This window comes from Providencia burhodogranariea DSM 19968 (assembly GCF_000314855.2).
Lineage (GTDB): Bacteria > Pseudomonadota > Gammaproteobacteria > Enterobacterales > Enterobacteriaceae > Providencia > Providencia burhodogranariea.
Genome location: NZ_KB233222.1, coordinates 1,575,163 through 1,632,833, shown reverse-complemented (window position 1 = coordinate 1,632,833; position 57,671 = coordinate 1,575,163). Strand labels below are relative to the sequence as shown.

Annotated in this window: 53 protein-coding genes; 32 read left to right on the top strand and 21 right to left on the bottom strand. The window is 38.1% G+C overall.

All coding sequences use genetic code 11. From position 1 onward, the window contains the following. Positions 1–705: 705 nt before the first annotated feature. Both OOA_RS06910 and OOA_RS06905 read right to left on the bottom strand, forming a co-directional pair. Positions 706–948, bottom strand: a complete 243-nt coding sequence (locus OOA_RS06910; protein ID WP_008911426.1) for a helix-turn-helix domain-containing protein — start codon at positions 946–948, stop codon at positions 706–708. Between the two features lie 516 nt (positions 949–1,464). After that, a complete protein-coding gene (locus OOA_RS06905; protein ID WP_008911425.1) occupies positions 1,465–2,157 on the bottom strand; it encodes an aspartate/glutamate racemase family protein in 693 nt (230 codons plus the stop codon). Positions 2,158–2,631: 474 nt separating this feature from the next. Here OOA_RS06905 and OOA_RS06900 point away from each other — a divergent pair, with 474 nt between their 5' ends. From OOA_RS06900 to OOA_RS06875, 6 genes are all read left to right on the top strand, one after another. Beyond that, the gene (locus tag OOA_RS06900) at positions 2,632–3,555 is read left to right on the top strand and encodes a substrate-binding domain-containing protein (RefSeq protein WP_008911424.1); all 924 of its coding nucleotides are present in this window, start codon (positions 2,632–2,634) and stop codon (positions 3,553–3,555) included. A gap of 57 nt (positions 3,556–3,612) precedes the next feature. Further along, complete coding sequence (locus OOA_RS06895) at positions 3,613–5,169, top strand: sugar ABC transporter ATP-binding protein (RefSeq protein WP_008911423.1); 1,557 nt, start codon at positions 3,613–3,615, stop codon at positions 5,167–5,169. Positions 5,170–5,179: 10 nt separating this feature from the next. Next, positions 5,180–6,199, top strand: coding sequence for an ABC transporter permease (locus tag OOA_RS06890; RefSeq protein ID WP_008911422.1), 1,020 nt, complete (start codon positions 5,180–5,182; stop codon positions 6,197–6,199). 838 nt (positions 6,200–7,037) lie between these two features. Continuing rightward, positions 7,038–7,817, top strand: a complete 780-nt coding sequence (locus OOA_RS06885; protein ID WP_008911421.1) for a YaeF family permuted papain-like enzyme — start codon at positions 7,038–7,040, stop codon at positions 7,815–7,817. 399 nt (positions 7,818–8,216) lie between these two features. Next, positions 8,217–9,134 (top strand): Gfo/Idh/MocA family protein, encoded by a 918-nt coding sequence (locus OOA_RS06880; RefSeq protein WP_040690861.1) that lies wholly within the window; start codon positions 8,217–8,219, stop codon positions 9,132–9,134. A 116-nt stretch (positions 9,135–9,250) separates the two neighbouring features. Beyond that, the gene (locus OOA_RS06875; protein WP_008911419.1) at positions 9,251–9,685 is read left to right on the top strand and encodes a VOC family protein; all 435 of its coding nucleotides are present in this window, start codon (positions 9,251–9,253) and stop codon (positions 9,683–9,685) included. 428 nt (positions 9,686–10,113) lie between these two features. Here OOA_RS06875 and OOA_RS06870 read toward each other — a convergent pair whose 3' ends face one another. Then, entirely contained in the window at positions 10,114–11,721 is a 1,608-nt protein-coding gene (locus OOA_RS06870) for a cholesterol oxidase substrate-binding domain-containing protein (RefSeq protein ID WP_008911418.1), read from the bottom strand. A 585-nt stretch (positions 11,722–12,306) separates the two neighbouring features. On the opposite strand from OOA_RS06870, the gene OOA_RS06865 reads away from it, so the two are divergent. The 3 genes from OOA_RS06865 (at position 12,307) to OOA_RS06855 (ending at position 14,029) form a co-directional block, all read left to right on the top strand. Further along, entirely contained in the window at positions 12,307–12,735 is a 429-nt protein-coding gene (locus OOA_RS06865; protein WP_008911417.1) for a universal stress protein, read from the top strand. Positions 12,736–13,059: 324 nt separating this feature from the next. After that, on the top strand, positions 13,060–13,398 hold the full coding sequence (locus tag OOA_RS06860) for a hypothetical protein (RefSeq protein WP_008911416.1): 339 nt from the start codon (positions 13,060–13,062) through the stop codon (positions 13,396–13,398). 193 nt (positions 13,399–13,591) lie between these two features. Then, positions 13,592–14,029: a universal stress protein gene (locus OOA_RS06855; RefSeq protein ID WP_008911415.1), complete on the top strand. Its 438-nt coding sequence runs from the start codon at positions 13,592–13,594 to the stop codon at positions 14,027–14,029. 544 nt (positions 14,030–14,573) lie between these two features. Here OOA_RS06855 and OOA_RS06850 read toward each other — a convergent pair. Further along, positions 14,574–14,867, bottom strand: a complete 294-nt coding sequence (locus OOA_RS06850; RefSeq protein WP_008911414.1) for a DUF5339 family protein — start codon at positions 14,865–14,867, stop codon at positions 14,574–14,576. A gap of 253 nt (positions 14,868–15,120) precedes the next feature. Between OOA_RS06850 and OOA_RS06845 the strand changes: the two genes are divergently transcribed. Continuing rightward, the gene (locus OOA_RS06845; protein WP_008911413.1) at positions 15,121–15,525 is read left to right on the top strand and encodes a hypothetical protein; all 405 of its coding nucleotides are present in this window, start codon (positions 15,121–15,123) and stop codon (positions 15,523–15,525) included. Between the two features lie 3 nt (positions 15,526–15,528). On the opposite strand, the gene OOA_RS06840 is transcribed toward OOA_RS06845, so the two are convergent. Continuing rightward, positions 15,529–16,161 carry a TetR/AcrR family transcriptional regulator gene (locus tag OOA_RS06840; RefSeq protein WP_008911412.1) on the bottom strand — a complete coding sequence of 211 codons (633 nt, stop codon included), beginning with the start codon at positions 16,159–16,161 and terminating at the stop codon, positions 15,529–15,531. A gap of 618 nt (positions 16,162–16,779) precedes the next feature. Between OOA_RS06840 and OOA_RS06835 the strand changes: the two genes are divergently transcribed. From OOA_RS06835 to phoH, 4 genes are all read left to right on the top strand, one after another. After that, a complete protein-coding gene (locus tag OOA_RS06835) occupies positions 16,780–17,592 on the top strand; it encodes a threonine/serine exporter family protein (protein WP_008911411.1) in 813 nt (270 codons plus the stop codon). Next, the gene (locus OOA_RS06830; protein ID WP_040690858.1) at positions 17,589–18,053 is read left to right on the top strand and encodes a threonine/serine exporter; all 465 of its coding nucleotides are present in this window, start codon (positions 17,589–17,591) and stop codon (positions 18,051–18,053) included. Before OOA_RS06835 ends, OOA_RS06830 begins: the two co-directional genes overlap by 4 nt. Before the next feature lie 525 nt (positions 18,054–18,578). Next, on the top strand, positions 18,579–19,571 hold the full coding sequence (locus OOA_RS06825; RefSeq protein WP_008911409.1) for an endonuclease: 993 nt from the start codon (positions 18,579–18,581) through the stop codon (positions 19,569–19,571). A gap of 527 nt (positions 19,572–20,098) precedes the next feature. Further along, complete coding sequence (gene phoH / locus OOA_RS06820) at positions 20,099–20,884, top strand: phosphate starvation-inducible protein PhoH (RefSeq protein WP_008911408.1); 786 nt, start codon at positions 20,099–20,101, stop codon at positions 20,882–20,884. A 79-nt stretch (positions 20,885–20,963) separates the two neighbouring features. Here phoH and zinT read toward each other — a convergent pair whose 3' ends face one another. The 5 genes from zinT to OOA_RS06795 all read right to left on the bottom strand — a co-directional run bounded on the left by zinT (position 20,964) and on the right by OOA_RS06795 (position 25,429). After that, positions 20,964–21,620: a metal-binding protein ZinT gene (gene zinT, locus OOA_RS06815; RefSeq protein WP_008911407.1), complete on the bottom strand. Its 657-nt coding sequence runs from the start codon at positions 21,618–21,620 to the stop codon at positions 20,964–20,966. A gap of 327 nt (positions 21,621–21,947) precedes the next feature. After that, positions 21,948–22,787 (bottom strand): siderophore-interacting protein, encoded by an 840-nt coding sequence (locus tag OOA_RS06810; protein WP_008911406.1) that lies wholly within the window; start codon positions 22,785–22,787, stop codon positions 21,948–21,950. Between the two features lie 168 nt (positions 22,788–22,955). Further along, on the bottom strand, positions 22,956–23,135 hold the full coding sequence (locus OOA_RS20460) for a DUF2474 domain-containing protein (RefSeq protein WP_040690856.1): 180 nt from the start codon (positions 23,133–23,135) through the stop codon (positions 22,956–22,958). After that, complete coding sequence (gene cydB, locus OOA_RS06800; RefSeq protein WP_008911404.1) at positions 23,092–24,102, bottom strand: cytochrome d ubiquinol oxidase subunit II; 1,011 nt, start codon at positions 24,100–24,102, stop codon at positions 23,092–23,094. The genes OOA_RS20460 and cydB overlap by 44 nt, the downstream gene beginning before the upstream one ends. Next, on the bottom strand, positions 24,092–25,429 hold the full coding sequence (locus OOA_RS06795; protein WP_008911403.1) for a cytochrome ubiquinol oxidase subunit I: 1,338 nt from the start codon (positions 25,427–25,429) through the stop codon (positions 24,092–24,094). The genes cydB and OOA_RS06795 overlap by 11 nt, the downstream gene beginning before the upstream one ends. A gap of 248 nt (positions 25,430–25,677) precedes the next feature. Here OOA_RS06795 and OOA_RS06790 point away from each other — a divergent pair, with 248 nt between their 5' ends. Together OOA_RS06790 and OOA_RS06785 are read left to right on the top strand one after the other, a co-directional pair. Continuing rightward, positions 25,678–27,102 (top strand): aminotransferase-like domain-containing protein, encoded by a 1,425-nt coding sequence (locus tag OOA_RS06790; RefSeq protein ID WP_008911402.1) that lies wholly within the window; start codon positions 25,678–25,680, stop codon positions 27,100–27,102. Between the two features lie 94 nt (positions 27,103–27,196). Then, positions 27,197–27,763: a HutD/Ves family protein gene (locus tag OOA_RS06785; RefSeq protein ID WP_008911401.1), complete on the top strand. Its 567-nt coding sequence runs from the start codon at positions 27,197–27,199 to the stop codon at positions 27,761–27,763. A 385-nt stretch (positions 27,764–28,148) separates the two neighbouring features. Here the strand turns inward: OOA_RS06785 and OOA_RS06780 are convergent, their stop codons facing one another. Next, positions 28,149–29,090 carry a LysR family transcriptional regulator gene (locus OOA_RS06780; protein ID WP_008911400.1) on the bottom strand — a complete coding sequence of 314 codons (942 nt, stop codon included), beginning with the start codon at positions 29,088–29,090 and terminating at the stop codon, positions 28,149–28,151. Positions 29,091–29,199: 109 nt separating this feature from the next. Between OOA_RS06780 and OOA_RS06775 the strand changes: the two genes are divergently transcribed. Next, positions 29,200–29,973, top strand: a complete 774-nt coding sequence (locus tag OOA_RS06775) for an SDR family oxidoreductase (RefSeq protein ID WP_008911399.1) — start codon at positions 29,200–29,202, stop codon at positions 29,971–29,973. A 134-nt stretch (positions 29,974–30,107) separates the two neighbouring features. On the opposite strand, the gene OOA_RS20875 is transcribed toward OOA_RS06775, so the two are convergent. Both OOA_RS20875 and OOA_RS06765 read right to left on the bottom strand, forming a co-directional pair. Next, a complete protein-coding gene (locus OOA_RS20875; protein ID WP_008911398.1) occupies positions 30,108–30,509 on the bottom strand; it encodes a hypothetical protein in 402 nt (133 codons plus the stop codon). 10 nt (positions 30,510–30,519) lie between these two features. Continuing rightward, positions 30,520–31,065 carry an RNA 2'-phosphotransferase gene (locus OOA_RS06765; protein ID WP_008911397.1) on the bottom strand — a complete coding sequence of 182 codons (546 nt, stop codon included), beginning with the start codon at positions 31,063–31,065 and terminating at the stop codon, positions 30,520–30,522. Positions 31,066–31,293: 228 nt separating this feature from the next. On the opposite strand from OOA_RS06765, the gene dbpA reads away from it, so the two are divergent. Further along, positions 31,294–32,667 carry an ATP-dependent RNA helicase DbpA gene (dbpA, locus tag OOA_RS06760; protein WP_008911396.1) on the top strand — a complete coding sequence of 458 codons (1,374 nt, stop codon included), beginning with the start codon at positions 31,294–31,296 and terminating at the stop codon, positions 32,665–32,667. Between the two features lie 249 nt (positions 32,668–32,916). Here the strand turns inward: dbpA and OOA_RS06755 are convergent, their stop codons facing one another. Further along, positions 32,917–34,053: an ABC transporter substrate-binding protein gene (locus tag OOA_RS06755; protein WP_008911395.1), complete on the bottom strand. Its 1,137-nt coding sequence runs from the start codon at positions 34,051–34,053 to the stop codon at positions 32,917–32,919. Positions 34,054–34,071: 18 nt separating this feature from the next. After that, positions 34,072–36,099, bottom strand: a complete 2,028-nt coding sequence (locus tag OOA_RS06750) for a TonB-dependent receptor family protein (RefSeq protein WP_236611204.1) — start codon at positions 36,097–36,099, stop codon at positions 34,072–34,074. Positions 36,100–36,528: 429 nt separating this feature from the next. Between OOA_RS06750 and OOA_RS20870 the strand changes: the two genes are divergently transcribed. The 3 genes from OOA_RS20870 (at position 36,529) to yghU (ending at position 38,107) form a co-directional block, all read left to right on the top strand. Then, positions 36,529–36,774, top strand: a complete 246-nt coding sequence (locus OOA_RS20870; RefSeq protein ID WP_236611172.1) for a glutathione S-transferase N-terminal domain-containing protein — start codon at positions 36,529–36,531, stop codon at positions 36,772–36,774. 51 nt (positions 36,775–36,825) lie between these two features. Continuing rightward, positions 36,826–37,140, top strand: a complete 315-nt coding sequence (locus OOA_RS20865; protein WP_336431270.1) for a glutathione binding-like protein — start codon at positions 36,826–36,828, stop codon at positions 37,138–37,140. 127 nt (positions 37,141–37,267) lie between these two features. Then, positions 37,268–38,107, top strand: a complete 840-nt coding sequence (gene yghU, locus OOA_RS06740) for a glutathione-dependent disulfide-bond oxidoreductase (protein WP_008911393.1) — start codon at positions 37,268–37,270, stop codon at positions 38,105–38,107. A 270-nt stretch (positions 38,108–38,377) separates the two neighbouring features. Here the strand turns inward: yghU and OOA_RS06735 are convergent, their stop codons facing one another. Further along, positions 38,378–39,244 (bottom strand): LysR family transcriptional regulator, encoded by an 867-nt coding sequence (locus OOA_RS06735; RefSeq protein WP_008911392.1) that lies wholly within the window; start codon positions 39,242–39,244, stop codon positions 38,378–38,380. A gap of 125 nt (positions 39,245–39,369) precedes the next feature. Between OOA_RS06735 and OOA_RS06730 the strand changes: the two genes are divergently transcribed. From OOA_RS06730 to OOA_RS06715, 4 genes are all read left to right on the top strand, one after another. Further along, complete coding sequence (locus OOA_RS06730; RefSeq protein WP_008911391.1) at positions 39,370–40,449, top strand: linear amide C-N hydrolase; 1,080 nt, start codon at positions 39,370–39,372, stop codon at positions 40,447–40,449. A gap of 614 nt (positions 40,450–41,063) precedes the next feature. Next, a complete protein-coding gene (locus tag OOA_RS06725) occupies positions 41,064–41,537 on the top strand; it encodes a (2Fe-2S)-binding protein (RefSeq protein WP_008911390.1) in 474 nt (157 codons plus the stop codon). After that, positions 41,534–43,810 carry a xanthine dehydrogenase family protein molybdopterin-binding subunit gene (locus OOA_RS06720; RefSeq protein WP_008911389.1) on the top strand — a complete coding sequence of 759 codons (2,277 nt, stop codon included), beginning with the start codon at positions 41,534–41,536 and terminating at the stop codon, positions 43,808–43,810. Before OOA_RS06725 ends, OOA_RS06720 begins: the two co-directional genes overlap by 4 nt. Continuing rightward, the gene (locus OOA_RS06715; protein ID WP_008911388.1) at positions 43,803–45,101 is read left to right on the top strand and encodes a c-type cytochrome; all 1,299 of its coding nucleotides are present in this window, start codon (positions 43,803–43,805) and stop codon (positions 45,099–45,101) included. Before OOA_RS06720 ends, OOA_RS06715 begins: the two co-directional genes overlap by 8 nt. Positions 45,102–45,362: 261 nt before the next feature. Here the strand turns inward: OOA_RS06715 and ychF are convergent, their stop codons facing one another. Both ychF and pth read right to left on the bottom strand, forming a co-directional pair. Continuing rightward, complete coding sequence (gene ychF, locus OOA_RS06710; RefSeq protein WP_008911387.1) at positions 45,363–46,454, bottom strand: redox-regulated ATPase YchF; 1,092 nt, start codon at positions 46,452–46,454, stop codon at positions 45,363–45,365. A gap of 121 nt (positions 46,455–46,575) precedes the next feature. After that, positions 46,576–47,166 (bottom strand): aminoacyl-tRNA hydrolase, encoded by a 591-nt coding sequence (gene pth, locus OOA_RS06705; protein ID WP_008911386.1) that lies wholly within the window; start codon positions 47,164–47,166, stop codon positions 46,576–46,578. A gap of 343 nt (positions 47,167–47,509) precedes the next feature. On the opposite strand from pth, the gene OOA_RS06700 reads away from it, so the two are divergent. Next, a complete protein-coding gene (locus OOA_RS06700) occupies positions 47,510–47,782 on the top strand; it encodes a stress-induced YchH family protein (RefSeq protein ID WP_008911385.1) in 273 nt (90 codons plus the stop codon). A gap of 605 nt (positions 47,783–48,387) precedes the next feature. Here the strand turns inward: OOA_RS06700 and prs are convergent. From prs to lolB, 3 genes are all read right to left on the bottom strand, one after another. Next, positions 48,388–49,335 carry a ribose-phosphate diphosphokinase gene (prs, locus tag OOA_RS06695; protein WP_008911384.1) on the bottom strand — a complete coding sequence of 316 codons (948 nt, stop codon included), beginning with the start codon at positions 49,333–49,335 and terminating at the stop codon, positions 48,388–48,390. 67 nt (positions 49,336–49,402) lie between these two features. Continuing rightward, complete coding sequence (gene ispE, locus OOA_RS06690) at positions 49,403–50,281, bottom strand: 4-(cytidine 5'-diphospho)-2-C-methyl-D-erythritol kinase (protein ID WP_008911383.1); 879 nt, start codon at positions 50,279–50,281, stop codon at positions 49,403–49,405. Beyond that, positions 50,278–50,940 carry a lipoprotein insertase outer membrane protein LolB gene (gene lolB, locus OOA_RS06685; RefSeq protein ID WP_008911382.1) on the bottom strand — a complete coding sequence of 221 codons (663 nt, stop codon included), beginning with the start codon at positions 50,938–50,940 and terminating at the stop codon, positions 50,278–50,280. Before lolB ends, ispE begins: the two co-directional genes overlap by 4 nt. Positions 50,941–51,639: 699 nt before the next feature. On the opposite strand from lolB, the gene hemA reads away from it, so the two are divergent. From hemA to mnmL, 6 genes are read left to right on the top strand one after another with little or no spacing between them, the layout of a single operon-like run. Beyond that, a complete protein-coding gene (hemA, locus tag OOA_RS06680) occupies positions 51,640–52,902 on the top strand; it encodes a glutamyl-tRNA reductase (protein WP_008911381.1) in 1,263 nt (420 codons plus the stop codon). 31 nt (positions 52,903–52,933) lie between these two features. Further along, a complete protein-coding gene (gene prfA / locus OOA_RS06675) occupies positions 52,934–54,016 on the top strand; it encodes a peptide chain release factor 1 (RefSeq protein ID WP_008911380.1) in 1,083 nt (360 codons plus the stop codon). Continuing rightward, positions 54,016–54,858: a peptide chain release factor N(5)-glutamine methyltransferase gene (gene prmC / locus OOA_RS06670; RefSeq protein WP_008911379.1), complete on the top strand. Its 843-nt coding sequence runs from the start codon at positions 54,016–54,018 to the stop codon at positions 54,856–54,858. Before prfA ends, prmC begins: the two co-directional genes overlap by 1 nt. Positions 54,859–54,873: 15 nt before the next feature. Further along, the gene (sirB1, locus tag OOA_RS06665) at positions 54,874–55,683 is read left to right on the top strand and encodes an invasion regulator SirB1 (RefSeq protein ID WP_008911378.1); all 810 of its coding nucleotides are present in this window, start codon (positions 54,874–54,876) and stop codon (positions 55,681–55,683) included. A 44-nt stretch (positions 55,684–55,727) separates the two neighbouring features. Next, positions 55,728–56,582 (top strand): 3-deoxy-8-phosphooctulonate synthase, encoded by an 855-nt coding sequence (gene kdsA, locus OOA_RS06660; RefSeq protein WP_008911377.1) that lies wholly within the window; start codon positions 55,728–55,730, stop codon positions 56,580–56,582. Between the two features lie 12 nt (positions 56,583–56,594). Then, entirely contained in the window at positions 56,595–57,497 is a 903-nt protein-coding gene (mnmL, locus tag OOA_RS06655; protein WP_008911376.1) for a tRNA modification radical SAM protein MnmL/YtqA, read from the top strand. Positions 57,498–57,671: the final 174 nt, after the last annotated feature.

Sequence of the window (57,671 nt, the reverse complement as noted above, 5' to 3'; positions counted from 1 at the left end):
TCCTTGTAAGCTAGTGAGCTCAATTTAAGAATAAAATAATTTTTGGTTTTTGAAAATAGTAAAGTGACATTTATTTTTTATAAATTACTTTAATCATCAAATTACTATAGATAAATTTTTTCAGGCTTTAATGCTGTCGTCATTGAGTCAAAGTAATGAAATGAAATATTGATATATATCAATTGGTTGTGTTTTTGTGTTGTATGGAATATTGCCGATTCATATTTTATGAAGTTGAACTTAATTACTCAAATTGAAATAAGTTGGAATAAAAATTTTGCCGTAGTGTATGTGCGTTTTATTGATGTAAAAATGAGATACTTGGTACCTCTTCGCAGAGCTGAAATTAATTTGTTTTCATTACTAAAAAAGTGTTCAAAAGTGGCTTTCAGGCTCGATTAAAGAACATTGCATCTATTTTACTTTACATTTAGAGGGGCTTGTCTTAGTCCGCCAAGTGGGGAGCCTACCGCTTAACCTAAATCACGTCTAAGTTTAATGAAAATCGAGCTTAATAGATCAGCAAGTCTTGGAGAGAGGGAAATCAATAGTGCATTGATTTTTTTGAAAGTTTTTAATTTAATATCGTGTAATTTATTTTTTTAATATAATTAGATTTTTAATTTACATTAAACATTAGAGCATTTAGCCCTAATGTTCGTTGAATAGATGCTCAATAACCGTAGAGTATCATTAAGTTCATGTTCAAGTATGGTTTGAATAGCTCTCAAAAACATCAAGTAAAACTTTAATTTCAACTTTGAATACATTAGAAATTATAATAAGGTGGTCGATGTAAATAGAAGTCTCACCTAATTCATATTGAATATATTTATACTCTGATATTCTTAATGCTGCGGCTATTTCTTTTGTAGAGATAGAGCGAGATATGCGGATATCTCTAATATACTTCCCTAAAGAGACACCTCTAGAATTTGATTGATTCATGAGATCACATCCATGATATAAATAGATAGACTATTATCAGAGATAAATTCAGGAATTCAATAGTATAATCTAGTCATTTTTTAAAGTTACATCATATTATTAACATAATAGAGATTTTATTTTTGTTAAATGGTAATTAAAAAAATAAATTTTTCAAAAAAACATCTAATTTGTACAGTTATGGATGTAAAAGCTAAAAAAATATAAAAATAATATTTTTATCAATTAGTATTAATTAGGTAAGTTTACATAGTGTGTAAATACGTAGTTACTGTAGTAATAATAGTAATAGGAATGAGTGACTAGGAATGAACTACCCATAAATAATCCTCATTTATGTGACTATAGAGGTTTTATCTATTTTAAAATTATAGTCAAGGAGATTGTATGAGCATCTTAAGCATGCATCCTGAGTTACATCTTTTATTTATGTTCATCAGGATAGCATTGCTTGTGATCTATTTTCATTTCTAATTTTTTTGAGTACCAAATTAGGTTTTAAGTACTTTTTAATTATTAGTTTAGCGCGAGTTCAATAGCTTTTTGTGTATGTAAGGCTGTTGTATCAAAAATAGGTACAGAGGTATCATGCTCGTTAATAAGAAGTGTTATTTCAGTACATCCCAATATAATTCCTTCTGCACCTTGAGCCACAAGAGATGCCATAATACGTTGATATTGTTTTTTCGAGTTAGCATCTATTTTCCCTAAACAGAGTTCTTGATAAATAATATCATGAATAATTTTTCTATCTTCGGCTGTTGGTGTGATGACAGAAAGATTATATTTATCAGATAAGCGATTTTTATAAAAAGGTTGCTCCATTGTAAATGCAGTTCCTAATAAACCAATCTTTTTTAGTCCTGATTTTATGATGCGTTCACCGGTTGCATCAGCAATATGCAATAAGGGAATATTGATATTTTGTTCAATTTTTTCGGCAACTTTATGCATTGTATTCGTGCAAAGGAGAATAAAATTAGCACCAGCTTGTTCAACATTTTTTCCTGCCTGAGCGAGATATTCACCAGCGAGATCCCATTGACCTAAAGATTGCATACGCTCTATTTCGGCAAAATCGACGCTATATAAGGCTATTTTTGCTGAATGAAGACCACCGAGTTGTTGTTTGATCCCTTCATTAATCTGCTTATAGTAAAGCAAAGTCGATTCCCAACTCATTCCACCAATTAGTCCTATTGTTTTCATTATGTTATCTCTTAATAGTTAAGCATCATTATTGAGGTTGTAAGACGAATAACTTTAGTATCATAGTCTCAAAATTTTTCAATCAATGCATGACTTAAATTTATGATGAGAGTTATTATTAAATAAATAATTACAGGACGCTTATATTCTCTCAAAGCCTAATGGAATAAACGTTTCATTAAATTCCAATATCTCCGATTAATATAAAATTATTCCTTATAAGTGGGTATTAAGCCGTGGTTACTTATTGATGAGTTAATCAGACAGATGAATGTGTGATCTCTATTAAGTAAATTTCACGTTTAAACGTTAATTTCGTTACCAACTCGACAAAAATGTAAATTTTCATATAACAACATTTGGAATGTATGTTTCATTAAGCTATACCTATGTTATCGCCATGTTAAGAGTTGTGGCGAAATGAAAATACAACATGCACTCATAATCAGTGGGAAGGGCGAAATGAAAAATATGATGAAATTAACCGCGCTGGTTGCTGTACTCGGACTCACAACTCATGCAATGGCAAAAAATGAGCAAATTGTGTTTAGTCCACCGACGTTGGCAAGTCCATTTGAAGTTCATATGCAAAAATCTGCAGTGAAAACGGCTAAAGAGTTAGATGTTAATATTCAAGTATTAGATGGCCAGGGAAGTTCTCCTAAGCAAGTTGCTGATATTGAAAATGCAATAACTCGCGGTGCACAAGGTTTTATTGTTTCTCCTAATGATGTTAACGCGATTGCTGATGCTGTTGTTGATATTCAAAAAGCAGGGTTACCAGTTGTCACACTAGATAGAACTATTAATGCCCAAAAACCAATACCTCACTTTGGTGCTAACAACTATAAAGGTGGCCATGCGATTGCTGAATATGTAAAACAACAGTTCCCAGATGGTGCCGATCTGATATTAATCACAGGGCAACCGGGTTCATCTTCCAATATTGAACGAACTAAAGGTATCCGCGATAGCTTAAAAGAAGGGGGTAGCAAATATCGTTTAGTTGCAGATCAAAACGGTAACTGGATGAGAGCTGAAGGAATGAGGATCACCGAAAGCTTACTACCGTCTCTTCCTAAAAAACCAGATGTTATTTTATCTGCAAATGATGACATGGCGCTTGGTGCTATCGAAGCATTAAGTGCTCAGGGTTTCAAACCAGGTGAAATCCTTGTAACGGGTTTTGATGCAGGTCCAGAAGCATTAAGCCGTATTAATGAAGGTTGGATGGCGGTAACGGCAGATCAGCGAGCTGGCTATGCTGTCAAAACAGCAATGGGGCAATTAGTTGATAATATTCGTGATAAAAAAGACATCACTGGTGCCGATTATGCTCCCACCCTTATTACTAAAGATAATCTTGATCAAGCTGAACGTATTGGTGAAGTGAAATAGTCATCAGCGACGTTATTCAGGGCTCTATGAGCCCTGTTTTCCTGAAAAGGAGTTTTTATGTCAGAACCACTACTTAAAATTACAAATTTAACTAAAAGCTTCTCGGGGATTTGGGCATTAAGTCATGCACAAATGACCGTTATGCCAGGAGAGGTTCATGCATTATTAGGCGAAAATGGTGCAGGCAAATCGACTTTCTTAAAAGCACTGGCGGGTGCTCAGCCACAGACGAGTGGGGATATTTGGTTTAATGGTGAAACACTTTCTGTCACAGACTCCCCAATTATTCGGCAACAAAAAGGCATCATTACAATTTATCAAGAATTTAATTTGCTGCCAAATATGACGGTTGCTGAAAATATGTTTTTGGGGCGTGAAGCGTTAAAGATGCATTGGATGGTTAATGAAAAAATACTTAACCAAGAGGCAAAGGCAGTTCTTGACTATCTACAGCTAGCGATCAAGCCCACAACGCAAGTTGCGCGCCTCAGTGTTGCTCAACAGCAAATGATAGAAATTGCACGTGCATTGACCCTTAATGCCAAATTAATTGTGATGGATGAACCTTCCGCTGCATTGAGTGATATTGAAGTTGAAAGCCTTCATCGGGTTGTCAGGGAGTTGAGAAATAGAGGCGTGAGTGTAATTTATGTAACTCATCGGCTACATGAAGTATTTCAAATTTGTGACAAATTTACCGTATTCCAAGATGGTCGCTATACCGGATCGGGGAATGTGACAGATATTTCAGTACAAGAAATTATCCGCATGATGGTAGGCCGTAATGTTATTTTTGAACGTAGGCCTCACAGTGAGACTTACCATCGAGATAAGCCAGTACGCCTTTCTGTGAAGAATTTATGCAAAGAAAAACCAGTGCTCGATCCTCATGGTATTGCACTCCATAAGATTAGTTTTGAGGTGCATGAGGGAGAGATATTAGGTATTGCAGGGCTGATGGGGGCGGGGAGAACAGAAGTTGCTCGCTGTTTATTCGGTGCGGATAAATATGCTACGGGTGAATTTACACTCGATGGCGAGCCTTATAAACCCACGACGCCAATGGAGGCTTTGGACAAAGGAATTGCTTTGGTTCCGGAAGATCGAAAAAAAGAAGGTGCCGCACTAGGGCTTTCTATTCGCTATAACTTATCTATATCAGGCTTATCCAATCTTCTAAAAATGGGGTGGATGGTAGATACAAAAAAAGAAAATGCATTGATAGAGAGCTATAAACAAGCACTGCAAATTAAAATGGCAAGTTATGAGCAAGAAGTACGGAAACTATCTGGTGGTAATCAACAAAAAGTGATCCTCGCACGTTGTATGGCAATGAATCCAAAAGTATTAATTGTTGATGAGCCAACACGAGGTATTGATGTTGGTACTAAATCAGAAGTCCATCAGGTTATTTTTGAAATGGCGAAAAAAGGTGTTGCGGTGATCGTTATTTCATCCGATTTGCCTGAAGTTCTCGCGATATCAGATCGAATTATCACGTTGAGTGAAGGGCGTTTAACGGGCGAAATTAAAGGTGATGATGCGACAGAAGAAAAATTAATGATGATGATGGCGATTTGCCATCAAAATTCACCCACTGAAATAGCCGTATAAGAGAGGTTATATGCTACAACAACAATCTTCTACGGCTAATGGCCGTAAAAAAATCGATTTCATTGCCTTTTTTGAACGTTTTGGCGTATTGATTTTCATGGTGTTATTAATACTGTTTTTCCAAACACAAAACAGTAATTTTCTGACAGAACGTAATACTATCAATATCTTAACTGAGGTGTCAATTTACGGTATTATGGCAGTTGGAATGACATTGGTTATTTTAACTGCTGGTATCGATTTATCAGTTGGCTCAATACTGGCTGTTAGTGCCATGACCGCAGCATTTATTATTAAAGGTGACAACTTAGTTGGTCTAGATCCTGAAGCGTGGGGAGGAATGAGTTGGCTGGTTGGATTAGCTATCTGTTTAGCTGTAGGGACTGGAATTGGTTTCCTACATGGGCTAGGGATCACTAAACTCAATATTCCACCTTTTATTGTCACATTAGGCGGAATGACAATTTGGCGAGGATTAACACTTGTTATTAATGATGGCGCGCCGATATCCGGCTTTGATGCTGGATATCGCTGGTGGGGTCGAGGTGAATTACTGGGAATTTCGGTACCGATTTGGATTTTTGCAATTGTTGCATTAATTGGTTATTTGGCATTACATAAAAGTCGTTGGGGGCGTTTTGTTTATGCTGTTGGGAGTAACCAAGAAGCTGCGCGATTAGCTGGTGTAAATGTAAAACGTGTTTTAGTGAGTGTTTATGTTGTCATTGGTTGTTTAGCAGGATTGGCTGGATTCGTGTTAAGTGCTCGTTTAGGTAGCGCTGAAGCGGTCGCTGGAATGACATTTGAATTACGTGTAATTGCATCTGTTGTTATCGGCGGGACATCGCTAATGGGGGGATATGGGCGAATAGGGGGGACAGTTATTGGTTCAATCATTATGGGTCTATTGATAAATGGATTAGTGTTAATGAATGTCTCCGCTTATTACCAACAGATTATCACTGGGCTAATAATTATCTTAGCTGTAGCCTTTGATACTTATGCTAAAAACCGTCGTGGAGCAGGTTAAATCATATATATCCATTTGATATTATTTGAATAGTTTACGTTGTAAATAGTGCTCATCTCCTAGCAAGTTAATTTAGCGAGTCGTTCAGAAGAACAAAACACCTTTTTATTCTGCATAAAAAGGTGTTTTATCAATATAAAAAATAATGAACTAAAACAATTCAGCAATGATTAATCACCAGATTTTCCACTAGGGCTGTTTATCTTTGCTGTTGATTTTTACCGTACTAATCGATGTAAATAACCGCAATATAATCATATCACCTACTTAGGTGCCTAAAAAACATCACAAAAAATCCTAAACCGTAAATGAAAAGCGCCCTTAGGGTTCGATTAAACGTGATTTTTCGCTGTGTTGAGCGACTCTTGCCTTGCTTCTTTTTGTCTTAACTAAAGGCGTGTAATTCGAATAAAAATTGACCTTTAAAGATAAGCAGCCCCTAGAGGTTACCAGATTAGTAAGCTAAATGACGGATGACCAATTTCGTTATTGAATGATTGTAATTTGAGTGATGTCATAATCATATAACATCATATAAAATTAAATGGAAAAACAAAAATTATAATAATCAAATTGTTACTTCTGTTTTTTGGCAATAAAAAAGATTTATATCTGTAAAAACGTGACATGTCACGCAACACAATTAATGGCAAAATTACTTTTTTTTCATCTTGATCTCGATTCGTTTAGTAAACGAAATAAAAATATTTAGGAGTATGCGTACTATACGCAGGACATCAAATAAAACACAATGTTAAGACGTTTCCGATGAAAATTCATTAGGTGTAGTGACTTTTAATTCGTGAATAAATATAAACATGGACGGATATTATTTTTGATGAATTTCAATTATATAATTATATGCTTTTTTCTTATTATGGTGACAGGGTGTTCTACTGGTTTTACAACAAGTGACAAGAGTAATTGGCTGAGGTTTAATATTCAACAAGCTAATACAATACCCATCGAAGAATCAGTTGGAGTACTCGCCGTTTCTGACATGCTACCTGGCGATATTTTATTATCATCAGCAACTGGCCTTAACTCTTGGGGGATTCGGTTGTTCAGTATCAGCGGTGTGAGCCATGCATCGATTTATTTAGGTGCGGGAGAAGTGGCTGAATCTGTTGGAAGTGGTGTCAGAATAATCCCCCTCGACCAAGCGATTACTGAATCCAACAATATGGTAGTTCTGCGCCAAGCCGGTTTTACTTCAATCCATGCAGAAAAATTACGCCAATTTATTACATTAAATGATGGTGAAAAGTATAACTTTAAAGGCATTGTCATGATTGCGCCTTGGATGCTGACTAAACGAGTTTGTGAATTACCGCTTATTGGCCAAACAGTGCGTGATTTTTGTTTAAAAACGCTAGCGACAGTACAGTTGGGGGATGATGTTGAGCAAGCTAACGGGTTCTTTTGTTCACAGTTCGTCTTAGATGCTTATAAATATTCAGGGCTCCCTTTATTTGAAGGGAATTCATCATGGATCACGCCAGCTGATATTCTTCATATGCGAACCGGGGATGTCCCTACATTTGTTCCTACTCAGAGATTGACCTACATTGGGCACTTAAAATCATGGAGTTTTTCGAATGCAATTCGTAAAATATGATATTGCCTAACAACGAGTTATCCTCATAATTTTGCTTATTATTCAAAGTACTGGAAAATAATTAAAAAAAAGGCCAACTCAGAGTGGTTGGCCTGCTAAAACTGGAAGCAATGTGAGCAATGTCGTTTGCGAAAGCTTGAGTAATTTACTCAGGTATTCGCTATGTGAAAGATAACCATTCTCATTTAATAAATCAACCTTTTTTTGTGTTAAGTGTATTTTTAATTTGTAAAAATCATTTTTTTGGTAAAACAGCTTAATATTTAATGGATAATAAATATTAATTTCTAATAAACATGCAATTAGTAGGGATTAATAAAAATTTAATGTCAAAAAAAGGCTATTCGCTATACTCATTAATACATTAAATTGCGAAACCATCTAGAGAGCTAATCGACAATGAGAAAAATAAGAGTGGGCATTGTGGGGTTAGGGAATATAGCGCAAAAAGCCTATTTACCTGTGTTAAGTAAAACCGATAATTGGCAATTGATTGGCGCTTTTTCACCAAATCAATCGAAAGCAAAAATCGTGTGTGATAGCTATCGTATTCCACTGTATTCTGATATAACGAAATTAGCTAATCATTGTGATGCTATATTTGTTCACAGTAGTACATCTAGCCATTATGAGATTATTCATAGCTTGCTGATGGCTGGGGTACATGTCTATGTTGATAAGCCACTAGCCGAGACTCTGGAGCAAGCTGAACAACTTATTAATTTAGCACAGAAACAAAAACTGTTCCTGATGGTAGGTTTTAACCGGCGTTTTGCTCCTTTTTATTGTGGTTTGAAGCAGCAACTTGGTCAGATTGCATCATTGCGAATGGAAAAGCATCGTAGTGATAGTGTTGGCCCTAATAATACGCGTTTTACCTTACTTGATGATTATTTGCATGTTGTTGATACGGCGCTCTGGTTAACTGACGCAAGCGTTACTTCACTCAGTGGTAGTATTATAGAAACCGATAAGCAAGAACTCTTTTATGCAGAACACCACTTAAAGGTAAACGATATTTGGGTAACAACATCGATGCATAGAAGGTCAGGTAGCCAGCAAGAGAGTGTAATTGCAATCAGTGACGGAGCGATCCATCAAATTACTAATATGAATTATTGGCGTAGTGAATGCCAATCAGTGATAAAAGAAAAACAATCTGCGAATTGGGATTCTATACTCGTTCAACGTGGGTTTGATGGCGCTATTCGTCACTTTATTTATGCGGTGTCTAACAATACAGCACCTGATGTTAGTGGTGAACAAGCTATTTATGCTCAACAATTAATTGAAAAAATGATACAGATGACGTCTTAATGCAGAAATTAATGCCTTAATTGAAAGTTATTACCAGTAACTAGTTTTTATTACAAAGGTTAATGATTTATTTATAAAATATTTAATATTAAATATATATCAAAGGGATGATTAAAATGGTTGACCCACAAAGTCATTCAGAAGTGCTATTTGTTGCTGGCTTTGGTCCAATAACACAAGACGTATTAGTTAGCCGCGATTTTTATCTTGATACATTAGGGTTACCATTAAAGATTATGGAAGGTAATCCTGATTATTTAACTTGTGAAGACAAGCAACTTGATGGCGTTAATCACTTTGCCCTTTGGCCATTATCACAAGCCGCTCAGTCGTGTTTTGGCGTTGAAATATGGCCAGCTGAACACACTGTACCTCAAAGTTGGATTGAATTTGAAGTTGCAAATATAACAAAAGCAACGCAAGACTTTATCGATAAAGGTTATACTGTTCTTATCAGTGGGCGTCAGGAGCCTTGGGGGCAAACAGTAACTCGTTTGTTGAGCCCAGAAGGAATGCTTGTTGGTTTGACTATTACCCCATGGCTTAGGTAGAAAACAACTTCTATTGTATACCTGTCATAGTTCAAGTTGATGTTTACTGCAAAAACCGGTTAAACCTATAAATTGAAGTATGACAGGAACAAATAATCGTTATAATTAATCAATAGTAGCTTATATAGTCCCTGTGAGGCCCTCCCTCTAAAAGAACTTTATTGATATAAATTCATCAGATTCTTAATATATTAATCAGTATTTTCTATGCGCTAAATTGCAGTGTGAAAATTAGGTAGATATTTAAATATGTAAAATTTAATTTATTTGCATATGGGTGAATTAATATCATTGGTGTCATTCTTAATGATATGATTCTTGAGAAATTAAAATTAACTTGTTCACACTTTAATCATATTTTTTAATAATTAAAATCTCTGCTGATCTGCTGAAAGTAATTTGTATAAATCTATAATTTACTTGCAGGATCATATTTTAGGCTTTAGTAATCCTTCTATAAAGTAAGATGAGAAAACGCCATGAGGGTCAAGTTTTTTTAATTGCAATATACTATCATTCCATTCATTCCCTTTTATTATATAAGAATTTGGTATTTTATTTTTTATCACATCGTCATTAACCCAGGCATCCGATGATGTATATCCCCAACCTTTACTCCATTCAACGCGGATGATACTGGTATCATTATTGAGATGCTTATAAATCCATTCTTCAAGTTCCGCATAGAACTCTTCTGCACCTCGAGTTCCAGACATAGTTAATACGTCAAACCAGATGGCACAATCGATATCAGGTCTGTCAGGGATTGGTTTTAATGCTGAGAGTGCGGGTTCTATATTGCCATGAACATCAAGATCAGACAAATGGTCAAGGCTGCTTATGCGGATCTCTACTGGACCATTGATAGGATATTTACCTAAGTCAGCATACTTTTTAAGCATGGTAGAATGATTTGTTGACAGCAAATGAACTATATTTTGTATATTACATCTGCTGGTTAATATGGCATAACCATTTGCCGCCATCAGTAAGGTTGCTGATTTAACGTAATGTAAAACATTTTTTGACCACCCCCATATTTTATTGGTTAGTGTCATATTTATTGCTGTTGATGTTATGGCATATTGTGTCTTACCAAATAGAGGTGTCAGCTCAGGATGTGAATTTTGAATTTTAACTATTAGGTCAGAAAGTATTTCTGGGAGGTTATTTATGATGGGGTAGTTGTAGGGTGATGTTACTTCTCTCACCCAAAATGATTTTGTTGGAGTTACTGTCCATACCTTTAACCACGGTTTTTTTGTAAATGGAAACCATATGACTTCTACTCGTCCGCTTTTATTAACGAAGCTTGACAGTGAGGTATTTGACTCATGTCCTAATAGTTCATCGACAGACAAATTAAAGATACTTTCACAAAGTAGCCGAGGATTGGCCATAACTTGTAATGTTGCTTCAACAATAAAAATGCGCCCAATACTTGTCAAAAGTACTGAAATATCCGCATCATTACGCATGAACTCATGCAATATGTAACATTTATCGACATCACTCCATACGATTGCTTTCAATGATATGACAGCATTACTTAATGAACCGAATACTTGCCCTGAAATACGCTTTTCACCTATTGAGGGTAATGACGTGCCATGACCATTAATAGCAAGCACACCACCGAGAGTTATATCTCCTACTGCAGGCATTGAATTGAATCCATAGCTTTTTTTCTCTAAGAAATCACATAGTGAATCCATAGTAATTCCAGTCTCAGCAGTAACCGTTACTGATGATTCTGTTTCATTTATTGAAATATTTACTAAATGTTTTTTTGTATCGATAAAAATAATGTTATCTTTATGATCATTGGAAGGCATTATATTTAATGGAGACCAATTGTGAGAGGCTCCCATAGCCTTAACTTTATAATTATAAAAATATGCCCAATTGATAACCTCTATAATTTCATCTGCATTTTTAGGTGAACATATCCAAATGTTATCTATATTAATTCCTCTTGACCAATTTGAAAATCGTCCTTTTGAAATACATATATGTTCTGGAAAATTATCTGGCATTGTTAATCCTCTTAATTTAAATGGATATTCATGAATAATAATGAGCACAATAAATATATCTTTAACTCAATAATTTAATTTAAGTACTTAGTCGATATGTTACGTTATTTTAACCTCCATGCTAACCATTTATTTTGTTAATTTAAAATCAAAAAATAATCCTTATGCGATTAAATATCATCAAGGTGGTTTTATTTTAATTAAATTATTTGTTTGCTGTATTTTCATAACAATAAAAATTTTTTGGCTTTGTTTTTTAAGATATGAGTATTGCTTCAAATGCATACAACTATTTTATTGACAATTGAAGTTGAAAGTAGGGAACTTTCCAATTAGCGCATACCATGTGTAACTTACTGCCAGTAAGTATAGGTAAATATGCTATTTGAAGTATTTGTGCTGAAAAAATAGACAGGGATTTTTAATGTTAGGCTATTTAACATACTAACTTTGTAACTAAGAGCATAATATTTGACAATTTTTCGTGGGAGATCTCATTTATCTTGTTGTCTGAGAGACATTCGGTCATATTGGATTATAATTTTGTTGTTAATTTAAAATTCTATTTTTCTATCAGGAGGGGTTATGTATAAAACAATTCTGGTTCCTATAGACTTAACTGAAGATGAACTGACAAGTAAAGCTGTTCGTCATGCCGTTAATTTAGCAAAACAATCGGGTGCTAAAATGCACTTGATCCATGTACTGCCGATCTCTTCTGCCATCATTAATGCTTATGCTCTTGGTTACATGGAAATAAAAGACCGTGCAACAGTCAAAGCAGAAGAAGACATGCAAATTCTGATGGATTCGATTGACTTACCACTTTCTGATGTCAATTACACCATCACTTTTGGTTCACCCCGTGATGAAGTCATTAATACGGCGAAAGATATCAATGCCGATATTATTGTTATTGGCTCACGTCGTCCAAATATATCGACTCATCTTTTGGGCTCAACTGCTGCTGGGATCGTCCGTTACGCAGAGACCTCGGTACTGGTTGTTCGTTAATCAGGTTAATCAGGTTAATCAGGTTAATCAGGTTAATCAAACTATGTTAGAAGCATATTTCTAACATAGTTTTATTTATCACTATGTATTCTAAAATCTTATTTTTCTATCATAATTAGATAATTGATGAGGTGCGAATACCGTTTCTTCAATATATTTATATGTGCTAGTTTTTTTAGGGATATAATATATTGTTATGAATAAATTACTTTTATTTCAATTGATTAATTCGGTAAGCGCAATCAACAAAAAGTAATATCTCTTAGCATGAAAGGTATAGCTTGACCTAATGAGTCTGATTCCATGAGGAAGGTGAGCTTATTTATGGAAAAATTTTCAAAAGAAGTGATTCGAATTGAGTATTTCTTATTAAGAGTAATACGTTTTTATTTTTTAGCATTATTCGTTTTTTTTATTGGGCTATTACCCGGTATCATTGGTTTTTATTTTATAGAAGGGCATTCGTTAATGGAGTCAATGCTTAATGCATTATCCATGCTAAGCGGACAGGCATTAGAGCCTGCACCTATTACACAGGGTGGGCGTTTTTTTATTGCGATATATGGTTTGTTTTTACAAAGTGTATTCATTATTAGTATTGGATTGATAGTTACGCCATTTATTCATCGTATTTTACATAAGTGGCACTTAGAAGATGGGTAATATATTGATAAAACTGTGACGAATTCTTAACAAATAACGAGGCGGTTCACTGCAAGTTTGTTTTATTGATACTATACTTTTAGAGAATTATAACGACAAAGATTCACAAGCGTGTCCAACCTATCAGATTGCTGTGATACAACCTTTTAGGCAGGCTGATAATAACGGAATGATTAACTAGTGAGGGCATCATATGTATAACAAAATTTTAGTTCCCGTGGATATTTCAGAAGATATTTTGACTGATAATGCATTAAAGCATGCCGTTTATTTGGCAAAAATAACGGGTGCAAAAATACATCTTTTCCACTCGGTTCCTGATGTCTCAAGGTTTTCAATGAGTTACAGCTACCATTATGATCTATTATCCTCTTTTGCAAAAAAGGCGATTGAACGTTCTGAAGATCAATTAAAAGAAATTATTGCTAAAATTGATTATCCAGCTGAGGATATTTCATTCAAAGTTGAAATTGGTTCACCGAGAGATAAAGTTTTGGAAGAGGCTGAAGAGATTGGTGCTGACTTGATTGTGATAGGTTCACGTAACCCAAGTATTTCAACGCATTTATTAGGGTCAAATGCTTCTGGTATCGTATCTTATGCCAAAATATCGGTTTTGGTTGTTAGGTAACGTTTTTTCAAAAGGTCAGCATTTGCTGGCTTTTTGAAATGTAAGATGAATTACTCAATTGAATACCGTATTAATAATATGTTGTTTGCTAGCTTGATTTTAATTAAACGTTTAAATAAAAATTGTTAACTATCATAAATAATTTAAGATGGTCATTGATTATCTTCTCTGGTTATATATTAAATTGTATGTGTTTTTTAATATAATCTATTATCGCTATATTTAATTTAATATACTCAGGAAAATTCAATTCGTTTTAAGTTATAGTAATTATACTTATTTCTTGGTTATTGATTTCGAGATATATAATTATTATATGCTGAAATTCTTTGATTAAGAATCAAGGGTTAATATTAACTATAGGCAGGGGGATGAGGGCGAGTATATCCGTTATACTTGAAGTTACTTCATGAATTTTTAAATATCTTAAAATCAAGCAATACCCCGAGTTACATAACTTATATGTTCCTCGGGATAATTTTTTCACTTACAAGTAACTCAGATTGATTTAAGTATAAACACGTATTTTGTAAGGATGTAAGGGTTATTTACCTTCGACAGCTTCTTTTGCAACTTTAATAGCTTGAATGCCTTGCTCACAAGCTTGTTCTTGGGCATCTTCAGGGTAACTAGCGAGTGCTTTTTTAGCCTCTTCTAATTGCTGTTTCATTTCAGCAATTCTTTCTTTAGCATCAGGTTCACTTTTGTATTGTTCTTCTGCTTGCTTAACTAGTACATTCATTTCTTGAAAATAAGTATCACAATTCTTTCCTGCATTCGCGCCAAATGCAGTTAATGCAGCAAACATCCCGAAAACAACTGGAAGAATCTTTTTCATAATTTATTCGCTTTTTTAACGTTACGATAGTGCGAGAATAACATTCCATTTTAAAAAACACATCATCCACGTTGATCAATCTTTTCTTTCGTAGCTTATTTTTCACTACATTAGGAATAATCTGAACTTATTGCTTTCATGGGTATTGATAATAGCATAAATTGCATAATCATAAATGAGAATTATTCTTGACTTTATATAACTAAAAAATGTACATTCAAGTACACTTTTTAGTTATATAAGGAAACAGATCATGTCAAATAAGATAATAATTAATACCGATGAATGGCCTGTATGTGTATTAAATTCATTTCCTTCCACAATGGATGAAACACGTTTATGGTTAGAAGAGATGGATTTATTATTGGCAAGAAGAGCGCAATTTGTGTTGGTTTATCCATCAATTAAACAATCGTCAGAAAAACCTACTCAAGAAAAGATGGACGCAATGAAATATGTTCGTCGTTGGCTAAAAGGAGCTAAAAGCCCTATGGTCGAATATTGTCGTGCTATGGTAGTGACTTTACAGCCAGATGGGAGTGACAAAGAAGAAATGGAACGAATGGCTCCTCTGATTTCAAATTTGTATGGTCCGGAAGTGCTTATTGAAATTGATGCAACCGCAGCGAAAGCACGTGCTGCGGCATTAGTTGCCTAAAGATTATGTTTGACTCATGTTACGAATATAACTGGCGATGATATCTACAGAGAGTTCAATTTGCTGTGTAATAAACTCATCGCTAGGTTTAAAGTCTGGCACGCAAAACGTGGTAATAAATACATCTGCCTTTAACATTTCTAAAAATCGACAGCAAATGCTCAGTAATTTTTTCTCTTCAACCTTTACTTCAGGAAGCTCGATGAGCTTTTGTGTTAAGCGTCGATAACTACGAACGGGTCCTTGTTCGAAAAAGGTATGAGTAATGTCAGGGAAGCGGTTATGTTCGCCGAGGATCAATCGATATAAGCCAATTGATTGCGGTTTGAGTACGTTGATTAAGAACCGAGCACCATAAAACGATAAAATAGATTCAATTGTATGATGTGAGAGGAGGTCATTATCTTCATCTGTGAATATATCCTCTATCATTGATTCAACTACTGCAGCAAATAACCCTTCTTTACCTCCAAAATTTTTATATAGCGTTGAACGAGATCCTCCTGCACGTTCAATGACCATATCGAGTGTTGTACCTTCAAACCCATATTGAATAAAAATCTCAGAGGCAGCGCTGATTAAGGCTTTATTACGACGCTGTCCTTTAGGGGTTTTAGCAGGAAAAGGGCTATTCATAAAATGTGTATCCTAGGAGCTATTGATCTTTGCTGCTTATTTTCACTATGTTAAATGACGAAAATAATAGTAATTCATCATGCTGAGTATAAAAGTAATTAAGAAGTCACTGTAAATCTAAATTGTAAATAAAAGAGTTCTTTTGGTTCGATTAAACGTGATTTTTCGCTGTGTTGAGCGACTCTTGCCTAGTTCACTAGGTGGCGAGCCACTCGCCTTGCTTCTTTTTGTCTTAACTAAAGACCTGTAATTCGAATAAAAATTGACCGTAAAAGATAAACAGCCCTAGCATTGTGATTTATTTAACTATCAGTTTAGCTACTATTACCATAAAAAAGGGTACTTATAATGACTAATTATGCTTTCACCTGAAAGAGGTCATAATTCACGCTATAATTCTGCTTTATGATATTGTCAAAGATTAACACGTTTAAACAATGATTTGAAAGATTGTGAGAATATCCCCATACCATTATTCAAAATACATGTAGGCTTGTAACCTAGCCATATTTCGATGATAAGCTAGATGACTTCAGGTAAATATAGTGATTGGGTTAGTCAGTTTTACACAGTTAATCTTATCATGAAAAGTAACGAGCCTATTCGAGAGGAAGATAAATGAAAGGAAGTGCAATAGAGGAGCTATCGAGTATCAATAATGTAGCTTTTGATGGTCAACGAGAAATCACACGACTATGTATTGAATGTGGCCTTTTATTACTACAGCATGGCGCAGAAAGTATGCTTGCTGAGCAATTGACGACTCGTCTAGGAATTGCGCTTGGAGCGCATCAGGTAGAAAGTGCGATATCATCGAATTCGTTAGTTCTGACCACTATTATTGATGGGCATTGCTTAACATCAACTCGACGTATTATTGACCGTGGAATTAATATGCATGTGGTCACAGAAGTCCAGCATGCGATTATATTGGTTGAACATCATTTATTAGACTATAAACAATTACAAAAAAAGATTTCGTCGATAAAACCATTACGTTATCCACGTTGGCTAATGGTGTTAATGGTTGCCTTATCCTGTGGTTGTTTTAGTAAATTAAATGATGGGGGATGGGATGGTGCATTAGTGACTTTTATTGCCAGTGGTTTCGCGATGTACTTTCGTCAAGTTCTTACTTCTCGGCAAATTAATCCCTTAATTAATTTTTGCATTACTGCTTTTATTGCGACATCAGTTTCGGGACTGCTTCTGAAAATTCCCTATTTTGCGCCAACGGCAAGTATCTCAATGGCGGCCAGTGTACTGTTACTCGTGCCAGGATTTCCGTTGATTAATGCCATCGCAGACATGTTTAAAGGACATGTTAATACAGGGTTAGCTCGTTGGACGATGGCCAGTTTATTAACACTAGCAACTTGTATTGGTGTTGTTTTGGCAATGGCGATTTGGGATCTAAGGGAGTGGGCATGAGTTTCTTATTGGCACTCTTAGAAGATATGTTACTTGCTGCAATACCTGCAGTCGGCTTTGCAATGGTTTTTAATGTTCCAATTAGGGCGCTAAAATATTGCGCTTTACTTGGTGCAATCGGTCATGGCTCGCGCATGGCAATAATGACATTAGGTTTAAATATTGAATGGGCAAGTTTTATTGCTGCTATCCTTGTTGGCTCGTTAGGGATTAAGTGTTCACGCTCATGGCTAGCTCATCCGAAAGTATTTACCGTTGCTGCGGTAATACCCATGTTTCCCGGTATTAGTGCTTATATTGCGATGATTTCTGTGGTTAAAATTTCTCATTTCGGTTATACGCCAGAGTTGTTTGAAACGTTGGTAACGAATTTCTTAAAGGCATCATTTATTGTTGGGGCATTATCAATAGGGTTGTCATTACCCGGATTATGGTTATATCGCAAACGTCCGAGTGTTTAAGCATGAAATGACTTTCTGTTGGAACTAGTGAATAACGGAAGGTATTCAGTTAAATATCCATAAAACGCTAAGATAGGTCATTTTGATGATTTTATTTTAAGCAAATTATTATGTTTGTTAACTCTTGATTATTAACTTTTTTGATGGCTGAATTTTTTCCAGTTTAGTTACAATTCTCATTGTTTAAAGACAATTCCAAATTACACCTTTGATAGTAAAGATCAGTTATTAATTAAAATTTATACTTAACCTATTAAATAGGGTCGATTATAAATTATTCGTCTAATTAATGAGCAGTTTCTATTATTAATTAGCGTTACCTTCATGCCTAGATTACTTTAAAATTAATCTTCAATATTTTTATTGTATCTCTATGGCTATAAAATAGATTGTTTCTCATACTCATGGGAAGCAAAAAAGTTTATATTCATCTTTGTGAGCTGCCATAGGAAAAATTGCAGTCTATTACTGGATGCGCTAATGCATTCAAGTTAATTTTACTTTTAAATAGTCAATGGTGTTATTTTGAATAAAAAACAGGCGACATATTACCCTAAATGGGTTCTTTCTCTCTTTTTATTATTGTTTGCATTTCCTCTTATTGCCGCTCCGACCGCATTTAATGAAGCTAAAGTATTAAGTAAAACGAAAGTCTATATTGATCAAAACCATCAGGGTGAAGGAACATTATATTGTGGTTGCGAGTGGGAGTGGACCGGTAAAAGTGGTGGTCAGGTAGATTTGGCTTCATGTGGCTACCAAGTTCGTAAACAGCAAAATAGAGCAATGCGTATTGAATGGGAGCATATAGTTCCTGCATGGGTTTTTGGTCATCAAAGACAATGCTGGCAACAAGGTGGGCGTAAAAACTGTGTGGCAACTGATGCTGTTTTTCGTCAAATGGAGGCGGACATGCATAACCTTGCTCCATCAATTGGTGAAGTTAACGCGGATCGTAGTAATTTTAGCTATGGTCAATTAGCTGACAATATAGAGTATCCGTATGGTCAATGTCGTAGTCGTGTGGATACGAAAGAGCGCATTTTTGAGCCGCGAAATGAAGTTAAAGGGCAAGTCGCACGTGTCTATTTTTATATGCATGACCGTTACAACTTATCAATGTCTCGACAGCAACAACAATTGTTAATGGCATGGGATAAGCAATATCCTCCTAGTCAATGGGAAAAAAAACGTGATGAACGCATTGCAAGCGTGATGGGACATCATAACCCGTTTGTAACTGGTGAGCTTAAATGGAACCTTGGGCATAAAAATAGTGCACAGGGCATTAAAGAAAATATCAATATTCCGCCTGTACTAGAACCAATGAGAACACAACCTAATTCTCAGCCAAGCGAAGCTATTATGCAGGTAAAAGGTAATCGTAATTCCCACAAATACCATTTACCTCATTGTTCTGGTTTTAAAACCACATCAGATAAGAATGCAGTGTTATTCGCTGATGAATTAGCCGCACAGGCTGCTGGTTATGAATTAGCTGGTAATTGTAAACCGTAATAAGTTTTCCCCCAATATCTGTATTATTTACAGATATTGGGGAAATTTTAAAAATAGTCACAACAGTAAAATGTCTGTTAACTGCCATAATATCTCTATGAATGAAATCTGTTCTTAATATCTATTGCCATTTACTATTAGATCACTTTTAAACAAGGCAAGTAGTAAGAATAAACAATATGTTAAATTATTGTTGCATTTGCAATGAAGATAGCGATATAGTTTTTACGTAAGAGGCGATAACTTAACTAAGCGTATTTAAGATTTATCAGTTATTGTCATTATAGTGTCATAAATATTCATTAGTTTACGGGTATAGCGTAATAGGGAGTAGCTAATGGGAACGAAGTCTTTATTAATAGATTCACAAGGCCGGTTACTAATTCATCATGAAATTGTCATGGCGAGATTAGCAACCGGTTTTTTTTGCACGTCCAATCAATATATGAGCTTGAAGGGAGCTCCTCTCTGTTCTGAATAGTCCGTCATTTGAATTGACTTCAACGATACCTGGAAGGGTTAATACTATGAGTAAACAGAAAGCTGCAACAAAAACGCGCCGAGAAATGAAACGTTCATCACGTAAAGAACGTGCGGGTCGTTATGAAATGGCTAACGTTACCTCCTTTGCTGATTTTACAGGAATTGAACCGATTGGTATGGCAAAAGAGCGACGTGATAGATCGCCAATTACCCCTCGTAATGATGCACAAAAAATCTATATTAATTCGATCAAGTACAAGAAACTGGTTTTCGCTAATGGCGAAGCTGGTTGTGGTAAAACCTACATCAGTACTGCTCTCGCTGCCGATGCATTAATCAATAAAGACATCGATAAAATTATTGTTACACGGCCTGTCTTACAGGCAGAGGAAGATCTTGGTTTTCTTCCTGGTGATATGGCTGAAAAATTTGCACCATATTTCCGGCCTGTTTATGACGTATTAGTGAAAAGACTCGGAATCTCTTTTTTGCAATATTGTCTGAGGCCTGAAATAGCTAAAGTTGAAATTGCACCATTTGCTTATATGCGCGGCCGTACATTTGAAAATGCGATTGTGATACTTGATGAAGCGCAGAATGTGACTGTCACACAAATGAAAATGTTTCTTACTCGATTAGGGGAGAATGTGACAGTTATTGTTAACGGTGATGTCACACAATGCGATTTACCTGAAGGGATCACGTCAGGGCTTGCCGATGCCTTACAACGCTTTAGTAGTGATGATATGGTGGCAATGGTCAATTTTACTGTGGATGATTGTGTACGTTCAACGCTCTGTCATCGTGCATTATTAGCTTATAGTTATTAAAATTTAGCCCCAATTCATCGTCGATTTGAATTGGGGCTATCCCTACTATATTTCAAGAATGAACAAAAATTAAATTCAATTAATGGTGTAACATTTCATCTACTACTTGTTTATCATTGAGTGAATATGGATAGTAGGTTGGCCAGTTATCCATTTCCTGTAAAAGTTTTTCTTGAGATTCATTTCCCATATAAAGATGAAAATGTGTGGAAACTTGAGGCTCGATAATATGGTCACTAAACTGAATAAACTTAGGTGCCTTAGAAGCCGTATCTTGGCATTCAAATAAGTAACGTACACCTTTTTTTCCGGACGCATAATGTAGAATTTTAAAGCCAGAATAATGATATTCACAGCGACTTAATTGGTCATTCTTGTTAAATTCAATGACGTTATTTTCGATATTGATATTATTAACATCTGTCGCATAACCTTTTTTATAATAAGTTCGATATTCTTCAACGCTTTTATCTTTATTAGTTTTCGCTTTTTTTTCTAAAACAGGGTCTAGTTTACCGCTGAGTAAAAGGGGATTAACGGACTCCCAAATTCCATCCCAATCGCTTAATTTTCTATCTTTAACATCTGAATCCTCAAAAATTCCTTTACTGGCTTGAATCGCTTTTTCAGATTGAGGATGTGAATGGTCATGTGAGCCATGAGCCAGAGCATTAAAACTAGAGAATAGTGAACTGAGGCTAAATGCGATAACAAAAAGTGGTTTGGTATTATTCATGTAAAATATCCCTTAATAAAAGTGAATGAACAGTTATGTTATAACGTAACATCAACTAAAAGCAAAAGGATATTTCAAATTAAAAGAGAAAACCCATCTAGAAGGGACATTAACTTATAGGAAGGTATTTAATAAGAGAGCATAGAATAGTTGGTTTTGAGGAGGGAAAATACGTTTGATTTTATTGTTTTTTATTTAATCATATACTTCAGACTGATACTGAAATAATTGTGAATAACACCCAAATAGCCAGTTGATATGAGCTATTTGGGATAGATTAATTGTTACTTTAGTTCATGGAATAAACAAAGGCATTTAATAAAGCTATTAATCATCAGGATTATCCATCACATTGTGACGTTCGTGATGGTAGCCTTCTTCATCGAAGCCATAACGCCAATATGGAACCGCATAGATACTTTCGCGACCAAATCCTTTATCGCGGCGGATAAAACGACGCAAATCACGAATAATTTGGTCTTCACCTGCAATCCAAAATGAAGCATCTTCGCTCGGAATATTCCAAGATTTAAAGGTACTGATGAGTTCTACTGTCTTAGAAATATCACCACAGATCCAAATGACTTCGACACCGGCAGGTTTGGTTAGCTCACGAACATCATTTTCATCATCAAGGCGTAAGACCACTTTACCAGTTGCATTTGCATTCATCTTTTCGAGTAGCGCTGCAATTGCCGGTAACGAGCTAGAATCACCAGCCATAAAATAGTGCTGAGTATTAGGCAGTAATGGGTCTGGCCCACCTGGATTGGTGATCCCCATCCAATTTCCTTGCTCAGCATCACGTGCAAACAAATATGCAGGGCCAGTTACACCAGCATGCATCGCAAATTCAACATCTATCTCTTGAGCTTCTGGTCGAATAGCGCGAACGGTATAGGTTCGTACGAAAGGACGAGGTTCACCTTCAGGCCAACTGCGACCTTTTTCACTTAAAATTGGAAGTGCAGGCTTGCTTTTTAAATCTGGGGCAATAAAGATCTTGATATGACCACCCTCACTACCAATTGGATAGTCGGCGAGTTTTTCGCTAGTGAAGGTAATACTGCGGATCGAGGGGCTAATATCGGTAATGGATTTAACTTGAACAAGCTGCGGTGGCGCCGGGCGGTAAATATTTTTTTCGACTGGTTTGTCATTAGCCACAGGCAGTCTCCTTTTTATAAATGATAAAATTATTATTTGGTAATTGTTATCATTATCATATCACGCTTTTATCGAATATAAATGACCGAATGCAAAACATTTATGGCATCAATAAAAATAAAAAAAGCCGTGGTAGCAATCACTAACACGGCTATCTACGATGAGTATTTACTTAACTTTCATCCCAGCAGCGGTCATTAATAACCTAAATACAGAAGAAAATGCGAATAGTGTCAGTACACTACCAAGCCAAATAATGACCATCCAACCCATTTTTTTCCACCAAGGAGAGGCGATAGATTTATCAGTGATAACCTTGGTCTGGGGTAATTTTTCCTCTGAAGACATAGTAACTCCAATAGGTATAAACCAAAATAACAGGAATAATGAATAGGGCACCCACAAGCATAAAGCCTAAGCTTTCCGGTGGACCTGCTGCATCACGGAAACTAATTGCTGGTGGAATAAGATTCGGCCATACGCTGATCCCTAGGCCAGTAAAACCAAGAAAAATCAACAGCAGTGCAGCTAAGAAAGGGGTGCTATCTGATTTTTGCTGCTTGGCACTTTTCATCATGATCCAAATACAGCCCAGCACTAATAATGGGACAGGTAAGAAGAAAAAGAGGTTTGGTAAGCTAAACCAGCGGTTGTAAATTGCTTCATTGAGGATTGGTGTCCAAGCGCTGATTATGGCAATTACCGCAAGCATTAATAGTGTTAACGGCCGTAGAAGTCGGTACATAGTTTCACGTAAATGACCTTCGGTTTTCATGATCAGCCACCCACAAGAAAGTAGTGCATAAGCAATCACTAAACCTAAACCACAGAATAATGGAAACGGTGAAAACCAATCAAAGTAACCGCCCATAAAAACACGATTTTCGACATGAAAGCCCTGAATAAAAGCGCCAACGACAATGCCTTGAACAAAAGTGGCAAAAATTGAGCCCCAGATGAAGGCATGATCCCAATGTTTGCGATGAGATTCATCCGCTCTAAAACGGAACTCAAATGCAACACCTCGAAAAATAAGCGCTAACAGCATGAATGTTAAAGGTATAGATAAGGCATCAAGCACAATCGCATAAGCTAAAGGGAATGCTCCAAACAATGCCGCACCACCTAATACTAGCCATGTTTCATTGCCATCCCAAACAGGGGCGACACTATTCATCATTAGGTCGCGGTCTTGGCTATTCTTAAGAGCAGGATAAAGAATGCCAATACCTAAGTCGAAACCATCCATGACGATATACATTAAAATACTAAATACAATGATGACAAACCAAATGAGTGGTAAATCAATGCCCATGAGTTGCGTCCTCCTGGATGCCTTTACGAATTAACCTCATCATGTACATATATCCAATACCGAATACTCCGCCGTAAACAACAAAGAAGGCGAGCAAACTGATACTCATGTGCATTTCACCATGAGCACTAACGGCATCAGCTGTTCTTTGCAGTCCATAAACTACCCAAGGCTGTCGTCCAATTTCTGTCGTAAACCAACCCGCTAAAATTGCAATCAACCCTGAAGGTGCCATGAAAAACATAAAACGTAAGAAAGTTTTAGATTCATAAAGATTTTTACGATAGCGTAACCACAGTCCCCATACACCTGCGGTGATCATTAACATGCCGAGTCCTACCATGACACGGAATGACCAGAACACCATAAAGACGTTAGGTCTGTCTTCTGGTGGATAATCTTTTAATGCAGGCACTTGTTTATCTAAGCTATGTGTCAAAATGATGCTAGCAAGATAAGGAATTTTGATGGCATATTCGGTTTTCTCTGTTTTCATATTTGGAATGCCGAAAAGGATTAATGGTGTTGCTTCACCCGGTTTATTTTCCCAATGACCTTCCATTGCTGCGACTTTGACAGGTTGATATTTCAATGTATTCAAACCATGAGCATCACCAATCAATGCCTGAACGGGTGCTAAAATTAAGATCAACCATAATGACATAGAAAACATCTTTTTCATTGCGGATGATTTATTACCTTTGAGTAAATGCCAAGCCGCTGATGCACCAATAAAAAAGGCTGCTGCAAGAAAAGCTGCGGTTGTCATATGCAGTAAGCGATAAGGAAATGAAGGATTGAAAATAACCGCAAGCCAATCAACAGGTACTATACGATTATCAACGATTTCGAATCCTTGTGGCGTTTGCATAAAGCTGTTTGATGCAAGGATCCAAAACGTTGAAATAATGGTTCCTAATGCCACCATGCAGGTTGCAAAATAATGTAATTTCTCACCAACACGGTTCATACCAAAGAGCATGACGCCAAGAAAGCCAGCCTCAAGGAAAAAGGCTGTGAGGACTTCATAAGTTAATAATGGTCCAGTTACACTTCCAGCAAAATCGGAGAAAAAACTCCAATTAGTGCCGAATTGGTAAGCCATAACTAAACCAGAAACTACACCCATACCAAAATTGACAGCAAAGACTTTTGACCAGAAATGGAACAGTTTTATATAGTCTGAATCTCGGGTTTTCAGCCACAAGCCTTCCAGTACAGCTAGGAAACTCGCGAGCCCAATGGTGATCGCCGGGAAAATAATATGGAACGAGACCGTAAATGCGAATTGTATACGAGCCAGCTCCAGCGCAGTTAGTCCAAACATATTGACCCCTGATTGGAATTGATAGTACGCACATCACATCTTCAATATTTCAGTGGGCAATATTGGCGCTATTCCGTAGCATGAAGACCCATTGCTTCCACTGGCTTGTGGAAGACCACAAACCTATCGAATATGTTTTGTGCTTATAGTTAAAAAAGTCAGGTGAATGTGTGGATAAGTAGAACATGAGAAGATAAACTATAATAGTAACAATTTTTTAGTTATTAACTATAACAGTTGAGGCGGGTATGACGCGATATGAACAACTGGCTGCACAAATACGCCAACAGATTGAAGATAATATCTGGCAAGTGGGCGATAAGTTACCTTCTCTTAGGGAAAGCGTTAAACAGTCAGGCTTAAGCTTGATGACCGTAGTACAGGCTTATCAATTATTAGAAAGCCAAGGTTGGATCGCGGCAAGACCGCAATCTGGGTATTATGTTGCTCGACGAAATACCAATTTTGCGGCAGCGAAAGGAGGGAAGGGACTACATCTTAATGAAAATGTCGAAATAAATGCGTCAATTTTTGGTGTATTACAAGCCTGTAAAGATCCCAATATTATTCCGTTTGGGTCTGCGTTCCCAGAGCCAGCTTTACTTGATGAACCTAAACTAGGTAAAACACTAGCCTCAGTCGCTCGGCGTTTAGCCAGAGTCAATACTACGGCAAACTTACCACCGGGAAATGAACAGTTACGCCGAAATATTGCACAGAGATACGCAAGCCAAGGTATTCATGTTGCGCCAGATGAAATTGTGATTACAGCAGGCGCAATGGAGTCATTGGTATTAAGCTTGCAATCAGTTACTCAACCTGGTGATTGGGTAGTGATTGAATCACCCGCTTTTTATGGTTCACTTCAAGCGATTGAACGCCTCAAATTAAAAGCGATTGCGATTAAAACCGATCCTCTTTTTGGAATTGATCTTGATGCGTTAGAAGATATTGCAGCCAAATACCCGATAAAAGCGTGTTGGTTAATGACACATTATCAAAACCCATTAGGTGGCACGATGCCGCCTGCCAATAAAAAACGCTTAGTCGATATTCTTAATAAAAACCAAATCGCCTTGATTGAAGACGATGTTTATGGCGAACTTTATTTTGGCAATCAGCAACCAATACCTGCGAAAGCTTTAGATGTTAAAGGTAACTTTTTTCATTGCTCCTCATTTTCTAAATGTTTAGCACCGGGGTACCGTGTAGGTTGGGTTGCTGCGGGGCACCATGCTTGTAAAATACAGCAGTTACAGATGATGAGTACGGTATCCGCTAGTGTTCCAACACAGTTGGCCATCGCTGAATATCTCACTCATGGCGGTTATGATAACCATTTGAGGAAGCTACGCCAAACAATGGAGCAACGCCAACACCAAATGTTAGGTGCTATTGCGCAATATATGCCGTCATCCGTTAAAGTGAATACCCCAAAAGGTGGCTATTTTTTATGGCTAGAGTTTGAACCTCCGTTTAATGCGGTGCGTCTTTACCAACTTGCATTACTAGAGGGTATTAGTATTGCGCCGGGGAGTATGTTTTCAACGAGTGATCAATTTAATCATGCGTTTAGGCTCAATGCTTCTTTCATGTGGAATAATGAATTAGAGCTAGCGATGAAGACGCTAGGACGTTTATGTCATTCTTTGATTAGTGAGAAACGCGGCTAATCACATTATGGGAGTAAAATCATTGCCTTGGGCGATTAAGTTTGTCACTCTGAATATCGTGATTGATAGTGGCTATTAACGCTCGGGGGAATGTATGAAAATCAAATGTTTTGATGCGACTGAGTTACCCATCTTAGAATGGCAAGATAATTGTGGTAGTAGTACTGAAGTTTTTTGTTGGCCTGTCGCCTCTGATTTTTCACTTAGAGCGAGTATTGCCTATATCCATCACTCAAGTTTCTTAAAACAATATTCAGAGGGGGAAAGATTTAGTATTTCTCTGGATGACGGTGATTTGTACCTGACGGATAAACTGCAAGCACAGCAGTCAATTAAACATATTGGCGATACTTTCCGTTCACAAGCCTATCAATGTGTCGAACTTGATTTACAGGGGCAGCCCGTTCGCTTGCTCAATTTAATTTTTAATCCAGACCGCTGGTCCGTGAAAAGTCGCATTGTTACCAAGGAACACCGTCTACCTATCGGTCAAGCCGGTCTAGTATTTGTATTGTCAGGGGAATGGGGTGTTTCAGGGGCAAATTGTAAAACGATGAGGGTCAATCAAGGTGGCTGGTGGCTACCTGATATTGGGGAAGGGGTTATTACTCCTCAAATTACAGGTAGTAAGCTGATCTGGGTGGAGATTACGCCATGTTAGCTATTGATAAGACCAATTTCCTAGAGTGAAACACCTTATGTATCATATTGTCAGTAACATGACCGCGTGTTGTGAGGGTTCAGGGGGGAACTTTGTTGTTTGCCTTTACTACGAAATTAAAAACTATTTTTTGCTGTATTGAGATAAGTTTGCTTAATCCACTAAGCGGCAGAACCCTCGCCGTATTTTCTTAAAGATTTTTAATTCGAGTTAAAATTAGCCTTCAAATATCAACAGCCTCCGTGATTCCAATTAAAATAGTGGCTTCCATTTTACTCGCAATAGTGGATGCCGATCTTCTAACACTTAATATAAAATGCTTAGATTTAATTAGTAATTAATCTATTGAATATTAGAAGGATTAATAAGCAGTACATATTTATTGTTATTTTATATTTAATTTCTTTGATGGCAGTGCATTATGAAAAATTCCGTTCGAATTCGTTAATAAATCGGCTAACCAATCCTGAAATAATTTAATGCGTTGTGGCAAGTTACGTCTCTGAGGGTAAAGCAAGGAAAGAGGCATTGGCTCTGGACGATATTCTGGCATGATAACACACAGTTTTCCTTGTTGAATATATTCAGCCACATCATAAGCGGGTACTTGAATAATCCCAAGGTCGGATAAGGCGGCGGTAATATAGGCTCCAGCATTATTGAGAGTGACGAAACTTTTCATCGGATATGAATGTACTTTACCGTTACTGCAATATTCCCACATTCCGTTAGATGTAGAGGATTGAACAACATAATTCACTACATAATGTTGTGCTAAATCAGATAGCTTCTGAGGAATACCATAACGAGAAAGATAATTAGGGGAAGCGCAGTTTATCATATCTAACTCACCTAATTTTCTGCACACTAAACCTGAATCCGGTAATACTCCTACTCGTAAAGCACAATCAATCCCTTCAGAAAGAAGATCTATCGGCCGATCACTCATACTCAGTGTTAAGTTAATCTTAGGATGTTCTTTAATAAAAGAGTCGAGATTAGGGATAACAACTTGCGTTCCAATTCGAGTAGGTAAATCTATACGTAAATAGCCGGTAAGATGCTGCTTATTTTTTAAAAAAAGAGATTCCGAATCCTCGAAGGTTTCAATGAATTTACGGGCTGCCTCCAAATAAAGTAATCCATCATGAGTAGGGATCACTTGACGTGTTGTTCGGTACAGTAATTGTGTTCTTAACCTATCTTCTAACGATTGGATCACCGTTGAAATTGTTGATCGTGGAATATTTAAAACTACTGCGGCCTTTGTGAAACTGCCGGTTTCTATGACTTGAATAAACGCTTCTGCCTGCTTTATCCTATCCATAATCGTTATTGTTTATTATTCTCGACAAATGATGTCGAATTATCATAGTTTATCCGACATATGTAAGCAACTATAGTGTGGAGCACCCCTAAAAAATGAGGTTTTCAACATGTATAGAAATAGCGTTAATGGAAAAATAATTTTAATCACAGGTGGCGCTAAAAATCTTGGTGGCCTTCTAGCTCGTGATTTTGCAGGCCAAGGTGCTAAAGCTATTGCTATTCATTACAATAGTGATGAAAGTAAACAAGCCGCCGAAGATACACGTTCTTATATCCAAGATTGTGGTACCGCAGCACTTATATTACAGGGTGATTTAACTACCTCATCTGCAATGGAAAAGCTTTTCCAGGAAACCATAAAGGAACTAGGACAGATTGATATTGCGATCAACACGGTTGGTAAGGTATTGAAAAAGCCAATTGTTGATATTTCAGAGGCTGAATACGATAGCATGAGTGATATCAACGCAAAATTGGCGTTTTTCTTTTTAAAAGAAGCAGGGAAATACCTAAATGACCACGGGAAAGTTTGTACTGTTGTCACATCGTTACTTGGTGCATTCACACCGTTTTATTCCACTTATGCGGGATTAAAAGCACCTGTTGAGCACTTTACTCGAGCTGCTGCTAAAGAATTTGGTTCGCGAGGTATATCTGTCACTGCTATTGGCCCAGGTCCGATGGATACACCATTTTTTTATCCTGCTGAAGGGGATGATGCAGTCGCTTATCATAAAACTGCTGCCGCTTTATCCAAGTTCTCAAAGACAGGGTTAACCGATCTCGAAGACATCGTTCCTTATATTTGTTTCTTGGTATCTGAAGGATGGTGGATGACAGGGCAAACCATATTAGTTAATGGTGGATATACAACGAAATAGATGGATAGACCCTAAATTATTTAGGTTAAATTATAATTATGGCGGTTTATACCCGGTATAAACCGTTTATCAATAAGTTGTATTCATTTTTACCCTGCATGTATCTTGAACTATGAAGTGAGTGAGATCATATATTAAAAGGAATTCAGCCATTCTTGATGGAAGGCAACCTGTTCATCGGGATGCTTGGCAATATTGTGCTCATCAAAATCAAAGATAGACACAATGTTTTCCAATAACGCGGGCTGACCGATCGTACATTCATATGCCATCATTCCCCCTGACATTTGGCGTGCCATTCGAGATGGATAAACATTAATCTTGGCACCTTTACATAAAAAGGTGATATCCGCATTCTGTTCCCGTAAACGAGCAAAGCATTCATAAAAATCAATATCGGTGACAGTTGACGGCGGCTGATTGTTCATCAATAGCGTTATTTGATAGCCAATTTCTGAGCCGCTTTTTAATATCAGTTCAAGAGAATGTTGTTTTCCATTAATAAGGGTTTGTACAGTAATATTTTGGATATTCATGGAGATTGGCTCATTTAGCTAGAATGAATTTTGCAGGAACATGATCGGTTAACCAGACATTATTATCGGAGAGATAAAAATTGAAACCTTGTTCATACATTGTTTTTGCGTTAATGATTAAAACAACGGGTTTACCATGACGAGCACCAACTGTTAGGGCGGTTTGCTGATTATCAGATAAATGGACATGATGGCGATTACCGGGAATTAAACCTTGCTGATTGATTGAGCCCTGAAATCGAATCGCTGTTCCATGGTACAGAAATTCAGGTGGAACTTGCTCATTAAGAGTCATACTAACTTGTTGGCTTGAATGTCCTTGTGCTGCACGGATCATCGATTTATCTGTAGAGAGGGTAAAACGCTTCTTGTCATTAGTTTCAACAACATGCTCTAGAATTACGCGATTTAATTTATGCCCGTAGCGGCTGGCTTGCAGAAGAAGTGTATCAATTGCTACCCAGCCATCGGCATCTAACTTCATGGCAATAGATTCGGGTTTATGGCGTAACACATAGCTTAAAAATTTACTAATCTTCGTGGTATCTTGTTTCATTTGACGACCTATATTTAAAAAAACCTTTTATTATTATTTAATTTAATGCCAGCAGATAATAGCGGGGATGTTTTTAATGTCGATGGACATAATCTTAAAAATTCAATTTTGTGTTTGTTCAATCAATTGTAAGAGTTCAATCAAGATGTAAATTCATCACGACACAACAGGGAAGGGATAGTATCATTGCCAGCTATTAGCCTTTTTCTTTAATCCGGAATTTTCATTGTGACTTCATTTGCTGAACTTAACGCGCTTCCAGCGGAACAACTTTCTAACCTTAACGAGCTTGGTTATCTCACCATGACCCCGATTCAAGCCGCCGCGTTACCAGCGATCCTCGCAGGAAAAGATGTCCGTGCGCAGGCAAAAACCGGTAGTGGAAAAACGGCCGCGTTTGGATTAGGCTTGTTGCAACATATCGATGCTAAACAGTTTAATACGCAATCATTGGTACTGTGCCCAACCCGTGAGCTTGCTGATCAGGTAGCAAGCGAATTACGCCGTTTGGCCCGTTATATGCCGAATATCAAGATACTGACCCTTTGTGGTGGCGTTCCTTTTAGTATCCAACGAGATTCTTTAATTCACGCAGCGCATATCATTGTTGCTACGCCAGGTCGTTTATTGGACCATTTGCAAAAAGAGACGGTGACGCTTGATGCATTACAAACATTAATTTTAGATGAAGCGGATCGCATGCTTGATATGGGCTTTGCTGATGCGATAGACGAAGTTATTAGTCATGCACCCGCTGAGCGTCAAACGTTATTGTTTTCTGCTACTTGGCCAGATGCGATTGCCGCTATCAGCCGCCGAATTCAAAAAGATCCACTGACAATCGAAATCAATACGGTGGATGAATTACCATCAATTGAACAACAATTCTATGAAGTTTCTCGCAATGGTAAAATTAGCCTACTGCAAAAATTATTAAGTCGTGAACAACCGGCTTCGTGTGTTGTATTTTGCAATACTAAAAAAGATTGCCAAGCAGTGTACGATGCTCTCAGTGAAAGTCACCAAAGTGTGTTAGAACTGCATGGTGATATGGAGCAACGTGATCGTGACCAGACGCTAATACGTTTTGCGAATGGGAGTAGCCGTGTGTTGGTCGCGACTGATGTTGCAGCACGTGGTTTGGATATCAAATCACTAGAATTGGTGATTAACTTCGAATTATCATGGGATCCTGAGGTGCATGTTCATCGCATTGGGCGTACTGCTCGTGCAGGTGAGAGTGGATTGGCGATCAGCCTTTGCTCGCCTGAAGAAGCTCAGCGTGCCAATGCATTGGAAGAAATGCTTAATATGAAGTTGAATTGGCAACCTGTACCAGCAGGATTAAGCATTATTCCACTAGAAGCAACGATGGCAACACTGTGCATCGATGGTGGTAAAAAAGCAAAAATGCGTCCTGGTGATATTCTCGGTGCGTTAACTGGTGATATGGGGTTTGATGGCGCAGATATTGGTAAAATTACTCTCAGCCCCGTTCATGCGTATGTAGCAGTAAAACAATCAATAGCACATACCGCTTGGAAAAAATTGCAGCAAGGTAAAATCAAAGGTAAATCAGTCAAAGTAAGATTGCTGAAATAACGGATACTGGGGTAGGCTAAATGCCTGCCTATTTTGTGCTCGGATAAACAGTGATATTTACCTTCACTAGCATTTGAAATAAAAATAGACATAATCGCTACTTTTATTATTAGTTATCATGGTGTCATTTTATATTTTTGAAAGAAAGTAAGCTGAGCTAATAAAAACTGCCCTGATAAAATCGATTATTATCAGGGCAGTTTTTATTTTTTAATATCAATTATTTACGAAGATAAATATAAGATTATGTTATTTTGCTTGTACCCAAAAAACACCATTTCCTTCTAATGCTGTGAATGTTTTATGCAAATAATCACTATCAGCTTGTGGGTTAAGGTCTTTAAATAGCTCAGGGTGTAAGTATTTCGCTATCGCTTCCACTGCAATAATATTAAATGGAGTATCGTAATATTGCTGGTAAAGCGCCAATACTTGCTTGTTTTTAAATGCATCTAACGGGCGCAGTTTTGGTCTATCTAATAGTTTATTCAGTCTTTCCTGTACTTTTTGTTGTTCCCCAGTGTAACCGAGCGGTATCGAAGAGCTTCCTTTGCGTGTTCTATCCCAATCAGCCGAGGTGATCAGGTAATAATCTGGGTTACTATGAAGTAATTGCTCTTCACTTATCTCACCACCCATTACAGCTGTAAACCATTGCGAACCTAAATTGTTTCCGCCTGCGATATCAACAAACTCACCAAAGTTACCGTTACCAAATGTTTTACAACAATAATCCTCACCTGTTGCACCTGCTGCGCGTTCAATAAAGACAGAAGGGCGTTGTTCTGGTGTGAGCGTTGCGACACGAGAACGGATCATATCCAATCTTTGCTGATAAAATTGGTTAAATGCTTGTGCTTGTTTTTCTTCACTAAATACACGACCCAGTAACTCCATACTCGGAACGGTATTCTTTAGCGGAAATTGCCTAAAATCGATAAAAATAACGGGCACACCTGTTTTTTCTAACAGTGTTAATGTACCACTTTCAGTCAACTTGCTTTTCAGTCCGATATCAAAAATTAACAAATCGGGTTGATAAACTAACGCTTTTTCAAGACTAAAATCCGTTGTGTAAGGATTTGGAAATACAGGGATTTTTTTCAGTTCAGGAAATTTTTCGCTATAGGCTGTACTTAAGTCTGGTGCTTTTTTTATCAACGCATCATCCCAAGCAACAATTCCTTTTAACGGAGTGTCTGGGTGTAAGATGTTTAATGCGACCAAAACGCGACTATCAGCTAACATCACTTTTGATACAGGTGCATTCACCGTCACAGTTCTTCCTGCAATATCGGTTACAGTTATTGGGTCGGCTAGGCTTGCTCCTGAGAAAGCCAGACCGAGCAATAATAAATTACATCTCTTCATTAACGTTTTAAACATATTCACGCCTTGTATCAATTAAAACTTCACAGATGCTTGAACATAGAATGTTCTTGGTTGCCCGACATAGATACCTGAGTTGTTATCAGTAGAGCGAGTGAAATAGGTTTGATCAAATAAGTTTTTAATTCCAGCAGATAAGGTTAAATCAGACAGTTCTTTACCAAATTGGTATTCTCCGCGCGCATCCCACACCATATAACCTGGAATGGTGCCATATCGACCATCGGCGCTACCTTGGGTAATATAGGTATTCCCCGTTCCCGGTGATTCTTGTGATGATTGAGCGTAGGTATTGAGATTCCATATCCAATGACCTGTTTCATAACGGGTGCCCGCAGTTAGCACTTGCCTTGAATAAAATGGCAAGTCTTTATCTGCAAATTTACCTTTCTTACTGATGGCTTTGGTAAACGTATAAGTACTGTAAACACTGACACCATCTAAAACATCAGACAGCCCAGATAAATCATATCTGGCTGCTAATTCAACACCTTGGTGTGTTGTTGCGCCTAAGTTAGTCCAGCCAGTTGTATTTTCAACGTATTGTAGCTGGTCATCAAAATCGATATAAAATAGTGTGGCTTCTAAAGATAACTCAGTGTTGTCATATTTTGTGCCTACTTCATAGTTGCGAGCTTTTTCCGCACTTAATCCATTTGCCGGTGAATTACCAACGCCAGCTGTATTAAGTTGGAAATATTGCAGACTACCAAACGAAGTGCTGGCATTTGCAAATAATTTCCATTCGTCATCGATATGATAAATTACAGCAAGCGCTGGAAGTGGCTCACTGTAGTTTTTGCTACGTCTTTGGTTTTTAAATGCATCGTTTAAATGGATATCAATGTATTCATAGCGAATGCCCGGGATCAGCGTCCAGTTGCCAATATCAATGGTATCATCGAGATAAATTGCGTGAGCTTCAGTTCCACCAGAGGTGTGCTGATAATATTGTGACGTACTAGGGCGAGTAGATTGAGATCCTGTACCATACCAGTCAGAGCGGTAGGCTTTTTCATCAGCAGTTTCATTTAAATAACGATAACCGACAGTAACTTCATGAGATACATTATTGAAACGGAATAGCTGTGAGTAGCTAGGTTCAATCGCATAGGCGGTATAATGACGAGGGTAAGAAACTAAACGGCTTTTTCCTGTATTGTCTTTAGTTCCTTCACTTTCAATATAGCTACCACGATAACTTTTACTGAACCACGTCATTAATTCAAATTGCTTATCATCTTCTTGGTGCTTATATTTCAATAGCATATCTTGACGATTACCCTCAAAACGGTCAAACGAGCGCATTGATTGGTAAGGGTCTGCATTATATTGTGCTTGCGTCAGTCCACCGGGCATTCCTGCCATCGCATGGTAATAATGGAAATTAGCTAAAATTTCATCATTATCAGTTAATGCATAGCGGGTTTTTAAAATAAGGTCATCAATATCGGTGTTGTCATTGTTTTTTCGATATCCTTGTCCATGCAATCCGGAATAAAGAAGTAGGGCTCCAGCTGAGTCATCAGACTTTGAACCACCGACAGAAGCATCGACTAACGTTTTTAAACCGCCTGTTTTTGCGCCTTGCGTCTGTACTGAAGTGCTACCACTGAATTTTTTAGGGATAGGTTTGGTAACAAAGTTGATTACGCCACCAACGTTTTGAGGCCCATAACGAACAGAACCACCACCACGAATAACGTCAATAGATTCAATAGAGCCTAAGGATAGTGGTGACATGGAAAGCTGAGGCTGACCATAAGGAGCGGCAGCAAGCGGCATCCCATCTAATAAAATCGTTGAACGAGGTGATAGACGTGAAGTAAGTCCTCTTACACCCACATTCAAAGAAACATCACTTCCTCCAGTACCATTACTTTCGCGAACCTGCACCCCAGGGATCCCTTTTAAAGCATCAGCAATGGTTTCACTTCCGGTTTCTTTTATTTGTTTTTTGGTTTTAACCGTTCTTGCGCCTGGATGGTTAAAAACGACATCGCTATCTTCTGTATTTTCTAACCAGTTACCCACAACAGTCATTGAATCATTTTTAGATGTGTTATCTGCCGCATGTGATTGATGGCAAAAGAATGAAATATAAACGGCGAGTGGTGTGAGTAGTGCGAGTTTTGCTGATTTCATATTTGGAGTATTGAGTAAAGAGTGTTGAGATGGCTAATGATAATTATAATCATTACAAATAATCAACAAAATTTATTAATTATTTTGAAATCGAATATCACAAAACATTATATGACAAGGTGATAGAAGCCTTGCATTATGTATGTAATGAACGGGCTGCGCCTTTATGGCTGAATCGACATTTTCCGATGGTGAATTACGCATATAAGATCTTTGCGATGTCGGTAAATTTTTGAAAAATAAAGCGTGGTATAGGTGTGGTGAGTTATTCGTATCAACTAAAATATTTTTCATGTGAAACGATAGACTCATTTAAGTGAGGAAATAATGATCCGTTTTTATTTTCATCCGACACCTAATCCCTTAAAAATTGCTCTCTTATTAGAAGAACTCAAACTACCGTATCAGGTTATTCCTATTGATACGAGCAAAGGTGAACAACATACGGAATTATTTAGGAAAATTAATCCCAATGGTAAAGTGTCAGCAATTATTGATACAGAAGGACTTGATGATAAAGAAGTTAGAGTATTTGATTCAACAGCAATTTTTCTTTACCTTGCAGAAAAATAGGGCGCGTTATTAGGGGCTTCCTCTGATAGACCTGAACTTCTATCTTGGCTACTGTTTATAGCAAGTGGAATAGGGCCTTTTTCTGGGCAAGCGGTTCACTTCCAATATGCTGCACCAGAAGGTTCCGATTATGCGATTAATCGCTATCGCCGTGAAATTGAACGCCATTATCAAGTATTAGATACCCACTTAGTGGGAAGAGAATATGTTGTTGGTGATAGCTTTACGATTGCAGATATTTCAAGTTGGGGCTGGTTAGATCGTATTTCACGTGTGTTCAAAGACATAGAAAATCCCTTTGAAAATTACCCTAATTTGCAGCGTTTGTTTAATAAGCTAGACCAACAGTCTTACAGGCCCGTTTAGTGGGTAAAGAATTTGAATATAAAACAGTTCGCGACGAAGAAACTAATCGCGCATTGTTTCCTTCAAACTACCTTCAATACAATGAAAAATTTTCTATTTTAGACTCATGAATGTAAGGAAATAACGTATGGCTAATTCAACTTATATCCCACCTAAAGTTTGGGAATGGAATCAAAGTAGCGGTGGTAAATTTTCCAATATCAATCGCCCAGTTTCAGGTGCTACACATGAAAAAACATTACCAATTGGTAAGCACCCACTGCAACTTTATTCTCTGGGTACTCCTAACGGACAAAAAGTGACAATTTTGCTAGAGGAATTATTAGAATTAGGGATCAAAGAGGCTGAATATGATGCATGGCTTATAAATATTGGTGATGGGGACCAATTTGGTTCGGGTTTTGTTGATATTAATCCAAATTCTAAAATTCCTGCATTAGTTGACAGAAGTGGCTCAGAGCCTATTCGCATTTTTGAATCAGGCTCCATTCTTACTTATTTAGCCGAAAAATTCTCTGCATTTTTACCAACTTCTCAGCCTGAACGTGCTGAAACATTTTCATGGTTATTTTGGCAAATGGGCTCTGCGCCCTTTGTTGGCGGTGGATTTGGTCATTTTTATGCCTATGCTGCCGAGAAATATGAATATCCGATTAATCGATATGCCATGGAGACTAAACGCCAACTTGATGTGTTAAATCAGCGTCTCGCAAACAATCAATATATCGCGGGTGAAAAATATACCATTGCGGATATTGCAATTTGGCCATGGTATGGTGGACTTGTAAAAGGTTGGCAATATGGTGCGGCTGAATTTTTATCTGTTCATGAGTATGAGCATGTGATCCGTTGGGCCGATGAGATATATGCGCGACCAGCGGTTAAACGAGGGCGTAGAGTTAATAGGATCCAAGGTGATCCAGCGGAGCAATTAAGAGAACGTCACGATGAGAGTGACTTTCTTTAGAGTTCAACTCTAGGGGCTGTTTATCGTTAAAGGTCAATTTTTATTCGAATTACACGCCTTTAGTTAAGACAAAAAGAAGCAAGGCGAGTGGCTCGCTGCCTAGTGAACTAGGTAAGAGTCACTCAATACAGCGAAAAATCACGTTTAATCGAACCCGAAGGGCGCTTTTCGTTTACGGTTTAAAGGGGGATGTTTTTTTAGTCACCTAAGTAGGTGATATGGTTATATTGCTGTTATTTAAACCGATTAGTGCGGTAACAATCTTTATCACTATATTTGTTGCAATTGATTTATGATATTTAACAAACCATTATTCGGGCCTGGTTTCCATAACGCGACCATGGGATGTAGTAACCCTTGGTGCCCTAACTCCGTATCCCAGATTTTTATTTTAGGCAATAATGTTGGTTGTAAATGAGTTGGTAAAAATGCCCAGCCGAGACCTGAGGCAAGCATAGACTGTAATAAAGAAATCTCATTAATTATTTGGATATGATCGGAAATTTGTAGGCGCTTAGAGATAGATTCAGGTAAATCCCTAAAAGGAATTATTTGGCATTTTGATGCGAGCGTTATTAGCGGGAGTGGGGTCACAGAAGGGAAAAAATCGTCATTGGCATAAACGGCAAATTCAATTGAGCCAATAGCTCGCCATTTAAATTTTTCACTGATTGAACGATTTATTGCTTGATAGATAGCAATATCTGCTATGCCATTTTCTAGTGCATTTTCTGCATCTATTCGTTCCATCATCAGTAAATTAAGTTGGATATTTTGTTGATGTAATTCTACAACTAAATTAGCCAAAAATTGGCGTGGAGTGAATGGGTCATAACATAAAGTATAGCTTTGGTTGACTTGTTGAGGTATTTGCTCTGCTAAAATACCAAATGCCTCAGCTTCTTGTAAAAATAAGCGAGCTTGACGATATAGTTTTTTTCCTGCCGGGCTCAATTGTAAAGGGCGAGTTTGACGATCAAATAGTAAATAACCGAGATCTAATTCAAGGTACTCAACCAATTCGCGAATAGTAGTACGATCTTTTTTAAGTCGTTTTGCTGCGAGTGTAAAATTCCCAGCCTCACAAACGCAAGTAAAAGCTTCAATTTGCATCAGTGAAAATCGTAATTTTCCCATAATATCATTCCATCCTTAGATTTTTTAATTTTTGTGAGGGAAATTCCCCCGTACATGAACTCTATGCTATTTCCCTGCCGTTTTATCATCGCTTTATTAGAAAGCCCATACATAAGGAAAAAAAGATGAAAAAACATACAAAAAAAATTGTTTCGCTATTAATTGGAGCAACATTGAGTGCTAGTTTAGTTACAGGGGCACAAGCTTGTTCTCGTGTTTTTATGAATATGTATCCTGACTATATGGTGAGTGCACGTAATTTAGACTTTTTTAGCCCAGTTGATCCGTCTCTGATTATCACACCACGTGGTATTGCCCACAATGGTGGAGATTCAACAAACTCTGCTCAATGGAAAACACAATATGGTAGCGTTGTTATTTATGCCGATAACCTTTTCCCAATGGATGGCATGAATGAAAAAGGATTAGCAGCACATACGCTCTTCTATACTAACGGCAGCCAGCAGCAAAAAGATAATCAAGATAAACCTGTCATTGAGAGCCGTGCTTGGGTCAGTTATATTTTGGATAATTTTGCTACTGTCGATCAAGCTGTTGAGGCTATTCGCAATGATGTCCGTTTGTCTGCTGTTTTAGTTCCTATTGACTATGCTACTGATACTAAACATATCGCGATTGAGGATATAACAGGGGATTCCGCTATTATCGAAATAGACGATGGTAAAGTAAATATTTATCATAACAAAAATTATCGAGTGATGACTAATCCACCATCTTATGATAAACAATTGAAAAATTTGGCTAAATATGAACATGCTAAACGTAGTGAAATTCCTGGAGGGTTAGATGCAGATCAGCGTTTAGTCCGCGCTAGTTATGATTTAAAAAACCTACCACAGCCAGACAATAAAAATCAGGCGCAAGGGTTTATTTTGTCTGTGATGAATAACGTGGCTTACCCGATGGGTTCACCTACAGAGGCAGGAGAACAAAAAGTTATTGATATGTATGAAAAATATGGGAAAAGACCTGAGCAAAACAAAGGCGTTGGAACTTATTGGACTACAATTTCAGATCTTAGCCATAGCGAATATCATTTTAAATCTACATTTGCGGCATCACAAGTTTGGGTACCACTAAAACAAATTAACTTTGCGGAAGGGCAGCCTGTGAAACAGATTATGCATTTAAATGATTACGCACAAAATGGATGGGAAGGGAATATACTTTCTCAGGCTAAGTAATCATAATGAATTAATTTTATTTATTTGGGTGTCAGTTATTTTACTGATGCCTTGATTAATAATTAGTTTAATTTATTTGTCATATTAGGCATATTTAATTTTTAGAGTAACTTTAGTTATCTAATACTTCTAAATGATATTAATCTATTTTTTTGAAAACAGATTAAATTAGTGAGTCAGTGATAGGTAATAAAACTCATTTAATGATTATATTACTCTCGATTGATTCAGTCTTATATATTTTGAGACTAAAACAATAATTATTATAATTTCTATACATCATTGAATAACATGTGAAAAAATACAAATAAGAATAATTTATTATTCCTTGCTAATCATATATTTCTCTATTAAGGAGTTAGGGTTATCAATGAGAGGTATTCTAATTAATCCTATCTTGTTAGTGGAATACTGTTGAATTTATTCATCGCTATGTGGTTCTGCGTGTGAATACTTATATTTTTAGTATTTGTGTAAGAAAGTTTTTCATAGCACATAATGTAGCTAATCAGAATAAGAATATATGATATTCTTATTAAGAAAATAATATAATCATAAAACTAATATATCCAATATATAAATTTATTTTAATTAGCAATGTGAAAGAGAGATATATGCAATTAGATATCAATGGAAAACTGATTGAATTAACTAACGTTTCCCCATCAACACCACTTCTTTATGTATTACGTAATGATTTAAAATTAAATGGTCCTAAATATGGTTGTGGTTTGGGGGAGTGTGGCGCGTGTAGCGTATTAATCGATGGAAAAGTTGTTCGTTCTTGTTCAACACCTTTATCAGCCGTAGAAAATAGAAGAATTACGACATTAGAAGGTATTAGTGATGGCGATAAGCTTCATCCTGTACAACAAGGATTTATCGATGAGCAGGCAGCACAATGTGGTTATTGCACTAACGGTATGATAATGACACTTGTGGCTTTATTTAAACGTAATCCTAATGCAAGTGAAGAAGAGATAAAAAAAGAACTCGCTTTTAATTTATGTCGTTGTGGAACTCATGTGGAGATTTTACAAGCAGCTCAAAAAGCCAAAATAATTATCGCACAAGGCGGTGAAGTATGAGTATGCTAGATATCACTCGGCGTCGGTTACTCCAAATGGGTGGGGCTGTTGTTGTTAGTAATATGTTGCCATCTATCTCATTTGCAGCAGAAAAAACGACAGATAAAAATGCGGTGATTCCGCTTAATTATGTAGATAGTTTTATTGCGCTAGCTGCTGATGGTAGTGTCACTGCATTTAATGGGCATGTTGATCTAGGGACAGGGATCCGGACCTCTCTTGCACAAATTGTTGCGGATGAAATTGGAGTTTCTTTTGAATCGGTGACGATGATACTTGGGGATACTCAAAGTACACCAGATCAGGGCCCAACTATTGCAAGTGCAACTATTCAAGTCACATCAATACCTTTGCGCCGTGCAGCGGCTCAAGTACGCATTCAGTTAACGGTTCTTGCAGCGAAAGCATTGAATGTTCCGATTGAGGAAGTCATTGCAGAGCATGGATATGTTTTTGTTATTGCACAACCTGAACGCCGTTTGAGTTATGCGCAATTAGCTAAAGGGCAAAATCTTCATTTTGAGTTAGACGAAAGCGTTAGATTAAAACCTACGTCCGATGCTATTTATGTTGGAAAACCGATCCCCCGTGTAGATATACGCGCAAAAGTGACAGGCGAATTAACTTGGGTACATGATATGCGTGTGCCCAATATGCTGCATGGAAGAGTTATTCGCCCACCATATGCAGGAGCGGATAGCAGCGCACCACTTGGTAATAGCTTGATTTCTATTGATGAAAGTTCAATTTCTCACTTACAAGGTATTGTAAAAATTGTCCATATTAATGATTTTGTTGGTGTAGTTGCTGAGCGTGAAGAACAAGCGGTAGAAGCAATGCGTCAGCTAAAAATCAAATGGAAGGAGTGGCAAGGGTTGCCCGATTTAACCCTTGATAAGTTGCATTATACCCTCGATGCATTACCAAGCCAAGATAGAGTATTGAGAGACGATGAAGGGGTTGATGCGGCATTAGCAAATCTTCATCAGACACTGAATGCTGATTATGTTTGGCCATATCATTTGCACGCCTCAATTGGTCCATCTTGTGCTATCGCTGATGTACGTACCGATAAAGTGGATGTTTGGTCAGGTACACAAAATCCTCATGATTTACGTAAAGATTTGGCATTGCAACTTGATAGAGATTTGTATGAAATACACGTCCATCGTATGGAGGCATCTGGTTGCTATGGACGTAATGGGGCTGATGATGTTAGTGCAGATGCAGTTCTACTTTCTCAAGCCACTGGGCGCCCTGTACGAGTTCAATTGATGCGAGAACAAGAAGCTGGTTGGGAGCCTAAAGGGACAGGCCAGTTAATTAAAATTCGCGGTGGAATTGATAAAAATAAAGAGGTGGGTGCTTACGAAATAAGCACCCGCTATCCGTCGAATAATGCTACTACCTTGTCGCTTATTTTGACTGGGAAAAAAGAGAACAAGCCGGATATTCAACAAATGGGGGATCGTACGGCTATCCCTCAATATTTATATCCACATCTACGTGCTATTTCTAAAGATACTGCACCTGTTGTTAGAGCTTCTTGGATGCGAGGTGTTTCCGCACTTCCTAATGTATTTGCTCATGAATCTTGGATTGATGAAGTTGCTTATCTTGCTCAGCAAGATCCTATCGATTATCGCTTGAAATATTTAGATGATCCTCGTGCTATCGCTTTAATTAATGCGGTGAAAAAGCAAGCGAATTGGATTGGTGGCCCTATGCATAGTAATCCTGCGCCTACGAGCCAAGAAATTGTTAGTGGCAGAGGATTTGCTTGGGCGCGTTACTTTCATAGTAAATTTCCTGGTTTTGGAGCTGCATGGGCTGCTTGGGTATGTGATCTAACCGTTAATCGTCGTACAGGGCAAATACTGATCAAAAAAGTTTATGTCGCTCATGATTGTGGACAGATGATTAACCCTGATGGAGTTAAGCACCAAGTTCATGGCAACATTATTCAGTCATGTAGCCGTGTATTAAAAGAGTTTGCAACCTTTGACAAATCGGGAACAACCTCACTTGAATGGGGTGGATATCCTATTTTACGCTTCGATGAATTGCCCGAAATCGACATTCAACTAATGGAATATCCTGATGAACCGCCTATGGGAGCAGGTGAATCAGCATCTGTACCAAGTGCGGCGGCAGTTGCTAATGCACTATTTGATGCATTAGGCGTTCGAATGAGGGAAGTGCCATTTACACCTGAACGTGTTTTACATGCAGTGAATATGGCTGCGAAAAGTCAAGGAGCGAACAATGAGTAAAGCAAAAAAAATCTTTGGTTATAGCGCTCTTGCTGTTGTGATTGTGGCTGTTGGTGGATTAGCTTTGAGTTGGCAATCTGCAATTGAGCCATTAAAGGCAGACTCAATGCCAACTTTTTCTGCGGAACAAATTGCACGCGGTGAAAAGTTAGCTGCATTAGGGGATTGTGCAGTATGTCATACACGACCGGGTGGTGAGACAAACACAGGTGGTTTAGCGATGGAAATACCGTTTGGTACCATTTATACCACCAATATAACCCCTGATATTGAAACTGGGATTGGTACTTGGTCATATGAGGCATTTGAGCGAGCCATGCGTCATGGTGTCTCTCGCGAAGGGAATTATTTATATCCTGCATTTCCTTATACTGCATTTACTCACACTACAGATAATGATTTGCATGATCTTTATGCATGGCTAATGAGTCAAAAACCGATTCACTATCAACCAGCAAAAACATCTTTAACCTTTCCTTTTAATATTCGCCAAGGAATATGGGCATGGAATCAGTTGTATTTAACGGCTGGACCAATAGCGCCTGATTCGATGCAAAGTGATGAGTGGAACCGAGGAGCTTATCTTGCGGAGGGACTAGGGCATTGTAGTGCTTGCCATTCCCCACGTGATATTTTATTTGGCGAAAAAGGGGGCGAGCATCATTTGATGGGAGGGGTAGCCGAGGAATGGACTGCTCCTGCATTGAAAGGTAATCAATCTGTGCCGGTTGCATGGAGTCATCAAGATATGGCTGAATTTTTACGCACTGGTTTCTCTGCTAATCATGGGGTTGCTGCGGGTCCGATGGCGCCTGTAATCCGTGAGGGGACATCCCAATTGACAGAAGAAGATAGGGAAGCTATTGCGACTTATCTAACCTCTTCGGTTGATAATCAACAGATAACATCAAAAGCACAGGAAATAGTACAGCAAACGGAAGATAAAATTGAGCCACTATCTAATGAAGGATCAAGATTATATTCAGGGGCTTGTATGGCATGTCACGCACAAACAAAAGGTGCGAAAATGTCAGGTGTGCGACCCGCTTTAGCCTTAAACACTAACTTATATGCAGAAGCACCAGATAATACAATTCGCGTTGTTTTAGATGGAATAGAGTTTGAAGCGACAGAAGGCTTAGGTAGCATGCCTGCTTTTCGTCATAATTTAAGTGACCAGCAAATTGCGACATTATTAAATTACCTAAGAACAACATTTACCGATAAAGCACCATGGCCTAACTTAGAGCAAAAGGTAGCTCAATTACGTGCTGAAACTGAAGTTAAATAGCAGTATCAAACTCTAATATAAATAGCGGCTGTGTATATGAGGCCGTTATTTATTTAATTGGTCGCTATAAACTCGTAAAATGTCACAATACCTTATCGAATTTGCTATTCTGATTTAGTTGCGCAGAACACACTTTAATTTGAGCTTTAATGAGACAAACTGAGAAGATAAGAAACACAAAGTTCACATAACATTATGAACTTTGTGCTGTTTTTTGAGAGGGTGATACTTAGTGAGACAATATGATACTAGAGTATAGGCTTACACATTAAATAGAAAGTTTAATACATCACCGTCTTGTACAACGTAATCTTTACCTTCAGCACGCATTCTGCCAGCTTCTTTCGCTCCTTGCTCACCACGGTATTTGATAAAATCATCAAATGCGATAGTTTGCGCACGGATAAAGCCTTTTTCAAAATCAGTGTGGATTTTACCAGCTGCTTGTGGCGCTGTTGCACCAACTGGAATGGTCCAAGCACGAACTTCTTTTACACCCGCAGTGAAATAAGTTTGTAGATCAAGTAACTCATAGCCTGCACGGATTACACGGTTTAAACCTGGCTCTTCAATGCCTAGATCTGCCATGAATTCTTCACGTTCTTCATCTTCCAGCTCAGCGATATCAGATTCAATAGCAGCACAAACAGGAACAACGACTGAACCTTCAGCTTCTGCAATTTTATATACGACATCTAAGAATGGGTTGTTTTCGAATCCATCTTCGTTGACGTTAGCAATATACATCGTTGGTTTCAGTGTCAAGAAGCTTAAATAACGGATTGCTGCTTTATCCTCAATACTGAGGTTTAAAGTGCGCAACATGCCAGCTTCTGATAAATGAGGCAAACATTTTTCCAACGCTTCTAATTCTGCTTTAGCGTCTTTATCGCCGCCTTTAGCACGTTTTTGTACACGGTGTATAGCACGTTCACAGGTGTCGAGGTCAGCTAATGCAAGCTCAGTATTAATAACGTCGATATCTTCAGCTGGATTAACTTGGCCTGCAACGTGGATGATATTGTCATCTTCAAAGCAGCGAACAACATGACCAATAGCTTCAGTTTCACGAATGTTAGTTAGGAATTGGTTACCTAAACCTTCACCTTTAGAAGCGCCTTTAACAAGACCGGCGATGTCAACAAACTCCATCGTGGTAGGTAAAATACGCTGTGGTTTTACAATTTCAGCCAATTGATCAAGACGTGGGTCTGGCATTGGTACAACACCAGTATTCGGCTCAATCGTACAGAAAGGGAAGTTGGCTGCTTCGATGCCGGCTTTGGTCAGCGCATTAAACAGTGTAGATTTACCTACGTTAGGCAGACCAACGATACCGCATTTAAAACCCATATGTTTCTCACCTTAAAATAGCAAGGGGCAGGCGAGCGCTGCTCCTGAATGTTAGAAAATTGGCGCTGATTATACACAAAAAGTTGATTTTGATGAAATGAACTCTTAGCGTCACTCTGTTTTAAACAGTTGCCTTAAAGCTATGCAGCCGATTTATCGCTTTATCCATGCCTTCATTGAGTAAGATATCAGTACATCTTAACGATTCATCTATAGCTTCATCTATTAGTTTTTGTTCAGATGAAGGTGGTTTACCAAGCACAAAACCGACGACTTTGTTTTTATCACCGGGATGGCCAATGCCAATACGTAAACGATAAAAGTTAGGGTTATTACTAAATTTACTCTGAATATCTTTGAGGCCATTGTGACCACCATTACTTCCGCCTAACTTCATTTTAGCCACCCCGGGAGGCAAATCTAATTCATCATGGGCAACTAATATTTCATCGGGATTAATACGATAAAAATTGGCGATAGCCAATACCGACTTACCACTTAAATTCATAAAAGTGGTTGGTACGAGAAGGCGCACATCATTACCATTGATATTAATGCGAGCGGTGTAGCCAAAAAATTTTGCTTCTTCTTTAAGCGGTTGGTTATGGCGATCAGCAAGAAGATCAACATACCATGCGCCTGCGTTATGACGAGTTTGGGCGTATTCAGCACCTGGATTGGCAAGGCCAACAATTAGTTTTATTTTGCTCACGGTTACTATTTCACTGTCAGATTAGTCAAAAATAATACTTAGTTTACCTTGTGAGGATAGGATCTACAAAATTGAAATATATAAAGTCACCGTGTCATTTAACAATCTCATTGTAAATCCCTCACTTGGTGAAGAGGAAAGAACTTACTTCCTAGAAAAATCATCAAAATTAGTGTTTTTATAAAAAAGCATCTTTTGTATAGAAATAATAGATAAAGTCTCTCCTTGTGATACCCATCGCAAATAATTTTGTTTATTGCACTATAATAATGACATCTAGATATGAATTTTCCGAAGTTTTCACATATGTTTGCTTATCAGTCTACTGATATAGGAGGTAGATATGAAACGAAAAACTATTGTATTGCTTGGTAATATTTTGATGGTCATAGGGCTAATAGGAATGATTGGTAGTATTGCAATTAACTTATCATCTCATGTGTTTAGCCTTAATTTACCTGAAATCATTACGATGGGATCTTTATTCGGTATCTTCCTTGGCGCTGTAGTTTGGCTCGTTGGAGCAAGAATAAGCAGCAGAGAAAAAGTTGCTGACCGTTACTGGCTGATAAAACATTATCGTCATTCAAATAATGACAACCATCGATATCCATAATGATTATTTTAATTGCATTAAATATGCAGAACATTATGAAAAATTGATACGCGGTCATAATTTTAAGTGGTAATGCCTAATCCAAAAGAGTGGTTTCATTGTACGTGAGACTCACTCTTTCGTTATGAGGCAAATTAAAAACTAAGTCCTATTTATTATCTCGTTTTCTTCTTTGCAGATATCAATGTTAAGTCACTGTTTGGTGATTTTTTTATTTAGATTATGTAATTTTATCGTGTGATTTCAAATATGTCGCTATATTAAGCGAAAGCGTTAATGTATTTTTTAATAATCAGGTTGAGCTCGTTTACTTGTTGGTTTCATTACACTCTCCAATTTTAAGTTGGAAAAGTGTCAACCTTATTTAGGACGGGTCATATAAAACAATAAAGCCTCTACAGTTGAATATCAACTGTAGAGGCTTTATTTAATTCATGACATTTCATTAATATACGGGGCGGCCAAAATATACCCATAATACTTTAGGTTGTATGAAATCTGTTGTAGATAAAGCATCAATAGATATCACCAGAACCAGTAGTATCTATATTTCACAACAGCAAATCTTAGGGTATAAGCGAGGTATTACTACCTCGCAAAAAATCTTAGTGCTCGAACATCGCAGAAATTGACTCTTCATTGCTAATACGGCGAATTGCTTCTGCCAGCATGCCTGAAAGTGTTAGCGTTCGAACTTTGTTCAATGCTTTAATTTCAGGTGAAAGAGGAATTGTGTCACAAACAATGACTTCATCAATGACTGAATTTTTGATGTTGTCTACAGCATTACCTGAGAAAATTGGGTGAGTAGCATAAGCAAATACACGCTTCGCACCGCGTTCTTTCAGCGCTTCAGCTGCTTTACACAGCGTGCCACCAGTATCTATCATATCGTCTACAAGAATACAGTCACGGCCTGAAACATCACCAATGATGTGCATTACTTGAGAAACGTTCGCACGTGGGCGACGTTTATCAATGATAGCCATATCAGTGTCATTTAACAGTTTCGCAATTGCTCTGGCACGTACGACGCCGCCGATGTCTGGAGATACAACGATTGGGTTTTCCAAGCCTTTCTGCAACATATCTTCCAGAAGGATAGGGCTACCGAATACGTTATCAACAGGAACATCAAAGAAGCCCTGAATCTGTTCTGCGTGTAGGTCAACAGTGAGAACACGGTCAACACCGACACTGGATAGAAAATCGGCAACAACTTTAGCGGTGATTGGTACACGGGCAGAACGTACGCGACGATCCTGTCTTGCATAACCGAAGTAAGGGATAACAGCGGTAATACGACCAGCAGATGCACGGCGCAGTGCATCGACCATAACAACCAGTTCCATCAGGTTATCATTGGTTGGTGCACAAGTTGACTGGATGATAAAAATATCACCACCGCGGACATTTTCATTAATTTGAACACTGACTTCGCCGTCGCTAAAACGACCTACAGCCGCGTCTCCAAGATTAGTGTAAAGGCGGTTAGCAACACGTTGTGCTAGTTCCGGTGTAGCGTTACCAGCAAAAAGCTTCATATCGGGCACGAGAAAAACCTCAGGCTTGCGTCCAGAGAGATATTGTTGACCAACAGTACAATTTCAAAAATCGTACTCATTGTTGGCGCAATACACGGGTTATCCCAGCGCGGAATCTGTGCAACGGGGATTCATTCAACCCTTGAGCAATGAATCCATGCACCCACGATGGGGCTTTATTTAACACCTTAAGGGCATCGGCTTGAGTTTCAAATTCAGAAAAAACACAAGCACCAGTTCCAGTCAGGCGAGACGGAGCATATTGTAACAGCCAAGAAACGAGCTGTTCAACCTCACGAAAACGTTTTCTTGCGATTGGTTCGCAATCATTTGCGTACGGAGCCAGTAACAGTGCGGCTAGTGAGCGTTTTGGAGAATTTCTATTTAATTGCGGATCTGTGAAGATCATCGGGGTTGAGATTTCAATTCCGGGATGTGCAACCAAATACCATTTCTCTTTAGGTGACGCAGGGGTCAGAATTTCACCAATACCTTCAGCAAAAGCAGCATGCCCTCTAACGAAGACAGGAATATCAGCACCGAGACTTTTACCTAGCTCTGCAAGTATATCATCAGAGACTTTCGTTCCCCAATGCTCATTTAAAGCAATCAGAATGGTTGCTGCATTGGATGAACCACCACCAATGCCACCACCCATAGGTAAAATTTTAAAAATACTGATGTCTGCGCCAAGTGATGCTTTATGACCTAGGGTTTCGTGACAATAACGTTGTAATAACCGAGCTGCTTTAATGATTAAATTTTGTTCTTGTTCGATGCCTTCCATAGGCGTAAGTAAATTAATCTGATTATCTGGTCGCGTAGTTACTGTAATTTCGTCACCATAATCTAGAAATTGAAACAGTGTTTGTAGTTCATGATAACCATCAGTTCTACGGCCAGTAATGTAGAGAAACAGATTAAGTTTTGCGGGAGAAGGCCAAGTTAACGTCATTTTTGTAAAGTCCAGCTATCCATTTTTAATTTAATTAAACGTGTACCTTGACGTAATTCTAGATTACTTGGCAGCATTGGTGTGGTGTTTTTATCATAAGAAAGATAGCTGAGCTGCCATTTTTCGCCATTTTGTTCAAAAGTAACGGATTTCAATAGATTATTTTCATCGAGTGTGAATTCAGTCGCACGTCCAGGTGATCCTGTCAGCCATTCAGTGAGGTCATCAAGTGGAATTTCCATTCCCGTTAGTTGATAAATTAACTCAGAAGGCTCATCACTCATGTGTGTTTGACCATCTTTGGTTGTTAGGCGTGCTAAATCAGGTTCAACGGTAAGTTCTAACTCTCGGCTGCCTAACGGATTAGTCAGTAATAAACGGTATTTTTCGGGGGTATATTGTTGCCAGAAAAATTTTGCATATGTTTTAGTTTCACCATTATTGTAAACAAAAGAGCCGCGAGTCTGATAATTACGCAGTGCATGCAGCTCTTCTAAATGTGCTCTCCATTGTGGGTCGGAGACTGACCCAGTACCAGACGTTGTTGTTTGTTGAGTAGTCACACAGGCAGTCAGAAATAGGCTTGCTAATGGGAGTAAGCGCCAAAAACCACGAGTGGTTGAAGAACGAAATGAAGAGCAAGTAGTGGAAAGTTGCATAACGACTCTCAAAAATCATCTAGTTGAAAATACGGGATTACGTCTCTAATAAGTGGCGACGCGAACCGAAGTGTAACGCGTTATCGTGGTTAAGGAAAATATCTAAACCTTTTTAAAGGCTAATTATCATATAGAGCATTAGAGCAAAAGCCTAGATACACAAAATATTGCGTGAAAAAAGTTAAATTATCAATCAGATTGCGGTAGGTTTGCCTATCAATACAATTATTAATTACGTTATAACCATTTGCTTAATGTGTGAAATAATTGCATTCTGTATATATCTTTTTGTAACCGGTTCTTTTTGGGAATAGTCATCTTTTATAACTATTTTTACTCAGAAATCAACAGCTAAAAAAATTTAGCTTGCCGAACCATAGACTTTAGCTATGTTGATCAGGATATCTTGGGTTGTTGTCTACATGCATATTGAGTTATTTACGGCATACACACAGTAAAAAACAATATATCCGTATGACAAAGCGGTGTAAAATAACGACACAAATAATGTTGATACTGTCTTGTTTTATCCTAGCTTATTCTATAAATATTTGGTGTTGGTCTTCTTTCATGACTTTCGCTATTCGCTGATCATGGAAAGCTAGCCTCGAATCATTTACAATAGTCGGTAAACAAATAACAGTAGTGCTATTTCCTACTGAATAATAATTAGCAATGTGAGCAATGTAGTTAAGCACAATGACTCTATTAGCCTTAGGCATTAATCATAAAACGGCGCCTGTTGCCCTACGTGAGCGGGTAACTTTCGGGCCTGAAAAAATAGACCATGCACTTGAGGACTTACTAAAGCAACCTCAAGTTAGCGGTGGCGTTGTGCTGTCCACCTGTAATAGGACTGAGCTGTATTTAAGTATTGATTCACATGAAAAAGCGCAAGAACAACTTACCCAATGGTTATGTGAGTTTCACGAGATTACACATAAAGATTTAAAACCAAGTTTGTATTGGCATGAAGGTGACCAAGCAGTGAGTCATCTTATGCGTGTTGCTAGTGGATTAGATTCTCTAGTACTTGGTGAACCTCAAATTCTTGGGCAGGTAAAAAAAGCATTTGCGCTTTCTCAAGATAACCATTCGTTATCAAGTGAGTTAGAGCGTTTATTTCAAAAATCGTTTTCTGTGGCAAAACGTGTTCGTACCGAAACAGAAATAGGTGCAAATGCGGTTTCTGTTGCATTTGCAGCTTGTACTCTTGCAAGACAAATATTCGAATCACTCAAACATTTGAATATTTTGTTGGTGGGAGCAGGAGAAACTATTGAACTTGTTGCACGGCACTTACGTGATCATGGTGTTCAACATATGATGATAGCTAACCGTACTCGCGAACGAGCTCAATTGCTAGCGAATGAAGTAAATGCCGAAGTTATTACGTTATCTGATATTGATACTCGGCTGTCTCAAGCAGATATCGTAATCAGTTCGACCGCAAGCCCACTACCGATTATAGGTAAAGGCATGGTTGAACGAGCCATGAAAGCTCGTCGTAGTAAACCGATGTTATTAATTGATATTGCAGTACCTCGCGATATCGAGCAAGACGTTGAAAAACTCAGTGATGTCTATCTCTATACAGTAGATGATCTTGAGTCTATCATTCAGCAAAACCTTGAACAGCGTAAAGCTGCTGCTGTTGAAGCTGAATTTATCGTTGAACAAGAAAGCAACCATTTCATGGATTGGTTGCGCTCACAAGCCGCAGTGTCTACAATTCGCGATTACAGAGAGCAGGCTGAGGCAGTCCGCGCGGGTATGGCAGAAAAAGCACTAGCGGCAATAAGTCAGGGTGCTGATCCTGAACAAGTTATCACACAACTTACCCAACAATTGACCAATCGCCTGATCCATGCACCGACTAAATCTTTACAGCAAGCAGCTGGAGATGGTGACTTGGAACGTCTGAATCTACTTAGGGACAGCTTAGGGCTGAACCATCAATAACCACATTTTAATCATAGGTCTGATATAACGAATGAAGCCTTCTATTGTCGCAAAACTGGAAGCATTACAGGAACGCTATGAAGAAATTCAGGCACATCTTGCTGATGCAGGTGTGATTGCTGATCAGGGGCGTTTTCGTGCCTTATCAAAAGAATATGCTCAACTGACAGATGTCGCAAAATGTTTTTCAGCATGGCAGACAGTGCAGGACGATATCGAAACCGCAGAAATGCTGTTAGATGACCCTGAAATGAAAGAAATGGCTCAAGAAGAGCTAAAAGATGCTAAAGTTCGAAATGAAGAGCTTGAACAGCATTTACAATTATTATTATTGCCAAAAGATCCCGATGATGAATATAACTGTTTCCTCGAAATTCGAGCTGGAGCAGGTGGTGATGAAGCCGCTATTTTCGCCGGTGATTTATTCCGTATGTATAGCCGTTTTGCAGAAGCAAACCGTTGGCGGGTTGAATTGATGAGCACCAGTGATGGTGAGCACGGTGGTTTTAAAGAAGTTATTGCAAAAATTTCAGGTGATAGCGTTTATGGTCGTTTGAAATTTGAATCAGGCGGTCACCGTGTTCAACGTGTTCCTGAAACAGAATCTCAGGGACGCATTCATACCTCAGCATGCACAGTCGCTATCTTACCTGAACTGCCAGAAGCAGAATTACCTGAAATCAGCCCTGCGGATTTACGCATTGATACTTTTCGTTCTTCTGGTGCTGGTGGTCAGCACGTCAACACCACTGATTCTGCTATTCGTATTACCCATATCCCAACGGGTATTGTGGTTGAGTGTCAGGATGAACGTTCTCAGCATAAAAACAAAGCGAAGGCGATGTCAGTATTAGGCTCACGTATTCGTCAAGCTGAAATGGCTAAGCGTCAAGCAGCTGAAGCCACTGAACGTCGTAACTTGTTAGGTTCAGGTGATCGTTCAGACCGTATCCGTACTTATAACTTCCCTCAAGGCCGTGTGACAGATCACCGCATTAATTTAACGCTTTATCGTTTAGACGAAGTGATGGAAGGCAAAATAGATACGTTAATTCAGCCAATTATTAATGAATATCAAGCTGATCAACTTTCTGCTTTATCTGAGCAGGACTAATGCAGTACGGCGAATGGGTTAACTTAGCTATTGCTAGGCTGTCAACGAGCGACAGTGCAAAACGAGATGCTGAAATTCTGCTTCAACATATTACAGGGCAGAGCCGTACTTTTATTTTTGCTTTTGCAGAGACAAAGCTTAAGGTACCAGAAATCTCAGCACTAGAGTTGTTATTGCAACGCCGTGAGCAAGGTGAACCCATTGCCTATTTAATTGGTGAACGCGAATTTTGGTCTTTACCTTTATTCGTTTCACCGGCCACATTAATTCCTCGTCCTGATACGGAATGTCTCGTTGAGCAGGCATTAGCTCGTCTTCCTAAGAAAGCTTGTCAAATTCTTGATCTTGGTACAGGGACTGGAGCAATTGCATTAGCTCTCGCTTCTGAATGTCCCGAAAGTGCAATTATTGGTGTTGATTTTAATCCTGACGCAGTGTCTTTAGCAAAACGGAATCAGCAGCGTCTAGCCATTAAAAACGTGCAGTTTCTACAAAGTGATTGGTTCACCTCACTTTCTACCAAACAATTTGATATGATTGTGAGTAATCCACCTTATATTGATGAAAATGACTATCATCTTCAACAAGGTGATGTAAGATTCGAACCGTTAACTGCATTAGTAGCAGATAATCAAGGGTTGTCTGATTTAGCACATATTGTGTCTGGGGCGAAAACACATCTGAAAGGTCAAGGCTGGTTGCTTGTTGAGCATGGCTGGCAGCAAGGCGCTGCCGTTCGTGAATTATTTAAGCAATGTGGATATAGTAATGTTGAAACCTGCCAAGATTATGGTGGTCGAGATAGAATTTCGCTAGGGCAATGGGATGATTCGGTGGAATAAAGCAGTGGAAGAGTAATGAAAACCATAGCAAATATTGAATTTAACAAAATACCTTTGAGTGAAGGTATTATGATGGTCTCACAGAATATCCGTGTAGACTTTCCACTTATGCATGTTCAAGCTCAATTAGATAGCTTGGTCAATGCTGCTAAAGCGGTCATTGATACACATGTAGATAATGAAAGCAGAATTAACCAATTATTGACGTTATTTTATCGCCAATGGCAATTCAGTGGGGCAGATGGTATTTATTCATTATCTGATATGCTTTGGTTAGATAAGGTATTGCTCTCTAAGCGCGGAACTCCAGCTTCACTCGGTTCTATTCTTCTCTATATTGCTGAACAGCTAGAGATTGATATTGAACCCGCAGTATTTCCCACACAGCTGTTGCTGTCTGGGCAAAGAGAAGACGGTTCTCAATGGTTTATTAATCCCGCGAACGGGGAAACTCTATCGTGGCACACATTGAATCTCTGGCTAAAAGGGACCGTTGATCCTTATTCTGAATTGGATGATAGCCAACTTGATGTTGCTGAAAATCGCGTGATCATTCGTAAGTTATTCGACACACTAAAAGCTTCCTTGATGGAAGAGAAAAAGATGGAATTAGCATTACGAGTTTGTGAGACGTTATTGACACTTGATCCTGATAATCCATATGAAATTCGCGATCGTGGCTTAATCCTCGCGCATTTAGACTGCAATCATGTAGCATTAAGTGATTTAAATTATTTTATTGAACAATGCCCAGAAGATCCTATTTCTGAGATGATTAAAATTCAGATATATTCATTAGATAATCATCCAGTAGTATTACATTAATTTATGCATAGACAGCAAGCTGTCTCGATATAAAAGGTAAGAGCATGCAACAGAAAATGGTCAGCATTGGTGATATTAAAGTCGCAAACAATCTACCCTTTGTTCTTTTTGGTGGGATGAACGTTCTTGAATCCCGCGACATGGCAATGAAAGTTTGTGAACACTATGTCACTGTGACTCAAAAATTAGGCATTCCTTATGTATTTAAGGCGTCTTTTGATAAAGCCAACCGATCATCAATTCATTCATATCGTGGCCCAGGCCTTGATGAAGGGATGAAAATCTTTCAAGAACTGAAAGAAACCTTTGGCGTTAAAATCATTACTGATGTCCATGAAGCGTCCCAAGCTCAACCAGTATCAGAGGTCGTTGATGTTATTCAATTACCAGCGTTTTTAGCTCGCCAAACTGACCTTGTTGCGGCAATGGCAAAAACCGATGCAGTCATTAATATTAAAAAACCACAATTTATTAGCCCTGGTCAAGTTGGCAATATTGTTGATAAATTTATTGAAGGCGGTAACGACAAAATCATTTTGTGTGATCGAGGAGCTAACTTCGGTTATGACAACCTAGTTGTTGATATGCTTGGATTTAATGTCATGATGCAGGCATCGAATGGTTGTCCAGTCATTTTTGACGTAACGCATTCATTGCAATGTCGTGACCCATTTGGAGCCGCTTCTGGTGGTCGTCGTGCTCAAGTTGCTGAGCTGGCAAGAGCAGGTATGGCTGTAGGTTTAGCTGGACTATTCCTTGAATCTCATCCAGATCCTGATAATGCTCGTTGTGATGGCCCTTCAGCGTTACCTCTTGCGAAATTAGAGCCTTTCTTACAACAGGTTCAAGCAATTGATGCATTAGTGAAGAGCTTTCCTGAGTTAGATACTAGCTGTTAATTGCTATTTACTATGCAACTTAATGAAGTTGTTACTATGTTCGGCGCTGACCTTCAGCGCCGTTATGGCGAAAAAATCCATAAAATAACCCTTCATGGCGGTTTTAGCTGCCCTAATCGTGATGGCATCCTTGGCCGAGGTGGTTGTACATTTTGTAATGTAGCTTCTTTTTCTGAAGAGGCCCAATCGGCATACTCTATTAGTGAACAGATTAGCTCACAAATCACCAAGATCACCCGCGCAAATCGCTATCTTGCCTATTTTCAGGCTTACACCAGTACTTACGCCGAAGTTTGTATCTTAAAAAAACTATATGAAGAAGCTCTAGGGCAAGCCGATATTGTAGGGCTATGTGTGGGAACTCGCCCCGACTGTGTGCCAGATGAAGTTTTATCTCTACTCAGTGGCTATCGTGATCGAGGTTATGAAATCTGGTTGGAGTTAGGATTACAGAGTGCACATGATAAAACGCTGCATCGAATCAATCGTGGACATAATTTCTCATCTTATCGAGAAACAGCAACTAAGGCACGGCAGCTTGGTTTAAAGGTTTGTACACACTTGATTAGTGGCTTGCCCGGTGAGGATACCGCGATGAATATGGAAACACTGCACAAAGTGTTGGAGTGTGGTACTGATGGTATTAAATTGCATCCATTACATATTGTTGATGGTAGCATCATGGCAAAAAGTTGGCGGGCAGGTAGGTTAGAATCTATTACACTGGAAGAATATACCAATACTGCTGGCGAAATGATCCGTCATACACCAACAGAGATTATTTATCATCGAATTTGTGCTAGTGCTAGAAAACCAACATTATTGGCACCGCAATGGTGCGAGAATCGTTGGTTAGGAATGAATAGCCTGTATCAATATTTGAGTACCCATGGTGGGCAAGGTTCGGCTCTTTAGTTTTTATTTTGGCGGCATTTCCATAATTCATCTATCAAATTAAATGACGCTAAAATGCGTAACTAACCTGAACTCGGGATAAGAAAAACAAAAAAAAGAAGGGAACTAAAAGCGGGTTCTGTGATCAGATCTTTCGACTAAGAAATAACTTTTCACTGAGGAACCCACTATGCG

What these genes read in the sequence shown, in the direction of transcription:
- OOA_RS06835 (WP_008911411.1), top strand. Translation starts at nt 16,780, where the DNA reads ATGAAAGGAAGTGCAATAGAGGAGCTATCGAGTATCAATAATGTAGCT.
- cydB (WP_008911404.1), bottom strand. Translation starts at nt 24,102, where the DNA reads ATGGGCATTGATTTACCACTCATTTGGTTTGTCATCATTGTATTTAGT.
- OOA_RS06910 (WP_008911426.1), bottom strand. Translation starts at nt 948, where the DNA reads ATGAATCAATCAAATTCTAGAGGTGTCTCTTTAGGGAAGTATATTAGA.
- OOA_RS06895 (WP_008911423.1), top strand. Translation starts at nt 3,613, where the DNA reads ATGTCAGAACCACTACTTAAAATTACAAATTTAACTAAAAGCTTCTCG.
- OOA_RS06715 (WP_008911388.1), top strand. Translation starts at nt 43,803, where the DNA reads ATGAGTAAAGCAAAAAAAATCTTTGGTTATAGCGCTCTTGCTGTTGTG.
- OOA_RS06750 (WP_236611204.1), bottom strand. Translation starts at nt 36,099, where the DNA reads ATGACTGTTGTGGGTAACTGGTTAGAAAATACAGAAGATAGCGATGTC.
- OOA_RS06720 (WP_008911389.1), top strand. Translation starts at nt 41,534, where the DNA reads ATGAGTATGCTAGATATCACTCGGCGTCGGTTACTCCAAATGGGTGGG.
- ispE (WP_008911383.1), bottom strand. Translation starts at nt 50,281, where the DNA reads ATGACGTTAACTTGGCCTTCTCCCGCAAAACTTAATCTGTTTCTCTAC.
- OOA_RS06875 (WP_008911419.1), top strand. Translation starts at nt 9,251, where the DNA reads ATGGTTGACCCACAAAGTCATTCAGAAGTGCTATTTGTTGCTGGCTTT.
- OOA_RS06725 (WP_008911390.1), top strand. Translation starts at nt 41,064, where the DNA reads ATGCAATTAGATATCAATGGAAAACTGATTGAATTAACTAACGTTTCC.
- OOA_RS06885 (WP_008911421.1), top strand. Translation starts at nt 7,038, where the DNA reads ATGAATTTCAATTATATAATTATATGCTTTTTTCTTATTATGGTGACA.
- yghU (WP_008911393.1), top strand. Translation starts at nt 37,268, where the DNA reads ATGGCTAATTCAACTTATATCCCACCTAAAGTTTGGGAATGGAATCAA.
- sirB1 (WP_008911378.1), top strand. Translation starts at nt 54,874, where the DNA reads ATGAAAACCATAGCAAATATTGAATTTAACAAAATACCTTTGAGTGAA.
- OOA_RS06870 (WP_008911418.1), bottom strand. Translation starts at nt 11,721, where the DNA reads ATGCCAGATAATTTTCCAGAACATATATGTATTTCAAAAGGACGATTT.
- ychF (WP_008911387.1), bottom strand. Translation starts at nt 46,454, where the DNA reads ATGGGTTTTAAATGCGGTATCGTTGGTCTGCCTAACGTAGGTAAATCT.
- OOA_RS06775 (WP_008911399.1), top strand. Translation starts at nt 29,200, where the DNA reads ATGTATAGAAATAGCGTTAATGGAAAAATAATTTTAATCACAGGTGGC.
- OOA_RS06855 (WP_008911415.1), top strand. Translation starts at nt 13,592, where the DNA reads ATGTATAACAAAATTTTAGTTCCCGTGGATATTTCAGAAGATATTTTG.
- prfA (WP_008911380.1), top strand. Translation starts at nt 52,934, where the DNA reads ATGAAGCCTTCTATTGTCGCAAAACTGGAAGCATTACAGGAACGCTAT.
- OOA_RS06905 (WP_008911425.1), bottom strand. Translation starts at nt 2,157, where the DNA reads ATGAAAACAATAGGACTAATTGGTGGAATGAGTTGGGAATCGACTTTG.
- OOA_RS20875 (WP_008911398.1), bottom strand. Translation starts at nt 30,509, where the DNA reads ATGAATATCCAAAATATTACTGTACAAACCCTTATTAATGGAAAACAA.
- lolB (WP_008911382.1), bottom strand. Translation starts at nt 50,940, where the DNA reads ATGCAACTTTCCACTACTTGCTCTTCATTTCGTTCTTCAACCACTCGT.
- mnmL (WP_008911376.1), top strand. Translation starts at nt 56,595, where the DNA reads ATGCAACTTAATGAAGTTGTTACTATGTTCGGCGCTGACCTTCAGCGC.
- OOA_RS06865 (WP_008911417.1), top strand. Translation starts at nt 12,307, where the DNA reads ATGTATAAAACAATTCTGGTTCCTATAGACTTAACTGAAGATGAACTG.
- OOA_RS06900 (WP_008911424.1), top strand. Translation starts at nt 2,632, where the DNA reads ATGAAATTAACCGCGCTGGTTGCTGTACTCGGACTCACAACTCATGCA.
- OOA_RS06730 (WP_008911391.1), top strand. Translation starts at nt 39,370, where the DNA reads ATGAAAAAACATACAAAAAAAATTGTTTCGCTATTAATTGGAGCAACA.
- OOA_RS20870 (WP_236611172.1), top strand. Translation starts at nt 36,529, where the DNA reads ATGATCCGTTTTTATTTTCATCCGACACCTAATCCCTTAAAAATTGCT.
- OOA_RS06785 (WP_008911401.1), top strand. Translation starts at nt 27,197, where the DNA reads ATGAAAATCAAATGTTTTGATGCGACTGAGTTACCCATCTTAGAATGG.
- OOA_RS06845 (WP_008911413.1), top strand. Translation starts at nt 15,121, where the DNA reads ATGTCAAATAAGATAATAATTAATACCGATGAATGGCCTGTATGTGTA.
- OOA_RS06890 (WP_008911422.1), top strand. Translation starts at nt 5,180, where the DNA reads ATGCTACAACAACAATCTTCTACGGCTAATGGCCGTAAAAAAATCGAT.
- OOA_RS06795 (WP_008911403.1), bottom strand. Translation starts at nt 25,429, where the DNA reads ATGTTTGGACTAACTGCGCTGGAGCTGGCTCGTATACAATTCGCATTT.
- OOA_RS06840 (WP_008911412.1), bottom strand. Translation starts at nt 16,161, where the DNA reads ATGAATAGCCCTTTTCCTGCTAAAACCCCTAAAGGACAGCGTCGTAAT.
- OOA_RS06880 (WP_040690861.1), top strand. Translation starts at nt 8,217, where the DNA reads ATGAGAAAAATAAGAGTGGGCATTGTGGGGTTAGGGAATATAGCGCAA.
- OOA_RS06780 (WP_008911400.1), bottom strand. Translation starts at nt 29,090, where the DNA reads ATGGATAGGATAAAGCAGGCAGAAGCGTTTATTCAAGTCATAGAAACC.
- OOA_RS06765 (WP_008911397.1), bottom strand. Translation starts at nt 31,065, where the DNA reads ATGAAACAAGATACCACGAAGATTAGTAAATTTTTAAGCTATGTGTTA.
- zinT (WP_008911407.1), bottom strand. Translation starts at nt 21,620, where the DNA reads ATGAATAATACCAAACCACTTTTTGTTATCGCATTTAGCCTCAGTTCA.
- OOA_RS06830 (WP_040690858.1), top strand. Translation starts at nt 17,589, where the DNA reads ATGAGTTTCTTATTGGCACTCTTAGAAGATATGTTACTTGCTGCAATA.
- OOA_RS06850 (WP_008911414.1), bottom strand. Translation starts at nt 14,867, where the DNA reads ATGAAAAAGATTCTTCCAGTTGTTTTCGGGATGTTTGCTGCATTAACT.
- OOA_RS06860 (WP_008911416.1), top strand. Translation starts at nt 13,060, where the DNA reads ATGGAAAAATTTTCAAAAGAAGTGATTCGAATTGAGTATTTCTTATTA.
- OOA_RS06755 (WP_008911395.1), bottom strand. Translation starts at nt 34,053, where the DNA reads ATGTTTAAAACGTTAATGAAGAGATGTAATTTATTATTGCTCGGTCTG.
- kdsA (WP_008911377.1), top strand. Translation starts at nt 55,728, where the DNA reads ATGCAACAGAAAATGGTCAGCATTGGTGATATTAAAGTCGCAAACAAT.
- OOA_RS20460 (WP_040690856.1), bottom strand. Translation starts at nt 23,135, where the DNA reads ATGTCTTCAGAGGAAAAATTACCCCAGACCAAGGTTATCACTGATAAA.
- hemA (WP_008911381.1), top strand. Translation starts at nt 51,640, where the DNA reads ATGACTCTATTAGCCTTAGGCATTAATCATAAAACGGCGCCTGTTGCC.
- prmC (WP_008911379.1), top strand. Translation starts at nt 54,016, where the DNA reads ATGCAGTACGGCGAATGGGTTAACTTAGCTATTGCTAGGCTGTCAACG.
- OOA_RS06735 (WP_008911392.1), bottom strand. Translation starts at nt 39,244, where the DNA reads ATGGGAAAATTACGATTTTCACTGATGCAAATTGAAGCTTTTACTTGC.
- OOA_RS06790 (WP_008911402.1), top strand. Translation starts at nt 25,678, where the DNA reads ATGACGCGATATGAACAACTGGCTGCACAAATACGCCAACAGATTGAA.
- OOA_RS06700 (WP_008911385.1), top strand. Translation starts at nt 47,510, where the DNA reads ATGAAACGAAAAACTATTGTATTGCTTGGTAATATTTTGATGGTCATA.
- phoH (WP_008911408.1), top strand. Translation starts at nt 20,099, where the DNA reads ATGAGTAAACAGAAAGCTGCAACAAAAACGCGCCGAGAAATGAAACGT.